This window comes from Arcicella gelida (assembly GCF_034931025.1).
GTDB classification, from domain to species: Bacteria; Bacteroidota; Bacteroidia; order Cytophagales; family Spirosomataceae; genus Arcicella; species Arcicella gelida.
Map to the genome: position 1 here is coordinate 1 of NZ_JAYGIL010000010.1, position 57,671 is coordinate 57,671.

Here is a 57,671-nt window from a genome sequence, read left to right on the forward strand (position 1 = left end):
GTTTAAATGACTCATTGACAATTTTTTCGCTTTTTAATCTTCTTTGTCCCATTACTTTAAAGTTTATAACTAATTTCGATAACTTAACCGAAACTGTCAACTTATTTTAGGACAAGACAGAGAACAGTCGCTCTAGCATTGCCACTAAAGGACTGGGCTTGCAGAAGTACTAGTAGAGTTATTATTTCGCTCGTCAAGTACCAATGATAATTTAAAAACTGATTATAGAGATAACAAACTAAAGCTAGATAATAAATTTAAGTTTTCATTTTGCAGTTATTTTTTAGCAACTTTTACCCGTTTGAATATTTCTTCTAAGTCCAGCGTATCCAGAAACGCAGTTACTTTAACTATTTTTCCATGTTGTATTTCCATAAACCAAGCATAGCTAACATTGTATGGTTTTCCATCAAGTGCAGTTGCCTTGCCATCCCAAATAGCAATTACTGTATTGTTATCTACAAATATTTCTCTTATTGTTGGAATGATTTTTTGAGAAAGGCGGTCATTTAACGGGTTAAGTACTTCATCTATTAGCTGTTTTTTTGAAGTATATGTCTTGGATAGATAGGAGCTTCCCGATATAGTCCAATGTACATCTTCAGCTAATAAATCAAAAAAACTTCCACTGCCATTTGCCCATTTTTCAAACCCTTCCTTTATCAATTGCCTATTACTATCCTGTTGTAAACTATTTTGTTGTGCCATTGAAAATTGAGTTACGAAGAGTAGTGATACAATTATGCTTAGTGTTTTCATTTTTTTATTATTTAAAAACAACTTCTGAAAGTTCAATCAAATTACCCCAAGGGTCAGCAATGAAGGCCAGTTTACGGGTAATCGTTTCTAAATAGAATGGTTCTCCGACAGTTGTTACTCCCCGTTTTTTTAACTCTGCTAATGTTGCATCTAAATTTTTCACGTGCATACAAATATGATGATACCCTGGCTTTGACAGACTTTCGCCTAAATCAGTATAATTCTTTTGTGCCTCCAATTTGCCTTCTGCCAGTATCTCTACCCAAAAACTGTTATCATTTGGGGGGGCTAAGTATGCCAGCTTTTCGTCGGCATAGGGCCACTGATGGATGATTCTGAAATCCATTTTTTCAGTCCACCACTTAATAGCTAAATCATAATTTGGTACACGAATGCCAATGTGATTGCCCGAAATATCAGCAAGTTTACTTTTAGGATTTAAGGCAGGCATATTAAAGCCTGTATTTTCTTGATGTTGTGCAAAAGCACTCGTCGTGAGTGTCAATAGACCAAATGCTATCAACAAGCTTATTTTATTTTTCATTTTATTTGAATGTTGTTAAATTTTAAAATTATTGTTGTTCCTCGGCAGTAGTTCTATCCTGATAGAGTTGCCAAAATTTATCAGCCAGAACCGTCGGTGAGTGTGTAGGGCTTGATTCGGCAATAATATTAGCAATAGTGAGAAGCCCAACATAAATGTTGTCAGGTTTTAACCTCTCGTGAAGCTGTAAAGCCAAACTTCTAATGCCTGCTTTACCAATAGAAAGCGAACCATAATCAGCCGATGGAAATAAAGCAAAGCCACCACCCGATATTAAAAATGCCCCTCGCTTTTCTTTTAAATCATTTTGCAGTATAAGGTAAGCATCTAAAGCAGCCGCAACATTTTTGCTAAAGTCATCAATAAGCGACGCAGAAGTTTCTTCAAGAATGTCTTTGGCTTTTACATCGGCTACGTTGTAAAACAAGATGTCGAAACTGCCCATATCATTTCGCAATTTTGAGATTGCTTCCTTTAAGGATTCTGTATTGCCAACATCAGCATCGGCATAATAACTCTGTATGTTTTCTGCTTTTAGTGTTTCTGCTAATTTTTCAAGATTTTTTTTGCTACGACTGATTAGCCCAACTTTAAACCCTTGCTTTCCAAACTTTCGTGCTACACCAAGACTTAGCCCTGTGCCTGCACCAATTATAAGAATTGTTTTCATTTTTGAGATTAAAAATTTACATTTAACGTTGTTGATTCCCATTCATCAAAGTCTTTTGTAAGCAAAACCAACTTTGCTCTTGCGGCTTCCATTGCATCATGTCCTAATAATAATCTCAATGGGGGATTCGGACATTCAACTACTTTGATAATAGCCTCGGCTGCTTTTACAGGGTTTCCAGGTTGATTGCCATCTTTGTTACGCAACCATACTTTTGTTATTTCGGCAGTTTCAGCATAATCTGAAATCTTACCGGGAGTTTCATTGGCAGAACGTCCAGCCCAATCGGTACGGAATGCACCTGGGGCAACAATGGTTACTTTGATTCCAAGATGCCCTACCTCTTTGGATAGTGACTCAGAAAATCCATCCACGGCGTATTTTGTAGCATGATAATAGCCCAATGCAGGATAAGAAGCTATCCCACCAATAGAAGCAACATTGATAATATGTCCACTTTTTTGAGACCGCATGAGAGGAAGAACCTCTTTTGTAAGATTAGCCAATCCAAAGAAATTTATTTCAAACATTCTACGGGTTTCCGCATCATCGCTTTCTTCAATTGCACCGAAATAACCTATCCCAGCATTGTTTAGTAATACATCAATTTTTCCGAAATGGTCAAGTGTTGCTCTTACAGCGGCTTTAATTTCATTAGTATTTGTTACATCTAATTTTACTGCTAATGCTGTGTTGGGATAAGCGTCAACAATATCTTGAATGTCGCTTGTTTTACGAGAAGCAACTGCAACCAAATATCCAGCACGCAATGCCGTAGTTGCGAAAGCACGTCCAAAGCCAGTTGAACAACCAGTAATTAACCAAACTTTATTATTTGAATTTTCCATTTTTTGTAAGATTTTAAATTTTCAATAGACTTAATTTTGACTACTTGTAATGAAGTCAGAGCATTTTTCTGACTTCATTACAAGTTTTTTGAAAATTTTTAGATTGTATTTTCCCACGCTTTTACTTGATGGTCTTTAAGCATATCTTCTACAAACTGTGGCACGACATTACGGAACTTACCAGTATCAGAAGGAACGATTTTAATCATGGCATCAATCATTTCTTTAGGGTCAAGTCTTCCTTCGGGAGTACCCAATAGAGAATCAAAATTGGCTTTCATGTCGGCACGTTTGGTGAAGTTTTTATCATCATCCAACCAACGGAAAGCATTTTCTGCCATTGTTTCATTGTAGCCTGTCAAGTAAGCACCAGGATTAATGGTTTGCACTTTGATGTTATAAGGCTTTAACTCATCCGCCAAAGCTTCAGCAACTGCTTCCAAGGCGTGTTTGGTTGAAACATAGATACCATAACCAGAAGGTGTAAATAGACCACCCATTGACGAGGTGAAAACTATTTTGCCTTTTTTACCAGCGTTAATCCATTTGGTGATAAATTGTTGGGCAAGGTCTAATGGTGCAAACACATTGGTTTCGTAATTATTTCTTACAAGGTCTAACGGAATTTCAAACACAGGACCACTTTCACCAATACCAGCATTGCTAAACAATACATCAATATCGTATTTCAATGCAACTCTAACATCGTATTTATCAAGTATGTCGAGTTTGATAACCTCAATGTTGTTTTGCAAGCCAAGTTCTTCTACCTTTTGGCGAAGTGCAGTAACCTGTGGAGAGATTTGTACACCTGCAATAATTTTATGACCTAATTGAGCTAAACCAATAGCTGTTCCTTCTCCGAATCCAGAGCCTGCTCCAGTAATCAAAATTGTTTTTGTATTTTCCATTTTTTTAGATTTTTATTGTTTATTGATTTTTTATTGAGTATTAAATGTTGCTGCCTGCTGATGCAATTTCAAAGTCTTGGTCAGGGCTTCCGCCAGAAACTCCAATGTATCCAACTATACTTCCCTGTGATTTGATAGGCATTCCTCCTTTAAATCCAACTAGGCCACCACTTGTATTTACCAAGCCATAAGTTTTGTTTTCAGGATTTAAAAATTCGCCAACAGCTTCCGAGTTCATACGGAATAGCATGGCTGTTTTTGCTTTTCCCATAGCTACATCAATTGAACCAAGGTAGGCATTGTCCATTCTTAAAAAACTTTTTAAATGTCCAAATGAATCAAGGATAGATATGTTTGCATTAACATCAAGTTGCATAGCTTTTTCAACCGCTTGATTGATAGCTCTTGATGCTTGTATTTGTGTCGTTTCCATTTTTCGTAGTTTGTTTTGTTGATTGATTTTTTTGTTTTATTAAATCACCTCTGCGAGTTCAATTACATTCCCCCAAAGGTCAGAGAAGAAGCCAAGGCGTTTGCCAATTACAGGTAAATCAAAAGGTTCGCCGAGAACAGTTACACCACGTTTGCTTAATTCAGCAAGCGTTTCATCTACGCTTTTTACATCCATACAAATGTGGTGGTAACCGCTTGGGTGAAGGCTTTCGTTTAGGTCGGCATAGTTGGCTTTTGGCTCTGGATTACCGCCTGCTAATAATTCAATCCAGAAATTGTCATCGTTGGCTGGTGCTAAATAAGCCAGTTGTAAATCGCCAAATGGCCATTCATGCAGTAAACGGAAATCTAATTTTTCCATGTACCAGTTTTTGGTTTGCTCGTAGTTAGGAACTCTGAGAGCTACGTGTGCACCTCTCATATTTTTAAAAACACTTTCTGTGTTTTTTGCAGGAATTTTGATTGTTACGTTTTCCATTTTGTTTAATTTGTTTATGGTTATTTTTATTTGTTTTTGATGATACAAAGATGCTACAGGTTGCTGCCCTCTATGATAGGAAAGACAAAGGGGCTATTATGAATATCAAAGATGAGTATGGAGCAAAAAAAAATGCTGCTATTAATTAGCAACATTTTATGAAATATGAATGTGAATTTATTTTGAGCTACGCTGATGCTCTAGCAGAAAGAAACGATTTCCTAAACTCTACAGGAGTAAGTCCTGTATTTTTTTTGAAGAAAAAAGAAAAATTTGGTTGGTCAGAAAATCCCATGCTGTAACTAATATTATTCAAGTTCCAGTCTGTTTGAAGAAGTAAAGCTTTGGCTTCATCCAAAAGTCTGTTGCGAATATGAATACTGGCATTTTGTCCTGTGTGCTTTTTTAACAATTCATTCAGGTAATTTGGATGAATAGCTAAGTCAGCTGCAAATTCTTTAGCTGTCCTTATGCGTATTGGGGAATTGTAATTAATGTTTGAGGTTTCTTTTTCCAACAAGTTGAAGAAGTGGTGTATGTGCGAAAATTCCTCAGTAACAGCATCGGGCTTGGGGTATTTCCCCACTTTCATACTCTCTACCATTAATAGCTGAATATAAGCCTGTAATGAATCTTCCTTGTAAGTTCCATTGGTATCTTCTTCTTCCTGCATTTTGATAAATAGATTATTGATAACAGGCACTTCAGATTCACTCAAACGAATTACACTTTTTGATTTGTCGGTATAGAGAGCAAATTTGTCGATAGTAGATTTTAGATTTGGAAAGCTATTTATGAACCCTTTTTTGAACAGCACATAATATCCTGCTGGTTCATCGGAGAGATTTTTCCATGAAATAATATCATTAGGATGGATATACAATATAGTAGGTTCGTCAATGTAGTAGGTGTTAAGCCCCATTGTAAAAACGCCTGAACCTTTTGAGATGAATAATACTTTGTAAAATTCACGCCTGTTGGGCGACAAATAATTTCTGCATTCGTGATACTTGCGATTAAACACTTTCACTGTCCAGTCTTCATAAAAATCCCTCAAAACAGGAATCATATCAGGCAGGTTTCGTAAGGTATCTATTTGCTTTAAATCTATTGTAGTCTTCATCTTTCTATTTTTTGTATTACATTTATTCAAAAAGTGTTACAATGCTAAAAAGCAAACTTACAAATAAATCATGGGTTAATTCTTCTTTAGATGGGTGGAATTTTATCTGCTTGAATTGCAGGAATAACTGCCATGTGTTGGCGATTGCAGCTCTTTTTGTAAGGTTAGCTTTTGTGATGAAGTAGGCAGTAAAAGACTTCGCCTTGAATATCTTTTCGCTTGTAGGGGAACGAAATTTCTTTTTTGGTTTGCACACAACTCAAAAATATGTAAACGTTTTGTAGTACTTTTTGTATTGTTCCCAAACTAGTCTTATGATTTTCTAAAACCTAAAACAAGGAAAAGCATCACACTCTTTAACATTCTAGAGTGTAGAAAACACCTCTCCTACTACCAGTTTTAATGAATTATTAATAAATTACAAACACAATTTACTTTCAAATATAAAACTATCGGTTGTTTGGCTTTTATACAAAAATCGTTTTTTGTGTGACGCTACGACCAAAGTTATGATTGAATAAGTATAAAAAGGGTGAACAAGGGCAAAACAAATAAGAATTAACCGTGTTTTCGATGAAATATATTTTCCTGCTGTTTTCCAACATTTATCTAAATATCAACCACAGCTTGAAAAAAGGTTGGATAAAGGAGAGTTATGAAACGTTTCAAATCCCATTCATTGAAAAAGTAAATCAAATTTTAGCACTAAAAAAGAAGATTCAAAAGCCAATACCAGTGAATTAGAAGCAGAAATTGACCGATGAAGAGATTTTGATTGTTGAAGGCAAATAACCTCAAAGAGGTTGTATATTTGATTAGAAAATAGAAAAAATATAATGGTAAATTCAGCACAAAATATCCACAAATTGACGAATTTTCAAGCAATACTCCTGCTTGCCATAGTATTTTTCAATAAGACTACGCCAAGCAAGGTTGCAGTCTGAGATTGCATATTATTTGTTCCAAGTCTTTAGACTTTGAACTGCTGGGGTTAGTAACAAGTAAAACCCTTATAAATTCAATAAACAAATAAGAAAATGAGAATTCTTTTTACGGGTGGTTCGGGAAAAGCAGGAAAGTACGTAATTGCGTATCTGCTAGAACAAGGGCACAAGGTACTGAATGTGGATATAACACCTTTGAGCCTTGTTGGGGTTGAAAATCTAATAGCTGATATTACAGATGCTGGACAAATGTTTAATGCCATGAGTTCTTACATTGGCTTAGGTGAATTGGAAGGTGGCAATGGCGTACCAAAATTTGATGCAGTAGTACATTTTGCCGCAGTTCCCAGAATTTTGATTAAACCAGATAATGAAACCTTTCGAGTGAACACAATTGGGACGTATAATGTGATTGAAGCAGCTGTTAAACTGGGTATTAAAAAGATTGTTATTGCTTCTTCGGAAACCACTTATGGCATCTGTTTTTCAGATGGACAAACTGACCCGAAATCATTACCCCTTGAAGAAGATTATGATGTGGACCCAATGGATAGTTACGGATTATCAAAAGTTGTGAATGAAAAAACGGCACAGAGTTTCCAGCGACGTTCAGGTATTGATATTTATGCACTCCGAATCGGAAATGTGATTGAACCTCATGAATACGCAGAATTATTCCCGCATTATTTTAAAAATCCTGAAGTTCGTCGCAGAAATGCTTTTTGTTATATAGATGCCCGTGACTTAGGACAAATTGTAAATTTATGTTTACAGAAAGACGGGCTTGGCTTTCAGATTTTCAATGCTGGAAATGACCACAACGGTGCTATTATTCCAAGTAAAGAATTAGCCGAAAAGTTTTTCCCCAACGTACCCATTACTCGTGAATTAGGCGAACACGAAGCCTTATTTTCTAATCGGAAAATCCGAGAAGTACTTGGATTCAAAGAACAGCATAATTGGAGGAAATACGTAAAGGCTGAGTGATTTGTAGTTCGGTAAGCCTACTGAAAACTGCATTCACAAATAATCAAATTTATAAGAAAAATTCATGAAATATCTTCAATTTAGTAATAATGACAGCATCCCAATGTTGGGTTTAGGTACTTGGAAATCAGCCAAAGGTGAGATTTATCAAACCGTTAGAAAAGCCATCGAAATTGGTTATCGCCATTTTGATTGTGCTTTAATCTATGGTAATGAACAAGAAATAGGACAGGCAATTTCAGATGCAATCAATAATAGAGAAGTAACCAGAAATGAGCTTTGGATTACCTCAAAACTATGGAATAATCGCCATAAAAAAGTTGATATTCAGCCAACTATTGAAATAACATTGGATAGTTTGAAACTTGAATATTTAGATTTATACTTAATTCATTGGCCAATAGCACTCTTAAACAGCGTAAACTATCCACAAGACGGAAGTGAGATGATTGACTTGAAACACATTCCTTTGACGGAAACTTGGCAGGGGATGATTGCTTTAAAAGAAAATAATTTGACCAAGCATATCGGTGTTTCAAATTTTAGCATTAAAAAAATCAATGAATTAATCAGTGAAACAGGCGTTTGTCCAGAAGCCCTACAATTAGAACTGCATCCATTTCTTCAACAAAATAAAATTGTAGATTTTGCCAATGCCAACAACATCATCCTCACGGGTTTTTGCCCTCTTGGTTCGTCAGATAGACCCATCAATAGGATTTCAGCAGGTGAACCCAAGTTGTTTGAAAATAAAACAATTATAGATATTGCCCAAGAAAAAGGAAATACACCCGCACAAATTATGCTCGCTTGGGCAATCAATAGAGGCACATCGGTCATTCCAAAATCCGTAAATCCACAAAGGTTAAAAGAAAATTTGGAAGCGGCTAATATTGAACTTACCCTTTTAGAAATGGAGAAAATCAATCAATTAGATCAACATTATCGATATATTAAGGGTGATTTTTGGTGCTTAGAGGGCAGTGGCTACACCTTAGAAAACCTCTGGGATGAAGTTTGAGATAGAGCTGAATCAAGAAAGACTTAATATGCCTGCGGGGAAAACAAAGTCAAGGCTTGGCTTTGATATAGTGCTATTTTCGTTCTAAAATCATCCCTTTTTAAATCCTGACGTATCAAGCCCAAACTAGTCTTAGGATTTCCTAAGACCCAAAACAAGAAAGATTCCTACCCTCGAAAAGGCTAATTGAATATATTAAACCGTTGCAAGGCAAAAGGAATATTTATCCCTGATACATTTTACGTGCATGACGCTCTTTAACATTTTGAGTCGTAGGAAATAACCTACGACTCGTTTGAGAACATTATTAAAAAATAATCTAAAATTTGATTGTTTTTCGTTAAGGTACCTTAGTTATTGATGGCTGTTGCTTTTGTGAATTAGCTATTGATGGCATTATTAATTTTCCGTTGATGACGAAACTGGTAAACAGAACCAACAATAAATAGCAATAAGAATACAAGAAGTGTTATTCCGATAACAGGGTCTGTTGGTGCTTTTGCCAAAGGATGTCCGATTGGGACACGGGTAAAAGTTTCGTTAATAGTAGGAACCCACGACAAGAAAAAACTAAACGAAAGAAGGAAATTCTCAAAATATCGGCTTTTGTTGTTTCCCTGTTTTTTGCTGTGTAAAAAATAAGCTCCGGCCACCAAAGCCACAATAAATAAGGCAAAAATATGACCAGGATTAAAACCGTGTTTTAATAAACCCAATGATGTAAGTGACGTAACGATGGTTCCGTAAAAATAAATTTTGCCTGAAGGTTGCTCTAAACCTATTTTTCCGTTTTTTCTGAATGAAATAATTGCAGCAATGATGGCAATAATGCCAATGATGGTATGAAAAATACCTAAATTAGAAAGTCCCATTTTTTATTTTTGATTTGAATTAACATTACAAATGTGCGATGAAAAAATAGGAATGATTTTGCGAATTAGGTCAACTATTTGGCAATTTGGCTCAGACGATAATTGGTCGGTGCCATGTTGTATTTTTCTCCGAAACTTTTGGTAAAGTTTGCTAAGTCATTAAAGCCACAAGTAAAGGCAATGTCGCTAATACGTTCGTTTGATGCCAATAATAATTTAGCTGCCTTTTCAAGCTTTTTTGTCTTGATATAATTGGCAGGCGTATCATTATAAAGTTTCGAAAATTCTCTTTTGAATGATGACAAGCTTAAATTAGTTTGGTCTGCCAACTCTTCAAGTGTCAGCTGTGAAAATAAGTTTACTTCAATTATCTGTTTGAAAGTGTAAGTTGTTGGCGAAAAAAGTTGTGATAATATTACTTGAACTGATTCGGCATTTTTTGTTTGGGAAAGTAAGAGTATAATTTCCTTTAATTTCAAAATCAAAATATCCTCATTTACCAAAGACGGGTTTTCAAAGTAAAATAAAAGTCCTTCAATGTATTTTTGAATTAAAAAATCATTGTTAATTTTTTCGCTGGATTTATTTGAAATAATGTTTTTGGGTACCTGAAGCAGTGATGGCAATTCACGGTTATAAACTTGCTTTAAAATCTCTGGGTGGAAAGTAACAATTACGATTTCACAAACATTTTCTGAATTTGCGTTTTGTATTCGTTTTCCGGATTTGATACAATTTAGAAACAAAGCATAGTTGGCAGGAATATTCCTTTGTTCACTATCAAATTGATATTGAAATTCGCCTTCTTTTACAAATAAAAAACAGGCTTGTTCGTTTACGGGAAAATCAAATCGGAAAGGCGGCTTTAACGCTACCTTTTGAATAAATATTTTTCCAAACAAATCGATTTTTTTATAATTGATTACCATCTCTAAATTAATATTTGAATAACGTCAGCAGGTCTGTCAACCTGCAAGGGATGAGTAATTTTCCAATTCTTTCATGGTTTGGTTTAAAGCCACCACGAAAGCTTAGCGATTATCGGCTCGCTGTTTTTCCCGTTTTACTTTCCAATTATTTTTTTTCTGTGGTTTTGTCCCCAATCACGCAATGCTTTCATTACCTCAAATAATGTTTCTGCGTGTTCGGTTATTTCATATTCAACGGTCGGTGGAAAGGTCTCGTAAACTGTCCGCTTAACAAGATGATTTGTTTCCAAGTTTTTCAATTCTTTGCTCAACATTTTATCGCTAATTCCTTCAACTTCTCTTGTAATTTCTTTAAACCGTTTTGCTCCACCCGACAACGAAAACAATATCGGAAGTTTCCAATTTCCACTTAATGTTTCCATTGCATCTTTTATGGCACGAATGCCCGAAGAATCACATTTAATTGCCTTTGTCATTATTCAAAATTACATTACTAACCTAAAGGTGAGTGCTAACTGTTAGGTTAGTGCTTACCATTGGTTAGCAAATATAAATAGTTTTGCAACGTCAAATCAAATAAATTAAGAAAGATGAGCAAAGAGAAAAAAATCTATTGGACAGTTACCATTATTACAATGGCGTTAATTGTGTTACCCTCGTATTTTGCACCACGTGAATACTTAGAGGAAACCATTCGCAGAATGCAATTCCCGGATTATTTCGGATTAGAATTAGATATTCTAAAAGTTGTTGGTGCAGCAATTATTCTTATTCCTGCCATTCCTGCAATGTTTAAAGAATGGTCATATGTGGGATTTGGAATACTTTTACTTTCAGCAAGTCTGGCACATTTTCTTATTGATGGTTGGGCAAAAGGTATTGCCCCTCTTGTACCGTTTGCAATTCTTTCTGTGTCTTATTATTACTTCAGAAAACTGAATTATACGAAGTGAAATTTTCATCGCAATTTTTGCGATGAGTTGTCTTTCGGCTTGCGGTCAACAAGCCGAAAAGCAAGATGGCGTTGAAACAAAGATTATAAAAATGCTTTGTATGAAAAACCAAGACTTGAAAATTATAAATTATGTAATAAATTTACGAACTGTCGAATTATTTCCTCTAGCAGAGAGTTGAATTTACATATATGAAACCCAAAGAAAATAGTGTACCAGTCTATAAATTAACAGATTTAATGATAGACGATCCACAGCCTGAACTTTATGATATAAAATCAGATGATTTTAACATAAAGGTGAACACTCCTTTGGTTGAACTTGAAATCTTTAAGAAATATTTTCGTACAGATTGTTTCATCATATTCCTCGTTTTAGAGGGAGAGATAAGGATTGATATTAATTTAGAAGAGTATTGTGCTAAGAAAAACAACATTATTATTGTTTCTCCTAACGATTTGAAACGCTCTGTCTCTACAAAAGATGCTCTTGTATCAAGTATAGCTTTTAATGCTAATTTTATAACTAAAGCTACCGATACAGTTAAAAATATATCTGAAGTTTTTAGTTATTTGACTTATCAAAGCTTACCTCTTTGGACGCTAGAGCCTAAAGATGCTAATACTCTAAAAAAGCTGTTGGAGCAAATCTCATATCGTACTGTTGATATAAAAGAACATCCTTTTGGGAAAGAATTACTTTATACTCATTTTAATATTCTTCTATACGAATTAGGCGGTTTTGCTAAAAAGTACTCAATATTTAAAAGTACTAATTTGTCCAGAAAAGAAACTTTGGTGATGAACTTTGTATCTCTTTTACAACAAAAAGTTAAATTTCAACGCAATGTTCAGGCTTATGCTTCTCAGCTAAATATTACACCTAAATACCTTACTGAAACCGTCAAAGAAATTTCTGGAAAAAGTGCCGGAGAAATTATTGATGACTTTGTTATTCAAGAAGCAAAAATAATATTGAGTGATTCAAATTTAAGTATTTCCGAAGTTGCAGAAGAACTTCATTTTAGTGACCAGTCTTTCTTTGGAAAGTTCTTTAAAAGACATACTGGGATTTCTCCAAAAGAATATCGCAAATTAGATTAATGTATTACAATATTAATTTTTGTAACACATTAATCTCGACTTCTTATCATTTCAAAAAATAGAAAAACGACTTTCTGACCAATCTTAACGAATTCATGACCTTTTTAAATGCTACTTGGTGTGCCAACTTTGTAACATCAAATTATAGTATCATTTAAACATGAATATCCTTATGATAAAGTCAAATCTCGTAAAGGCTTTCCCTTTATTAGTGACCACCCTAATGCTTTCAGCCTGTGGAAATAAGCCCACAAAAACGCAAGATAAACCTAAGGCTGTTAAGGTAACAACTCAACAAGTTGAAGAAATTAATAGTCGCCAAAAACTTAGCTATTCTGCTACTATCGAGCCAGATATTATTACCAAAATAGGTTTTGCAGTACCTGGTGTAATCAACAACGTTACGGTGAAAGAAGGGCAGTTTGTAAAACAAGGTCAGTTATTGGCAAGCATTGATGCTACCGAATACGACAATGCCTTAATTATTGCCAATGCAGGCCTAGAACAAGCCGAAGACATGTATCAGCGACTTAATGAACTTTATCAAAAGGGAAGTCTTCCAGCAAAAGATTATATCGATATTAAAACAAAGCTAGCTCAGGCTAAAGCCAGTAAAAGTATTAATAGTAAACATATTGCTGACAGTAAATTGTATGCTCCTATGTCGGGTATTATTACAGAGAAGTTGATTGAACGTGGAAGTATGGCCGCTCCTGGTGTTCCAGCATTTACCATTATTAAAACAGATAAAGTTTATGCTAAAGTCACTGTCCCAGAAAATGAGATTGGAAGTTTTAAAGTAGGAATGACATCAAATGTATTTATTCCGACCTTAAGTGATTCAGTAAAAGGAACCATATCGATTATTAATCCACAAGCAGATGCTGTTTCAAAAACTTATTCAGCAAAAATTCTTTTAAATAATATCGGGCAAAAATTACTCCCCGGCATGATTGCCAATGTTGAAATTAATCCAAATAAGTATGTTCCTGTAATTACGATTCCAGCTACGGTAGTACTTAGAGATGCAGATGACATTACTTATGTATTTGTTGTCAATGCAGAGAAAAAGGCTGTCCGTAAACGTATAACCATAAGTAGTCTTATTGGAAGTAAAGAAGTAATTGTAAAAGACGGACTTACTAAAGGTGATTTAATTATTGTGGAAGGTCAGACTCAACTCAGAGATGGCTCATTAGTAAGTTTTTAAAATGATACATCAATGTCAGTTTTTAGCAAAATAAAAAAATGGAAAAACGAAAGATAAATTTTATTGAGGCTGCAATGAGATACAGGGAAGTAACAATAGTTATAACTTGCTTGTTATTAATATTCGGCTATTATTCTCTTCGGAATATGCCCCGTGCCGAAGACCCTAAAATTGATACGCCAGTAGCAATGGTCTATGCTTTTTATCCTGGTGCCGATGAGGTACAAATGGAAAAACAAGTAACTTCCAAAATAGAACAATATTTATTCTCTTTTGAAGAAGTAAACAAACAAAAAACAAAATCGCAAACAAGAGATGGACAGGTCTTTATCACTGTTGAGCTCCATACAAGCGTAAAAGATAGAAAGAAATTTTGGGCTACTTTACAACATGGTTTTAATACTGTTGTTCGTGGTAATATTCCATCGGGCGTTATTGGCCCAATTACAAATAGCAATTTTGGGGATGTAACGGCTCAAATCATAGCTGTATCTTCTTCTACAAGGAGTTATGCAGAACTAGAGAAGTATCTTGATAAGATGGAAGATGTACTAAAAACGATTCCTGAAGTATCAAAAATCAATCGCTCTGGGGGACAGAAACAACAAATTTATGTTACTGTAGATGATCAAAAAATGCTACAATATGGCTTTGACTTAGGAACGATAGTCAATACCTTACAAATGCAAAACATTACAGGTTATTCTGGAGAAATGACAATCAGTAAAAATACTATTCCTGTATTTACGAACAGTCAATACAAAACAGAAGCTGATATAGCCAATCAAGTAATCTATACAACACCTAAGGGAGTAGTAGTAAGACTAAAAGATGTTGCGTATATAGAAAGGCGTTATGAAGAAGAATCTTCATATATTCGTATTGGCAATGATAAGGTGATGCTGATTTCAACAGAGATGCAACCTGACAACAATATTGTAGCTTTTGGAGAAAAGGTTGACGAGAAACTAAAAAAACTTCAAAGTAGCTTTCCCGATGACATAAAAATTGAAACGATAGTTAATCAGCCAGAGGTTGTTGCTGAAAGTATCAACCATTTTATGATTGAGTTCGGAATGGCTATTGCGTCTGTAATCATCGTAGTAATGTTGTTGTTGCCTCTCAGTATGGCAGCCGTTTCTTCAATTGCAGCACCTATTGCCATTCTTATCACTTTTGGTTTGATGAATATGATTGGAGTAGAGCTACATCAGGTTTCACTGGCAGCACTTATTATTGTACTTGGAATGGTAGTGGATAATGCCATTGTAGTGGTGGATAATTATATTGAAAAATTAGATGAGGGTATTACGCCGTGGACTGGTGCATGGCAGGCAGCAACTCAACTTACTTTGCCAATCTTTACTGCCACTTTAGCTATTATTTTTGCTTTTGCACCACTAGCATTTTTTATGAATGGTATAACCAAGGATTTTATGGCCTCTTTACCTATTACAGTTGCCATTGCATTGATTACCTCTATGTTAGTTGCCTTGTTTTTAACACCTTATACATGTTATGTGTTTATTAAAAAAGGATTAAAACACAAAGTATCTGACCGCCCACCTAGAAAATCATTATTAGATTACTTACAAAATGTATTTAATATAGCTGTTGAATTTTGTTTCCGCTGGCCAAAAATAACAATGGTTTCTGCTGTAGTCGCTGTATTAATAGCCTTCTTAATTGCTAGTAAAGTAGATCAAGAGTTTTTCCCAACTAGCGAACGCAATCAATTCAATATAGAAGTTTGGATGCCCGATGGAACTGCTCTAACTGAGACAGACAAAACTGTGAAAGAAGTTGAAACTATTTTGAAAAAAGATAAAAGAGTTGTGAGTATTGCAAGTTTTGTCGGCACTAGCTCTCCTCGTTTTCAAACTTCTTATGCACCAGAAATTCCTCGAAGAAATTTTGCTCAATTATTTATCACCACCGTTGATAATAAGGCTACTGATGATATTGTGCATGAGTATCGTCCTAAACTTGAGTACTTGGTAAAAGACGCTTATGTTAGATTCAGACAATTGAGTTTCCAAGAAGGCTCTCCGATAGCGGTAAAAATAATTGGCAATGATATTAATGACCAGAAACGTGTGGCTTTACAGATTGAGGATATTTTACGCCAAGCGAAAGGGACAAACTGGGTACGTACCGACTACGAAAATGATTACTTAGGTATTAGTCTCAATGTAAAAGAAGATATTGCTGCTCGTTTGGGAGTACCCAATCAGGTAATCACTCAAACATTAGGTGCTGGACTAAAAGGTTTTGCTGTTTCTCAATTATGGGAAGGAGATAAACCTATTGATATTTTTCTTCGATTAGATGCCAATAGCAGAAAGGATGTCAACCAATTAGGAAATTTGCATTTAAGTACAATGTATGGAACGAAAGTGCCTTTGAATGAAGTGGCAGAACTCAAACCTTCTTGGCATACTGGGGTTATTGCACACCGAAATGGCATTAGAACACTCACTGTTTTATCTGAAGCTCAAAATGGCATCAGAGCTTCGAATATTCTGAAGGAAATTCAACCTAAAATTGAAAAGCTAAATTTACCTGAAGGAATAAGTATTGAATATGGAGGTGATTTTGAATCAAATGCTGAAAACGCACCCGGAATGCTTAGCGCTTTAGGGGTGAGTTTAATCTTGATTTTTATTACTTTACTATTCCAATTTAAGAGTTTAGCTAAAACCTTAATTATTTTATCGACTTTCCCATTAAGCTTGCTTGGTGCTTTTCTTGGTCTATATCTCACCAATAACCCAATAGGAATGACTGCCTTTATGGGCGTTATCAGTCTCATTGGTATTGTAGTACGTAATGGAATTATCCTCGTTGATTATGCCGATGAATTGGTTTTAGAACATCATTATACTATCAAAGCTGCGGCATTAGCCTCTGCAAAACGTCGAATGCGTCCGATTTTCCTTACTTCAGCAGCAGCGGCAGTAGGTGTTGTCCCAATGATTGTTGGAAAATCTCCATTATGGGCTCCACTTGGAAGCGTATTAGCTTTTGGTCTAATTATTTCAATGGTACTTACCTTGTTTGTTGTGCCTGTGCTTTATTACAAATTTGTAAAACCAGTACCTGAACCTGCCGATGAATTTGATGCAAACGTTGAAATTCAATACAAGCCTGAACATCGCTAAAATTTTGAATGAGTACAATAAAATGGACTGAGGGGGATGAGTGAGATGAAGGTTAATTTTTCAATACCGTGTGAGAGGGAATCCCCCAAATGTTTTAAACTAAAGTGAGTTCGATAAAAACTAAAAATAAGAAAATGAATTTTATCAAGTATTGGAAAGTATTAACAGTCACAATAATTGCTGGGATAAGTTTACCTTGTGACGGACAAAACGTTACACTAACTCTTCAAGAATGCCGACAAATGGCAGTGACGCAAAACAAAAAAATAAAGGCGGTACAATCTCAAATTGCAGCAGCCAAAATTGCTAATGAGACAGCTGGGCTCAATAATCGCCCGTCTTTTGATGCTTCAATCATGGGGGTTCATGTCGGAAAACCTCTTGACAAATTACTTCCCCCTGCCCTATTAAATGGTTCAGTCTCAGCATCACAACCTATCTATACTGGTGGAAAAATAAAATTGGGTCAAGCTGCTACTGCAAAAGCGATTGAAATAACAGAAGATCAAAAAACAATGACCGAAGTAGATGTGCTATTTGAAGTAGAAAATGCCTACTGGCAGATTGTTCAAGTAAAGGATAAAATAGTGCTTGCCAATAAGTACAAAGAAATGTTACAACAACTTCATACAGAACTCGAAAATGCAGTAAATGCTGGACTTACTTATAAGAATGATTTATTAAGAGTAGAGGTAAATATGAATGAAGCTGATTTGAACATAGCAAAAGCTAATGATGGCTTGGTATTGGCAAAACTCAATTTAGCACAAATCATTGGACAATCTAATCATACAGATTTCGATATTAAAGATTCAGTTGATGGAAATTTCAGTGCCATGGCGACACAGTCTTTCGATGGCATTGCAGACAATCGACCTGAAATCAATTTACTTAAAAAAGCCATTGAGATTGAGCAAATTCAGACCAAGCTGATTAAAGCAGACCTTAAACCACAAATAGGTTTTTCATTATCTGGGTTTAGCAGTGTGGGTAAAAAAATTAACATCGGTAATGGGGAAAATTCAATGACGTCTTATTACGGCTTGTTGAATGTATCTATTCCTATTTTTGATTGGGGAAAAAATGCCAAGAAAGTAAAAGAACAAGCATTGCATATAGAAGCAAAACAATGGGAATTAGAGGGAACAAAAGAGTTAATTAACCTTCAAGCTCAAAGTGCGTGGCTGCAAATCAACCAAACAGTAAAAAAGATTGACCTAACAGGCCATTCAATGAAACAAGCTGAAGAAAACCTCAGATTGGCCAATAATCGCTATAAAGCTGGCACAATTACTGGAAAGGATGTACTAGAAGCTCAGGTGATTTGGCAACAAGCTTATAGCAGTAATATAGATGCCAAAGTGGAGTATAAAGTTAATATAGCCAATTATAAAAAGGCTATTGGAGAGTTGAGATAAAATGAAGAGTAAACAAATCCATATTATTGAAACGGCAATGTCCCTGTTTAGCAAACAGGGTATTAATGCCGTCACAATGGATGAAATATCAATTAAATGTGAAGTATCTAAAAAAACAATTTACGAATACTTTATCAATAAGTCCGCTTTGGTAGAAAATGTTATTAAGCACTTATTAAGTAAAACGGAGCGATATATTAGGGTTTGGCCAAGTATTTCACCTAATGCAATTTCAGAAATAAGGTATTATTTCCAATATGTAGAGGTCAACATATTTATTATTTCCCCGATGTTCTATCATGATTTAATTCAGTACCGTTCTGCATATCATTTGTTTTTACAATTTATAGATGAAAAATTATATGCTTTCTTATTGCAAAATATTGTTAGAGGGCAAACAGAAAATATTTATCGAAGTAATACTGAATTGATAATCAAAGTACATTTATGGTTTATCAAAAAAATTATAAGTGATGTGTCCTTACAAGTAGAAGTTGATAGAATCAATTTTTTTTCTTGTTCCAATGATGCTTTATTACGTTCATTACTCAACAATAATGGGCAAAAAATGGCGCTGAAAAAAGATGTTTTCTAGCTAAAACCAATAATAAGCTACACCTAGAATACCTTTCTATTTACAGATAGCGAAATTGTGGTTTAATACAAATCACTCGCCAATTTAAGCGTTAAATTGATAACCCTAACATTTGTTAAAAAGCACAAACAGCATGGAAACATCAATGTCAAATACAAGAATTTTTTTTCTGGTACAGCAATATCACGAAATGATGAATGATAATATGCAATATATTCAGGAAGGCATCATATTATTAAAGCAGCACTTTATTCAAGGAACAAAGACAGAAGAACTTGAGGAAATAGAAGTTGAGCTTTCATCCCTACACGAGCAACATACCCAAAATATTTATACTTGTTTGCAAATAAAACAGGCATACTTAACCGACAATAAAATAATCATGAATCAGCTCAATCAAATTTTTAGCATGATAGAATGTAGCATTTTTAGGGCTGAATGCGATTTTAGACGATTAATAAAACGAATCTCTGAATGATTTTTCTTGTAGAAATGTTTATTGATTTTCTTATTCAGTATCAAAATCTAACGTTATTATGCTACCAATAATTTAGAAAATAACTTTACAAAAATTCCTTTTTTGGTAATTCAGGATTGGATTGTCTCAATTCCGCTCACTGAAAGTGTGATTAATACCATTACTCTAAGCATAGCTATTTATTTTTATGTTGTTGTTTATCGCAAAGTAAACTAGGTTATTGATTATAAAAGTCCCTTACATAAAGGCTTATCTATTCATATTTTAGTCTGAGTATAAGTCTTGTTTTTTGTTTAGCAGAACTGGTCTTAGAATTTAAAACAAAGTAGAGCCTCACGCCCGAAAAGGCTTATTGAATATATTAAAATGTTTAAAAGCAAAAGGAAGATTTATCCCTGATACATTGTACGAGGTGACGCTCTTTAACATTTTGAGTCGTAGGGAATATCCTACGACTAGTTTGAGTTTTTGCAGCCTTCACTGATTTTAATACATCCGTGCCATAAATTCCAAATTACCGACATAATTAATTATTCTATAATTTTATCTATTTCCCTTTGCCCCGCCTTTTGCAACTAATTGATATGATTTTTCAACTAAATCCTTTATGATTTCGTCAGGAACATTGCCATTTAGGTTAACATTAATCCAATGTTTCCAACTCAGATTGAATGGTTTTTCAAAGCCATCTTTTTCTCTAAGTTCTTCAATAGTTTCAGGATTACATTTCAACGTGCAATAATCGAATATATCAATATCAAAAAAACAAAACATTTTCTTTCCTACATAAAACACAAGAATAGCCCTTGAATTTTTGAAAAATCCCTGAAACGGCATTCCTTCGTGCGTATCAGGAAAAGATAGACAAAATGCTCTTAATGTTTCTATATCCATTACTTTTGATTGCTGTTAGTTCTGTTGGTGAATGTCCAAATTGTTTTTTAAACACAGAATAGAAATGTGATACATTTTCAAAACTCACTTTGTATAAAACGTCAATCGGTCAGTTAAACGACTGTCGAAACTCCAATGGTGTCTGCTGTGTTTTGTTTTTAAAAAGTTTATTGAATGATTGTGAATATTCAAAGCCTAACTGATAAGCAATTTCGCTTACTGTCAAATTAGTTGTTGATAAAAGTTCTTTTGCTTGTTCAATAATGTAATTATGTATGTGTTGTTGAGTTGTTTGTCCTGTCAAGTTTTTCAACAAATCATTAAGGTAGTTTGGCGATACATAAAGTTGCTCTGAAAAATATTGAACACTTGGCAAACCTTTGTCAGTAGATTGATTTTTAAAATAGGTTTTTAATAAATCTTCAAACTTACTTATCAAGTCATTAGAAACTTTTTTTCTTGTGATAAATTGTCGGTTATAAAAGCGGTTACAATAATTCAGTAACAAATCAATATGAGAAACAACTACATCTTGCGTGTAATTATCTATCATTGCTTCAATTTCTCGTTGCAGATTTAGCATTAGACTTGAAATAATTTGGTCTTCCGCATCTGAAAGATGCAACGCTTCATTAGTGGCGTAATCAAAAAAGCCGTAGTCTGTAATCTTTTTTGCAAGTGGATTGCTGTGAAGAAAATCTGGATGGAAAACAAGCATCCAACCTTCGGCTTTTGTCGAACTGTTTTCTTTTATCGAAAACATTTGTTTTGGTGCAAAAAATGTCATTGTTCCATCGTCAAAATCATAATACTGTTGTCCGTATCTTATCTTTCCATCAAAATTCTTCTTCAAATAAATTGTGTAAAAATTATAGACAATTGTGTTCATTTCTTCACAAACATTAACAGCAATCTCGTCAAGATTTACAACACTTACCAAAGGATGTGTTGGTTTTTTAATATTCAGAAAGTGATGAAGTTCTGAAACAGACTTTAGAATATAAGTGTTATGATTTTTCATTTTATAAAATTTAAAAAAACAGCAGATAAATGTTTATTTATCTGCTGTTTTGAATGCTACAAATTAACGCCTTTTATTGATGCTTCGTCATGCCTTGCTCCGATAACTATTCACAAACGATGTAACCGAAAAAAGTGGCAACAAATTTTCAGATTACATTGTAGTGAGTTTTTCAAAAATGTCGGTAGAACCACCTTTCAGATTTAACTGGTCAAAGTATTTAAACCAGCCTTCACTTACCATCAGCTTTTGAACTGCATTTGCAAGTTCATCGGTTGGAATTGTCCAGATGACAAAAAAATCATAACCAGCACGTTGAATGGTGTCGTGATTATTTTCATTCATGCTCACTATTGCTACACCTTGTTCCATCAACCCCTTTGATGAGTCATTAACGTGAGTTAGGTAAGCGGCTCTCTCCTCTTTGCTCAAATCAAGCCAAGCTTGCGTAGGGGAAAACATTTCGATAAAATACTTCATGATTGTATTTATTTATATTTTTTCAATAAAACAGATTTGATAACATACATATTCTGTTATACTCTTTACAAAAAGATAGTCAGCATATAAATTACTGGCGATAGAAATTTTATAGATTAACGCCTTTCATTGATGCTTCATCATATCTTGCTCCCGTAACTGTGCCCAACGGAATAATTGCTTCTAATCGGTTTAGGTCTTCTTGAGTTAGCATAATACTTGCTGATGCAATATTTTCTTCTACGTATTTAACACGTTTTGTACCTGGAATAGGTGTGTGTCCTTTTGCAATAACCCACGCAATTGCCAATTGTGCAGAAGTGATATTCTTTTCAACTGCAACTTTTTTTATTTCATTTACCAATTCTACATTTTTGTAAAATTGCTCGCCTTGATATTTGGGCAGAAATTTTCTCCAATCATTTTCACCAAAATCTTCTGGCTTTTGAATGGTGCCATTTAAAAATCCTCTTCCAACTGGTGAATAAGCAATCAGACTAATGCCTAATTCTTTCAAGGTATCCAAAATACCCAATTCTTCTATTTGTCTTTCAAATAAAGAATACTCAGACTGCACTGCTGTAAGGGGATGAACTTGGTGTGCTTTTCTTATGGTTTCAGAACCTACTTCCGAAAGACCAATATATTTTACTTTTCCTTCTTTTACCAATTCTGCCATTGCTTCTACGGTTTCTTCAATGGGTGTGTTCGTGTCTAATCGATGCTGGTAATACAAGTCGATATAATCTGTACCAAGATTTTTTAACGAACGCTCAACTGCTTTTTTTACATAATTTTTACTGCTATTAAATGCTCCTGTAGCTTGTCCGTTATCGCCAATTTCAAAGCCAAATTTTGTGGCAATAATGTATTTTTCCCTGTTTCCTCGAATGGCTTTTGCAATCAATTGTTCGTTTAAAAAAGGACCATATATATCTGCCGTGTCCAAAAAATTACCGCCCAACTCCAATGAACGTTGAATGGTAGCAATGGCTTCTTTTTCATCGGCTTTTCCATAAATATCTCCACCGAAACCTGTTGTCATACCCATACAACCAAGACCTAAGGCAGGAACTACTAATCCCTGACTTCCTAATTTTACTTCTTTGATGTTGCTCATATTAATTTGTTTTAATTCACTGCAAAAGTCATTAGAATTTTGTCAGCAAATGTATCCAAATCACTTGGTGTTGTGTCCAAAAAAAGTTTGGTTGAATTTTGTGGGGGGACTGTTGTACCATTACCGCTAACTCGCTGATATAAGAAAGTTTTGTCGTACTTTTTGTATTGTTGAAGCCTGAATTTCTACAATCCAAAGTAATAATTTATCTTTTAATCCCAAAAAATAGACTTCCTTTAAATTTAATCGGTCAGACAGACTAACAATTTTCAAATGACTTACTTTAAAACATGGGTATAACTATAAATGAGAAACAAACCCTAAAAAACAAAAAAGCAGACAAAATCTGCTCTTCCAAATATCTTCAAACCGAACGACAACTCCATAAAAGAAACAAACTAAGCCGACCCCTAGCCTAGCCGTCCACCATTCTTTCATGATTTGGCTTTCAGCCACCACGAAACCTTAGCTGTTGTTACCTGCTGGCCTTTTTTCGTCTGTTCATTTCGCTTTGTAAAAACACAAAAAGGTAAGGTCGCAAATTGCAACCTTACCTTTAAATTAATTCGTTTGTAAAAACTATTTCAGTTTTCTTAATTCTGCCAAAGTCGCTTCACCTACACTTTTTGCAGATGCAGGATTTTGTCCCGTTACTACTCTTTGGTCAGCCACAACGTGATTTTGCCAAAGTCCTGATTTTTCAAAAATTGCTCCACGTTCAATTAATTTAGTCTCCAACATAAACGGAACAACATTTTCAAGTCCAACAGCAATTTCTTCTTCGTTGGTGAAAGCATTTATCTTTTTTCCGTCCACCAAATATTTTCCATTATTTAGTTTGATGTTTACAAGCCCTGCTGGTCCGTGGCAAACTGCACTAACTACACCATTGTTTTCGTAAATTTTTTGTGTAATTGTCGAAAGTTCTGCATTGTCAGCAAAATCCCACATTGTTCCATGTCCACCTGCATAAAGTATTGCCGAATATTCTTCTGGTTTTACTTCTGATGGTTTCATTGTGTTCTCAATTTTAGTACGATATTTTGTATCTTCCCAAAACTTCTTGTTGGTTGAATCGTCCAAATTGAAACCGTCCACTGGTGCTTTTCCTCCTTTTGGACTTACAAAGTCAATTTCATAACCTGCTTTGTGCAAAACTTCCCAAGGATGAGAAACTTCTGCTAAATAATAACCTGTTGGCTGACCTGTGTCGCCTTTTTTGTCGTGGCTTGTTACCACAAATAATACTTTTTTCATTTTACTTACTTTTTTAGTTTGTGCCGTTGCTTGATTTAAAGAAAGAATGGTGCACCCTGCGATTACCATTATTCCCGTTGCGATTGATAGAAATACTTTTTGCATTTTTATATTGTTTAATTATTACAATGCAAAAGTGGCAACAATGCAACGGTTGGCACAGGAACTAAATCACAAGTTTTTTGTGAGGTATGTCACACTATGAGAAGAGTCGGCTTAATGTTTCTCTCGAAACACCTAAATATGCAGCAATTAGTGTTTTGGGAACTCTTTGAAAAAGTGATGGATATTGAAGTAATAATTGTTCGTAACGTTCTTTTGCATTACTGTTGAGTAATGATAAAATTCTACGTTGCAAGGCAACATAACCAAAATTAGATTTTTTTCTAAAAAAGTGTTCTATTTTGTGTAGTTCAGAACAAATTTTATCTCTGTTTTGTAACGATAAACAAAGTAATTCTGCATTTTCAATGCAGTCAATAGTTAATGTTGCTTTTGTTTGGCTAAAATAGGCTTGATAATCAGTAACCCACCAATCTTCCATAGCAAATTGCATAATATATTCTTTGCCTTCTTTGTCAAAATGTGATGCCTTCAAAAGTCCCTTCACTACAAAATAATCATTCGTAACGTTATCATCTTCTTGAATTAGGAATTGACGTTTTTTTAGTTTTTTGGTTGTGAAATGGGAAAAGATATAGTCAAACTCTTGGTCGGTCAGCGGTGTGATTTTCTCAAAATGTTGTCTTAATTCGATACTCATTTTTTGTTGATGTTCAATGTTCGTTGGTGGTCTCGTAGGCTTGCAGGTAACGTTGAAGCATTGGCGTTGTGGCGGGAATAGCATTACGTCAGCCGAATTATAGCACAAAAGCTAAATAGTAGTACAACTGTTGAGCCTATATTCGTCAGCCGCCATAATGACAATGCAATGTTAGCTGTCGTTTTCAGTCGTCCAATAATTTGTCACTCGTTGTTTGTTGGGAAATTCCTCTAAGTCATTGATATGCGACGTCTGGTAAAAGACATCTTTAATAAGCCAACTTTGAAATGTGTCTGTCCACAATGAGCCATAAATGTAGCCCTGATTGAGGCCGTGATTTTTATGTGCAATTGAAAGGTAATAAATTGGGTTTGTCAACTTGTCAATTACCATAAAATAGTAGTTATGGACTGGAAAAATGAATGGAATGCCTTCTTTTTTCATTTGTTCAATCGTCAGCCCATTCATATCTAATCGCTCTTGTATCAATTTCTTTATTTCAGGCAAATGTTCAGGATAGGAAAAATAAACAGGTGCGTAATAGTATGGCAATCCTTGCTCGGCATAAACATTAACTCCAGGAAAATCTGTGCCATTCATTGTTTTATAAAATTCAATTAATTCGTATGGAAAATCAAACCCTAATTCGTTTTGAAAATCTACTAACTCTTGATTAGTAAGTCCAGGTCGCCACTTTGTTCCTCTCTGGTGTTGTAATCCTGCGACATCTTTTTCAAGTTCTATCATTTCAAAATATTTTTCGCTTAGGTCTTTAAACCAAATCATAAATTCTTTTAGGTCGTCTGGGTGGTTCATAAAAATGACAGCTAACTCGCTAATATACAAAAGTTTTTGTAGTATTTTTTGTATTGCTAATACAAGTTTTTGTGTTTACTAAAATAGTTGTTTTATTAATAATTCTAAAAAATTCTCTTAATTAAATTTAATTGTCCAAACAGACTAACAATTTTCGAAAGACTTACTTTACCAACATGGGCATAAATATAAATGAGAAACAAGCCCTAAAAACAAAAAAAGCAGGCGAAAACCTGCTCTTCCAAAATCTTGAAGTCGAACGATAACTCCATAAAAGAAACCACCGAAGCCGACCGCTAGACTAGCCGTCCGCCCATGTTAAGTTCAAGACTAGTCGTCCACAGAGATGAAACACTACCAAATTTTCCACCAAGGTTTTTGTGCATTATTGTCAATAGTTGTAACCTGTAGGTTGTTTCTCTAATTCTGTTCTCTTGTCAATGTATTCAAAGTGATTGTATTCGTCTTTGATGCCTGTCAAAATAACTTTGCCTGTGTCCAACCAAGAAATGACTTTATTAATTTCAGTTTCAAGGTCGGGATAAAAACTGTTTAATAATGTAGCTTGTTCTACTTCATTCAAATCGTCCCAAGTCTCCTCATAATTATTAATTCCAGGTACTTCAACTCGTAATCCGTAGCCCAAGCCTAAGCTGTCAAAAAAGTTATATCCCTTACAATATAGGTCATAGAAAGTCATTAAGATTTCTGGCAGTTCTTTGTTGCGATTTAAAGACTTTGTCAACAGTTTGCGGATTCGCCTTGTTTCAAGTTGTCTTTTGTCAATATGCTTTTCTAAAAGTCTGAACAAACCATATTTTGCATTGTCAGTTTTATAACCATACGAAATGAGGTCTAAATAGTCGTCAGAGTTAAGGATTGTTTCAAGTCGCTTGTCGGCATATAACCATTGCTCAAATTCTAAAGCAGTTTTGTCACCACTTAAAGTGTCAAAAAATATTTGTTCTATGTCAGCTGGAAGTGTCATTTAAAATTACAGGCAACTCGCTAATATGCGAAAGTTTTGTAGTACTTTTTGTATTATTCCCAAACTAGTCTTAAACTCTCTAAAACTAAATAAGAGCCTCACACTCGAAAGGGCTTATTGAATATATTAAAATACTTCAAGGCAAAAGGAATATTTATCCCTGATACATTCTACGGGCGTAACGCTCATGTGCATTTTGAATTCTTAGGGAAACTATACGTAGTATTTTAAAACATAATCAATAAACCAACGAGGTAATAAATCCGAATCAACCTCTAATTTTAACTTACCCTCTATTTTTGTTGCGATAAGTCTGAATTCCTTTTCTGAATTATCAAACAAATAACATTTATCAGTGTTCTCAATAGCATCGATGAGGTTCTTCAATGTATTGTAATACCTACTCTGTATTTTGTCAGAATCAACTCCATGTCCTCCTTTTACCACCCTGTTCTCAACCCTTGAGATATTAACCTCTGGATCATCAATACATATAAAGTACAAGTAAGTTTTGTATCCGTTTTGTTTTGCCTCAGCTATTTCCTGAATTTTTGACGGGTGACTCATCACTGTTTCAAAACAAAAATCAATCTTTTGTTTTTGTACATGATGTCTTAAAAACGCACTTATCAAAGCACCTTCATAGCTGTGCGTCTCTTTTTGAATATCTATAATAACATTCTCTTTTACTGTAATATCTATAGGTCGTTTATCCTTGCTCGACTTTTCTATCAGTGATTTCGCTCGCTCAGTTTTATAAAAATCATCTAAATCCGCTTGTGTCAGGCTTAAATCGTAATCATTCAAGTCAACATATCCCTTTGTTGCGAGTTCTTTTTCTATCAGGTCTGCATTTAAGAAAGGGCCTGTCTTATATTTTTTAGAAAAAGATTCAAACAAAGTACTTTTACCTGAACCATTTGGTCCTGCAAAAACCCTTAACCTTGGCTTTGACATAGCACTATTTTCGTTCTAAAATCATCCCTTTTTTAAATCTTGAAGTATCCACTTCATGTTTATCTAGGGTTCTTAATACCACCTCGCTTTTGTCAGGGTTTATAGAAATAATCTTGCCGTCTCTTATGATTTTTACTGTCAAACCCAAAGCTGCAGAAGTTCTGATTGCTTTGGAAGATGCTATTTTTGCAGATTGAAGAAGGATTTGTTCTTCATTCGTGTGATGACTGCCTTTCTCACGTTTTGTTGCTCTGCTTCTCATTATCTTATATTTTAGTATTCAAATCAGCTTTTGTATTGAACTTTCTTTCATAAAGCTCGATAATTTTATTCTACACATTGTGTACAACTCGTAAATATACGCATGTTTATTGTTTTTCCCTAGAACTAAGTAATGGATATAAACTAAGCAATTATTAACTCCCAAACCTAGTCTTAGGATTTCCTAACACCTAAAATAAGCAAGAGACTGACGCTCGAAAGGGCTTATTGAAGATATTAAAATGTTTCAAGGCAAAAGGAATATTTATCCCTGATACATTGTACGAGCGTGACGCTCTTTAACATTTTGAGTCGTAGGAAACAACCTACGATTCGTTTGAGATATTATGTTTTTGATAAAATCTTTAAAATCCATATTTAATATTTTTAGTCTACTTCATTTTGTGTAAAGTACATACATAAATTCTTTGAGCCTTTCTTTTCATATGTATTATGAGGAATATTGTAAATGTCAAGGATTAGTTGTTCAACATACTTTGATTGTCTATTAGACATTGTAAAATATGTAAAGTAAACTAACATTTCATCGCTAAAGTCTTTTGTTTTAAAATGATTAATTATTCTATTAAGGATATGTCCTTTTCCAACATATAAACACTTCATATGAAATAAATTGTGTGTGTCACAATATGCGTCTTTGTGCCATAAAAAATATATTCCTTCATTTGTGTCAATAGTCCATTCTTTAAGATGATTATCACTACAAATTGAAGTGTCGGTAAACCACCCAATATTTGAATGGCAGATATTGTAAAGAGTAAACTTAAAATTTGTTTCTTCTTTTATAATATCGTCAAATGTAGTATTTTGTGAATTGCACGTGCAATTACAAACACCTTCAAAGCATTTTGTCATAATAGTAGTATCCTTAAAAATTGCCACCAACTTTTTGGAGCTTGGCGAAGTGGGGGAATTAGAAACACAAATGCCAAATAGAAGTACAATTGTTAAATTCAGCACTTCTGCCTACATTTTGCCAAACCCTTGTTGAACTAAACCTCTGGTAGCTTTTGGCTTCTCAAGGTTCTATCTTTGCATAAATTACAAACTATTTTTAAGATGACAAAATAGAAACATCTGAAGCCCAAAAAACAAAAAAAGCAGGCAAAAACCTGCTCTTCCAAAATCTTTAAGTCGAACGATAACTCCATAAAAGAAACCACTGAAACCGACTGCTCAAGCTAAGTTCAATACTAAGCGTCCCTCATTCCTTCATGGTTTGGCTTTCAGCCACCACGAAACCTTAGCTATTGTGCGTTCGTGTAATCCGCAATAAGCCTCAATTAATATAATGTCCTAAAAATGTCATGAAAAGGCTCTGAAAACTTCGATTTAAATCGATAATCTACTTTATTTCTTAATAAAAAAGTAAATGGCTTATTAGCGGAATATGTGAACTCCTTTAAATATTCTAAATTATCTAGGTTTACACCATTAGTCACATCAAATGACTGATTATTCTTTTCGAATTCTTCATTAATCTTCCGTAGATAATTAGACATTTCCTTCATGTAATGAGATATTTTCTCGCAATCTTTAAATAATTTAAAGTTTTCCGCTTCGGTTGTCAGTCCTTCTAACTCCAATTGAACTTCATCAAGTATATCTAATTGGGACTTGTAAAAGTCAATTTTGTCTCTGTTAAGAATTGTATTCTCTCCTTCAATTCTGACTGCTATGCCTTTAGATTTGAGTTTCCGTCTTGAACATTTGACAGTTCTGTACAGTTTATTAAGTTGTTTAGTAAAGTCCATTTTCTTTTGAATACGGAGTCTCGAAGTTTCTTGATTTTGCTCATACGCTCTAAAAAGTGCTGCTACAGTTCCACCAATAATAGCGACTACTAATACTTGCAACAAACTTTTTACTATTTCAATTTGAATATGTGTATTATTATTTTTTAGAGGATTATGTTCAATGAAATTATACAATGTCACTAAGGTTACAATGAATAACGATATTATCGAAACAAAAAAAGCAATTATAAACGCATGTTGTTGTATTCTGATAATCGTTTTGTTTAAAAAGGTCAATCTATTCATTTTGGGTTAGTTTTAGTGATTGAAATTTTAGTGTGTATCTTACTAAGTGGTCTATTTTCACATGACGCACAACTCACTAGTATGCAAAAAGTTTATCGTACTTTTTGTATTGTTGTGCCAGTTTTCCACTTCCTAAAGTAGTTGTTTTCTTAGTAATTCTAAACAATTTTCTTGTTTTAAATTTAATTGTCCAAACAGACTATCAATTTTCAAAAGACTTACTTTATAACATGGGTATAACTATAAATGAGAAACAAGCTCCAAAAACAAAAAGAGTAGGCAAAAACCTGCTCTTCCAAAATCTTCAATTCGAACGACAGCTCCATAAAAGAAACTAACGAAACCGACCCTAGATGAGCCGTCCGCCTCGGTTAAGTTCAACATCGTCTTCGTCGTGGCTGCAAACCATGCGATAAAGGCGATGATATTAGCAGCTGTATTTTTAAAACTGTTCAAATTTTTCAATTGATATTAAGTATGGATTGCATAATAATGTGCCATCCTCAAACTCAATATGAGATTCATTTAAAAAATCTCCTTTACGTTTTTCTATACTATTCAAATATTCCTTGTCTCCTCTGGCGATACTAATTAGATTTTTAAAAATTGTCTTTTCAATGCCAAAGAAATGTTGTGAATGTCGCTTAATAACTTGATTATACTCTCTTATACCAAATTCCCAAAATGGAAAATCAAACATAAAAGGGAAGTTAGGCGTAAAAATGCCAACATATTCTTTATTTGATTTTTTTGAAGTGAATGTTGGAAATGAATATTTACTTTCATTCAATTTCTCTGTGTAGATAATAGCGTCTCCAATAAATTGTAATCCCATTTTTTGTAATACACGTTTGTAATGTCCAAATTTTGTAAGATTGAATAAATCTTCATTAGATTCAAATCTTTCTCCACTCGTATAAGGGTCTTCAACAAGTATCTTGCTGTTAGATAGTTTATTGTTTTCGTTTGCAATGGCAACTTCAAAAATATATCCTTTTAAACTTTGTTCTGTAGTGCTACTAAAAATAGAAATTCTGTCAAACTGTTCTCTCCATTTATCAAAATCGTTGTCAGTAAATGGAACAATTCTTCTTCGTCCTTTTGCCTCAGATAAAAATATGGATTTACTGTTACTTGCAGCAATAAAATCAGGTGTGTCGCCTGAGGACTTCCTTTCAATTCTCACATTATTGAATTCATTACCTAATTTTCGTCCAATAAAGTCAGAAATATTTGCCATATAAGGGGCGTCCAAATACTCTGAGTTGAAATATCTACAAAGAGTTTGTCCTAATACTCTTGAATTTTCTTTTCGTGAGTCTTTCCCTTTACCTGGGTGTCCTATTTGAAATTTAAACAAGTCTGTACTTGGAAGAAGATATTTTAAAGCTGGATATTCTGTGCAACACGTTGGCATAGAGAAGTCATCAAACTCTTCTATTTTGTATAGTGCTGTTAACTTTAGTAAGTTAATATCCAAAGACTTTGCGTAATTATTGGTTGTTTTGTCCAATAAATTTGCCTGAGGTGTAGGAGGGAATTTATTAAATTCTATATCTATCGTTCTATTCATTTTCTAATTATTGGTTCCATAATAATATTGCTGACAATGATGGTATTGACGAAGTAAAAAGCATCGCTATTTATTTCGTCAATACATATTTAGGCGAAGTGTTTTTGCGAAAGATTTGTGGTACTTTTTGTTTTTTTGTGTATTATTAATGTCGTGCTTTTTGTATTGTTAGAGCCTTTTGTGTAATTCCTGACAATTATACAAATTAAAAGTCAACATCTACTAGTTCGCTAACCTTAACTTTCAGGGCATCCGCAATCTTTTTTACCATACTAATGGAAGAATTATTCTCAGCTCTCTCAATTCTACCTATTTGGCGTGTATCAAGCCCAGATAACTCTGAGAGTTTTTCTTGAGATATACCCAAACCCTCTCTTAAGGTAACAATTCTTTTACCTACTTTCTCTAAATAACTTTGATCTCTATATTGTTGCTTTGTCATTAAGCAAACTTGAATATAATAAAGAAAAAATATTAGGACATATTTGTCCTAATCTAAATATTTTTGTATATATTTGATTGATTTTAGTCATTGATATAAGGTCTCGTTAGCAAATTCCGACAATTTGATTCTCAACCGAGACAGTAGATTGATGTCCGTGTGACTACTTTGCGTAATTTTGGCAGTGTAGCACATGGGCTACTGCTGTATTAGTCTTGAGAAGGCGTCGGAACCTTGCTAAACTGTAGAGCGTAGCCCTGTGCTACATTGCTTTTATAGCCTTCTGCAAGAGACTCGTAAAATAGGTGCGAGTTATGAAACATTCCTTTTTTTATCCCAATCATGTTAAGGCTCTGTTCAGCCTAGATGTCAGTGCATGCCCTAAACAGCGCTACAAGAACATCATCAAAGCACCTGTATAAGGTGCTTCCCCTGTTTTAATTTATTTATTCATCTAAAAACTAAACCCATGAACGCAAAAACCTGCGTAAGGGCATTGCTATGCCTTTACTTTTTCATATCTGTACATTTCCTAACCGCCCAAGCGCTGAAGGTGGGAGACAATATCCCACCTGAGCTTTGGAACTTGTCCCTAAAAGTCACTAACCATCCCCAAGGCAAACAAAGCCTGAAACTCAGTGACTATAAGGATAAACTAATCATCCTAGACTTCTGGGCTACGTGGTGCGCTCCCTGTATTAAATCACTTAGTAAGCTGGATAGCCTACAGCGGAAGTTTGGCTCGGAAATAGCCGTTATCCCTATCACGAATGAAAAGTCTGTCAAAGTGCTACCTTTATTCAACAAGCGAGGTTGGCAACTACCCAGCGTACTGGAAGATACCATGGTAAGGCAATACTTTCCTCACTACGGTCTCCCCCACCAAGTATGGATTAGGAATGGCGTGTTCTTTGGAGAATCTGCTTCCTCTGCGTATGCCAATATTACCAACATTAACCGTGCTTTAAAAGGAGAAAAATTCGTCCTTTCTCATACCACTCCTCCCGTTAGCTTTGACTTTAATCTTCCGCTGTTTTATAATGGTAACGGAGGTACTTTGGAGCATCCCCGCATGAGGTCTGTCTTCTCTAAACGCATTAATGTTGATGTGGGAGGAATCCGACTAGGTAAAAACAGCATCATGCTATACAATGCTTATTTTGTTACCCTCATCTATGAGATGTATAGTGACTACATCCCCTTTGTTGGGAGAACTAACCGTTTTGTCTGGGAAGTAAGTGACTCGCTTAAACATGAGTTGCTGGGTACTTATAGAAAGGAAACGGGTATTTACGAGCAAGACAAAGACTACCAGCAATGGCAAAAACAATACATGTATTGTTATGAGTTAAGCTTGGATACTTCGCTAAACATTTCCCGCAAAGCACTTCGGGAGTTTATGAGCGATGATATTAACCGCTATCTAATACTGGAAAAAGGCGTGAAAGCCCTCGTCGAGAAAAGAACAATACCTTGTTATGCTATTGTTCGGCTGGAACATGCCTCTGCCTCTACCCTTCCTTCCTTGAAGGTTGATGCTACTAATGTTGAATCTGCTAAATCTGCTAATGCTGATTTCTTCACATTGAAAAATCAATCCATCAGACGTTTAACGAGCTACGTTAGTGCGGTATTGTCAAGCCAGCCTTACCCTGTCATGGATAGGATTCCTGAGGATACTAAGGTCTCTATTCAGCTGGACAAAAGGCAGCTCAACATTCCGACGATTAAAAGAGCCCTCAATAAAATCGGTTTTGATTTGACGCTGACAGCGCAGGAAATGGATGTAATCGTCGTAAAATATGCTAATACTTCAAACCATTAAACTAAACCCCTAAACAACATGAGAAAGGTCTATTTTGTAAATTCTGTGAGTATGCTATTCTTGATAAGCATGCTATTAGCATACTCTTCACCCTTGTATGCCCAGCTCTTAAAAAGCAGGGTGATTACTGCCTCAGAGGGAATCGAGCTTCCCGGTGCATCCGTAAGACTCGCTAAACAAGGGACTGGGACGCTTACTGATAAGAATGGTTTCTTTGAAATCAATGCTACTCTTCCCAGTGATACGCTGGTAATCAGCAGTATTGGCTTTAAGTCCCTCAAAATTCCTGTTACTGTTTCCCTAAAAGGTTTGCCTGCCATTCTCAGCATGGAGATACAAAACAGTGAACTTCAGGAGGTAATCGTTTCGACGGGATACACTAAAATCAGCAGTGAAAGAGCCACAGGGTCTTTTACTCATCTTAATAATGAACTCATCAACCGAAGCGTCAGTACCGATATTCTGAGCCGTTTAGAGGGAGTAAGTGCTGGTCTGCAATTTTACAGAACCAATATATCTCCTCACGGAAATACCTCAGAATTAAGAGTCAGGGGGCTTAGCACCATTCATGCCTCAAGTGCCCCTTTAATCGTAATAGATAACTTTCCTTATGAGGGGGATATTAATTCCATCAATCCCAATGATGTAGAAGACATCACCATCCTCAAAGATGCAGCGGCTACTTCTATCTGGGGTGTTCGGGCTGGCAATGGCGTAATCGTCATTACCACCAAACAAGGCAAGTACAATCAAAAAACAGCGGTCAGTTTACTGGCTAACTTTACTTCGGCTGATAAACCTGACCTGTTTTATAATCCTGCCTTTTTGAATGCTCAAGACCTGATTGACTTTCAACGCTTACGTTTTCAGAATGGTGGCTTCCAACAAAATAACTGGACTTTGCTCCCTCCTGCTGTTGAAATTCAAATAGCTGCTCAGCAAGGAAAGATTGGTAATGTGGAGATGGAACGACAACTGAAACTTTTGGCCACCAAAGATGTAAGAAAAGACATGCTGAAATACTTGTATCAGACTCCTCTCAATCAACAATATTGTCTGAATATTTCAGGGGGAAATAATGAGCTGAAATATGTCACGTCCCTTGGATTTGATAAAAACCTTTCCGCAAACGTTGGGTTTAGTTCTTCAAGGATAACACTCAATAATCAACTAAACTATAGATTAGGTAGAAAACTGGAGGTCTTTAGTAGCTTGTACTATGCCCTTCAGGCTTACAAAAACAATGGAATCCAGCCTTCAGCCCTTATTCCTAGAGAAGGCGGAGCATTGCAATCTTATACTGCTTTGATAGATGAACATGGATTACCAGCAGCCATCCCCTACAAATACCGTCAAACCTACATTGATGCTGCCGAATCTTCTGGCTTGTTAAACTGGGCTTTTAAACCCTTGGAGGAACTTAATTTTGCTGATAATACTTCCAACAATAACGAGATAAGAATCAACACTGGCTTGCGATACTCCTTGTTGCCTGATTTAGCCCTTGATCTTAAATACCAATTCAGAAGTGCTGCTGGGGAGGTGAGTAGTTATTATGCGCCTGAAACATACTATGTCAGAGACCTTATTAACCGCTTTACTCAACCTAATGGTGTTAGTGTCATTCCGCTGGGGGGAATCTTATCGGGTTCAAGATCTTCTGGGAAGAGTCATTATGGCCGTCTGCAACTTAACTATCATAAATCGCTCCAGCAACACCAACAACACCAACTCGATGCACTGGCTGGGGCGGAAATCAGGGAAGACTTATCAACAGCGGGACCTGGTTACTTATTATACGGTTATGATAATCAGACTTTGACGAGTTCACCTTATCTTAATTATGAAACTAGCTATCCCCTGCGACCGAGGTCTGCCAGCAGAATCCCTAATACCATTGCGGATGTCCAGCTTTTCACTGACCGATATATCTCTTATTTTGCTAATGCCGCCTATACTTTTGATCAAAAATATACCCTGACACTCAGCAGCAGGTGGGATGCTTCGAATATTTTTGGCGTAGCCACGAATCAAAAAGGGGTTCCTCTCTGGTCTGTGGGGGCATTATGGAACCTCAAGCAGGAGTACTTGGCCTCAGCCTCAAGTAATACGATTGACGTGCTAAAGCTGAGAGCGACTTACGGGGTTAACGGTAACATTAATAAGCAGGTAAGTACCATGCCAAGTGTTACTAACAGTATCGGTACGGTGACTAATTTACCTGCTGCTCAGCTCTTAAGCATAGGAAATCCCTCTTTGAGGTGGGAGAAGGTAAGCGTCTGGAATACTGCCCTTGACTTTTCTTTCCTGAATGGTAGCATTCGGGGTAGTTTGGAGTACTATCAAAAAGCAGGTAGTGACTTGATTGGCTATGATTATCTAGACCCGACCACTGGTATCTTTTCAATAGGGCTGGGTGGAATCACCAATATTGATAGTCGGATTAATGCTGCTAGCATGCTCACCAAGGGAATGGATGTGGAAATCACTGGGCTTATCAGTAATGGTAAGTTCAAATGGTCTGCTGTATTACTGGCGAGCTGGGTAAAAAATAGGATTACCAAGTATAGTGGGACAGAATCACCGTCTATCCAGTCTTTTTTTCCCGTATCTAACGCTGCAAGGGCTCCAGCCAGAGAAGGAAAGTCTGCGGATGTAATCTATGCCTTGCCTTGGTATGGTTTAAATCCTGCTACTGGGGCTATGCTAGTGTATTCCAATAACGAATTGAATGAGAACTATGCTGCCTACTGGTCTTCATTGCAAACGGCTAATCTTCAAGAAATGGGGGTAACCGTACCGCAGTATTTTGGGAGTTTTAGAAATACGCTGAGGTGGAAGGGACTAAGCCTTAGCGTCAATGTTGTTTACAAGGCTGGATACAATTTTAGAAGAAGCAGTATCAATTATACTAACCTGATTAACTATGGGAACAAGGATTACTTGTTAAGGTGGAAGGCTCCTGGAGATGAATTACATACTACTGTCCCAGCACTCACCATGCGAGCTAATACCACCAGAGAGAATATCTATCTTAATAATGAAACGATGATTGAAAATGCTGCTCATATCAGATTCAAAGACATCAATCTTAGTTATAAGTTGTCTGCTCCTACTCTAGGGCTAAGCAATGTATCTATCTTCTTGTATGTCAATAATGTTGGTATGCTGTGGCGTGCCAATAAAGTAGGTTTAGATCCTGATTTCCCAACCTCAGACTACCCTCCTATCAGAACTTATTCTTTGGGCTTTAAAATGGACATTTAACTATACTAAAACGCATACGAACATGAAAAGACTTTATAACATCATCGCTGGCTTGCTATGCTTGGTATCGGTTTCCTGCCATACTGATTTTTTGGAGCTTAAACCTGATAGCAGGCTGGCGGTTCCTGCTTCATTAAAGGATATGGATGCCTTGATGGATAACATGACTGTCATGAATACTACCTCAGTGCTCATCATGGGAGAAATTGGCACGGATGATTATTACCTGAATGAGACTGAATGGAATTCTTTGACCAACCCCTATCAAAAAAATGGCTATGTATGGGCTAAAGACATCTATGAAGGTCAGCAGTGTCCGGGGTGGAACAATGCTTACACGAAGGTTTTGTATAGCAATATAGTATTAGAAGGGCTTGGCAAGATAAATCAAAACGACAAGAATATGGAACAGTACAACAGGATTAGAGGAACTGCTTTGTTCTGGAGGGCATGGCAGTTCTTTCAACTGGCTCAGATTTTCTGTGATGACTATGAAAAGGAGGCGGCTAGTCAAAAAATGGGAATTCCCATTAGGTTGTCTTCTGACATCAATCAACCTAATGCTAGAGTAAATATAGAGGCTACTTACCAACAAATACTCCATGACCTTACTGAGGCTTTGACTTTGCTTCCTGTATTGCCCAAAGAAAAAACTCGTCCTTCTAAGCAGGCTACGCTGGCTCTTTTAGCTCGTATTTACTTACAAATGAAGGAGTATGCCATGGCTAAGCAGTATGCTGATGAGTGCTTGGCTATTGCTGACGAATTAATCGATTATAATAAAGTGGATAGTAGGCTAAGTTTTCCTTTTCCTCTTTATGCTTTGGGAAATGTGGAACAGCCTCTATTTAATGTCATGCTGGAAATTCAGGTTTTCTTTTCTTACCTGAAAGTGAATCCAACCTTGCTGGCTTCTTATGAGCCTAATGACTTAAGATTTTCAGTCTATTTTTTAAAAGCTAATAACGACTATACTTTTAAGGGTTCGTATAATGGCTATGATACCTTTAATCCTTTCCCTGCACTTGATGAGGTTTATCTTATTAGGGCGGAATGTAGTGAAAGACTAGGAAATCATGAGGATGCCTTGCAGGCGCTTAATTCTCTTTTAATCAAGAGATACAAAACTGGTACTTTTCAAGCCATGACGCTAGCTAATACCAAGAATATCCTCACTGAAATCCTGAATCAAAGAAGAAAAAGCTTAGTATTCAGAGGGGTAAGGTGGAGTGATTTGAGACGACTGAGAAAAGAAAGGGGTTATACCCTTGTTCGGTCGCTGGGAACTAAAAAATATGAATTAACGCCTGAGCAGGAAAACCTGTACACTTGGCCTATCCCTGATAATGTTATCATTTTAGGGGGGGGGCCTCAGAATGTAAGGTAGCAATACATATAACGGTTGTCTCTATACTGACAGAGACAACCGTTTTATCCTTATGGCGTTCTCGAAACAGAACCTTGATACGAGCCCTCTCCAATAGCGTCTGAAACCGTTTCGGATTTGTACTTATCTAAGATTTTAGCAATATTCCCTTGCGGTAGATTCACTTGTTTCATCATTCTTTCCATACCATGAATATGAGTAAATTTTAAGCGTTGATTAAGATTATTAGCAATACCTATCAATTGTTTTTGGGGAGGTTATCTTCTTCTGTAAACAGATTTTAAAATTTCCACTTGAGTGAATATAAACTAACCTTGATATTTTTAAGCCTTCGCTTTTGTTTAATCTCTTCAAATTCTGGATTAACCTTGCTCAGATAAGGCTTCTTCTAAGCTAAATCGTCCTGATTGTTTACTTCTATTGGTCATTGAATTTTTTAGCTTGAATTGTAAAATTCTTTCTTCTACAAAAGTGCTTGCACGCCAGTTTATGTATACATAATCTCCATCTTGCTTCACTACTCAAGTAGTGAAAAAATGTTTAATCCTTTACTAAATCAATACTGCTATCTCAATTCCTTAATCTTACACTAATTTTATACTAATCTTATACTAATTGGTTCTAAATTTTATATTAACTACCTTTTTTACACTAATCTTATACTAATTTGACACTAATTTGATATAAATTTTACATTATGAATCTTTTTGCCCGAATTCGTATAAATATCATATAATCATCTCAATTTTAGGGGATAAAGCAGCTAAATTAGCTGTTAATAAAACAACCATCTAAGTCCTTTTTTCTAGCTTAGTAGCTACAAGGTTTACACATACATTCTTTCAGTATTTACGCTATTCTTATCTCATTAAAATAAAAAATATTTCTCTCAATTAGTAGTTGTTACTTCCAAGTATTTGTTTGATGTCTTAGGTATTTTCTGCCTAAGCATTCATTTTTTATATAGAATATATATTCAAAACTTTACAGTGATGATAAGCTTATACGGCTGTATATTAATACATGATATTTTGTACTTTTCCGATAGTTATAATAGTACTAAAAAATAAAACATGTAAATCCAATTAAATATATCCACTATTCTACAAGGTAAGACTGTAGAGTCAGGACGATTAGCATTTTAAAAATTTGGAATCCAACTGCTATCATGCGAACTGTTGGAGCATTTGCCAATGATTTTGAAAATGAAAGGAATGGATTTATTTTTACGAATTCAACTCTTAAAATTAAAATATTATTCAATATGAACAAACTCTTTGTATTAACATTTACCTCTTTCATTAGCCTAAATGCTTTGGCACAGAAAAGTCAGTTTGGCAATAGCATTATGTTAGCCAATCAAAGTAATACTGATTTAGTAGAAAAGCCGGTTAGTATTGCAACAAAACGCTTTCAATCGAAAATCAACAAGCATCTTTTCCCACAGATTTTTGATAAAAAAGGGAAAGAAATTCCTTCACAATTAAATGATTTGGATGGAGATGGTCAGTTTGATGAGCTATTTTTTGTAGCGGATATTCCTCAAAAATCAAGTGTAAAATTATCGCTTAAATGGACAAATAATCAGCCTAGCTATCCTATCAAAACAAGCGTTCGTTTTGGAAAAAGAAGTTCAAAAAATACACCTGTAGAACCAAAAACTAGCGATACTTTTTATGCTAACCAATTACCAAAGATCATTGGTTATCAACCTTACCAAACTGATGGACCTTCGTGGGAAAATGATAAAGTAGCTTTCCGCCATTACTTTGATGGTAGAAATGCAAAGGATTTATTCGGAAAAAGAACTTCTGCTATTTCTCCTGAAAATGTTGGGATTTCTGAAACTGGGGCTGTTCAAGATAATTATCATGTTTTGAAAGACTGGGGGCGTGATATTTTACCAGCAGGTAATGCCGAAGGACTTTCGGTAGGTCTTGGTGGTGTAGGGTTATTAATCAATAATCAACTTTATAGAGTTGGTGTAACGGCAAACGATACTGTTCATAATGTAGAAGCGACTGATTTTAAGATTGTTAGCGAAGGTACAGTAAAGTCACAGATTAGTTTAGATTATCATAATTGGAAACCTACGATTGATAGAACTTACCAATTATCTGAAAAACCAACCATTTGGCCGGGCATGTATGCTTATCAAAATACTGTAAAACTTTCAGGATTGAAAGGAGACGAAACGGTGGTTATTGGTCTGTCGAAAGTAGCGACGAATCATCCAGTAACAGAAATTAAACAAGGAAAATTTGTTGCTCTTTACACACATGATGCGCAAAGTTATAACAAAGAATTTATTATCGGTTTAGCTATTATTGTCCCTGCCGAAGTTTATCAAGGTTATGGAGAATCGCCCAAAACTGGCTCTTTTGCTTTGAGTTATTATGCAAAATTGGATTTAAAAAATAACAGTAATTTACGTTATTATGCCGTGGGTGCTTGGGAATTGGCCGATGAATGTTTCAAAACTGAAAAATGTTTTGAAGATTATCTTAAAAAATTAATGGCTCAATTGAATACTGAGGTTTCAATTAAAGTACAATAAATGGACTGAAACTTTATTTTTTAATCGAAAAAGCTTTACATACCTTAGCCATAAAGTGCAGCATTCTGCACTTTATGGCTATTTTTTTATTCCGTATTATGTAAATACACTTTAAAGTGCTGTATATTGCACCATAAATTAAAATCAAATGAATTTATCTCAGGAATTAAAACAAAGAAGAGAACAATTAGGCATTACGCAAGAATACTTGGCAGAATTGGCAGGTGTGGGACTTCGAACAATTAAAGCTTTTGAAAGTGGTAAAGCCAATCCTAGACTTGAAACACTCAACAAACTGGCAGAGGTTTTGGGGATGGAATTAGTTTGGACAATCATAAAAATTAATCCTTAAAATATCAAACCATGAGACAATTAGCCGTGTATAGAAATGGTACTTTAGCAGGAATACTTACAGAAGAAAATCGACAAAAATATCTATTTCAGTATGACGACAATTACTTATTATCATCTGATAGTCAATCTATTAGTCTTACTTTACCTAAGTCAAAACAAGTATATAGTTCTGAAATACTATTCCCTTTTTTTTATAATATGCTTAGTGAAGGGATGAATCTCAAATTACAAAGCATGACTTTAAAAATTGACGAAAATGACCATTTCGGATTATTAGCAAAAACCTCACAATACGATACCATCGGTGCTGTAACCCTTAAACCTTTGAATTAATATGGAAGAGATAAAATATTGTCCCGGCACATTGGCAGAAGGTTTTAATAGCTATAGTCCAGCTTGTTTGCGAAAAGTTTTCAACAATAAAAAAGTGAGCCATATTTTGCCTTATCAAGTGCCACAATCGAACGAAGAAATTGAAGATTTATTCATAGAAAATAGAAAACGAATTTCTATTTCGGGCGTTCAGGAAAAATTGAGTTTTCTATTAGATAAAAACCAACTAAGACTTACCAAAGAAGGTGAACAAGGCGAATATATTCTAAAACCAATTCCAAGAGATTTAAAAAAGGTAGATCAAGTACCCGCTAATGAGCATCTTACCATGCAAATAGCGTCGCAGGTTTATGGCATTAAAACCGCAGAAAATGCTTTAGTATTTTTTAAAGATGGTACTCCCTCCTATCTCACAAAACGTTTTGACATCAGACCCGACGGACTAAAATGGGGCGAAGAAGATTTTGCCAGTTTGGCGGGTAAAACCAAAGATAATTTTGGAGCAAACTATAAATATGAATTTAGCTATGAAGCATTAGCTGAGCTTATCAAAAAATACATACCTACTTGGCGTATAGAAATGGATAAGTACTTTTCGTTGGTAGTTTTCAACTATCTTTTTAGTAATGGAGATGCACATTTAAAGAACTTTTCGGTACTTGAAACCCCAAAAGGTGATTATGTTTTGAGTCCCGCTTACGATTTAATCAATACTCGTTTACACGTTGATGATACTGATTTTGCCTTAAATAAAGGCTTGTTTAAGGATGGGTTTGAGTCTGAACATTTCAAAAATTCGGGACATGTTCATCAAGATGATTTTATAGAATTTGGCAAAAGAATTGGTATTTCAACAAATAGAATACCCAAACTTTTACACCCTTTTTTACAGCGACAAAGCCAAGTAGAAATATTGACAAATCACTCATTTTTATCGAATGCCAGTAAAAGAGCCTATTTACTTTTATACAATACCAAACGTAATTATTTATTGTAATGGTGGTTTAGTCGGATTTCAGTCGAAATCCGACAGCTAAAATCGAAAAACGCCCTACGCCTTTCTCACAAATTCAGATTTCAATGCCATTGCACCGAAACCGTCAATTTTGCAGTCAATATTATGGTCGCCATCTGTTAGTCGAATATTTTTTACTTTAGTTCCCGCTTTAATGGCTTTGGGTGCACCTTTTACAGGTAAATCTTTGATGACAACCACGGTGTCGCCGTCTTTCAATTCATTTCCATTTGAATCCAATATTTTCGAACTCGCATCTTCGACTTCTACTTCATCGGGATTCCATTCGTAGAAACATTCAGGACATACTAATAACGAATCGCTTGGATAAGTGTACTCACATTTACATTTGGGACAAGGGGCAAATTCAGACATGAAATTAATTAAGAATTAGGATTTTGATGTGCTAGGAAAATCTAACAGTCTCCAAAATTAAGGATATTTCATGAATAAACCCGAAAACAGAATATACTTAAACCTATTTTTCAACCTCCAATTACACTAGTAGCGAATTATAATTATAGCTTCGCCCTTATATCAGAATAAAAATATTAATATTATTTCTTTAATTGTGAAAATTAATATTGTTTATGATTTTTCAGATAAGTATTCAGAAGTATTTAGTGATTCCTATCAGGATTTACATAATTAAAAAAAATAAGAGCTTTAACGTCAAATACTTATAGGTATTGATTTTTAAGTAAAAGGACGTTATTAGTTAACTGTATATCTGTTATCTGTATTTAATTTAAAATCAGATAGTTAATACTATATTCAAACATAAATTTATTGTCAATTTAATTTGTCCTTTTACTTAATACTTATCATCAAGAACAAAGTATAATCTAAATTTTCAACCTTTCAAACAATCAATAACTATGAAACCAACAAGACGTAATTTTATTCAATCATTGGGTGTCGGTGTGGCAGGCTTGGGTATTTCGCAACAAGCTGTGGCGAATACTGCTAATGTAACGAAGCCTGCAAAACCTGTGGCTGATGAGCAAATTTTATTCGTAGGCGACAACATCGCCATTGCTAATACTGAGCATGGGAAAGTACGAGGTTTCATTCTTCGTGGCATTCATCAGTTTTTAGGCATTCCTTATGGAGCTGATACTTCGGGCAAAAATCGTTTTATGCCCCCACAAAAACCAACGCCGTGGACAGATGTTCGTCCAGCACTTTGGTGGGGAAATACTGCTCCGCAAATTATGGAAAAACGATATGCCAATACTTATGCTTCTTTTGTTGACCATTGGAATTATGACGATGTTTCAGAAGATTGTTTAAAATTAAATGTTTGGACTACCGCTTTAGATACGCAGAAACGTCCTGTGATAGTTTGGTTGCATGGTGGTGGTTTTACGAATGGCAATGCGATAGAACAAGATGGCTATCATGGAGAAAACATCGCTCGACTAGGCAATGTGGTTTTTTGTTCCATCAATCACCGTCTTGGTCCATTCGGTTATAGTCATTTAAAAGCCGCTGGTGGACATCCCGCTTCAGGAAATGTTGGAAGCTTGGACATGGTTGCCGCTTTAGAATGGGTGAAAAATAACATCGCCAATTTCGGTGGAGACCCTAATAATGTTACCATTATTGGTCAATCGGGCGGTGGAGCGAAAGTTACTTGCTTGATGAATATGCCATCAGCAAAAGGTTTATTTCATAAAGCTGTGGCTTTGAGCGGAAGCTCTTTAATTGGTGCAAACAAAGAATATGCAGAAAAGTTAGGCTTGAAAATCATGGAAGAAGCTGGACTAAAACAGGGTGAAATTGAAAAATTACAACAAATTCCGTGGAGAGAATACATTGATATTACGACTAGAGCAGTCGATAAAATGGCAGATGAAGCCAAAAGACTTAACATACAAAGAGGTGGATATTCGCCTGTTTCTGATGGAGAATACTTAAATGACGAAGCATTTTTCAGTGATTCAAATCATTTTTCAAGTAATATTCCATTAATGATTTGTTCAACTTTCAACGAGCAGAGCCCAAGTAGAACCGATGCCGCTTTGGAAAATATTACTTTGGCGGAAGTAAAAACAAAAATAGCTTCTCGTTTTGGAGCAAAATCAGGTGAAATTGTTGATGCTTTTGCTAAGAACTTTCCGAAGGCTCGTCCAATCGAAATTTGGTCATTGATACTTTCGAACCGAAAAAATGCTGTAGCCACTGCTGACGCTAAAGTTTCGCAACAAAAAGCACCTGTTTACTTGGCTTGGTTTGGCTGGCAACCACCACTTTTTGATGGCAGAATGCGTGCATTCCATTGCGATGATATTTGTTTTTGGTTTTATAATACAGACTTGATGTTAACACATACAGGTGGCGGAAAACGTCCGAGAGCATTGTCGGAAAAAATGGCAAAATCCTTTCTCAATTTTGTAAAAACAGGAAATCCAAATGGTGGTGGTTTACCCACTTGGAAACCCTACAGCACACAAAATGGCGAAACCATGATTTTAGATGATACTCCTGCACTGGTAAACAATCCCGACGGAGAAGCAAGAAAAGCTTTAGCGTAGGCTAAATTAAACCTGTAAGGTTTTAAAAACCTTACAGGTTTGGGTTTAAGTATCGAATTTTTCCAAGAATTTTGAAGGCTTTGAGGCTCTTAAGCTTTTGTATCATTTATAGACGATTTAGACGTATTTATTCAAGAATAATCATTAAATTAGGTAAGTAAGGGCTATTTTTGATAAATATTTATATCTTCGGAATTACATTCCTATCAAAACGCTTAGACTTATACGTTTTTAAAACCTTCTTTCATGCAAAGTTTATTCATTGAATATGTAACGCTTATTTTAATTATTTTGGCTTTGGTTATGATTGCCAATAAGTTAAAAATCGCCTACCCTATCGTTTTAGTATTAGGAGGTTTGGCACTTAGCTTGTTTCCAATCTTTTCTAACATTACGATTGAACCCGACTTAGTCTTTTTTATTTTCCTACCTCCATTACTTTATGAAGCCGCTTGGCAAACTTCATGGAAGGAGTTTTGGAAATGGCGAAGAGCAATCACAAGTTTTGCCTTTCCAGTTGTAATTATTACTTCTTGCGTTATTGCATTCGTTTCTCAAGCATTGATCCCTGGCTTTACTTTAGCTCTTGGCTTTTTGTTAGGAGGCATTATTTCTCCGCCCGATGCCATTTCAGCCACCACCATCATGCGTAATCTGAAAGTACCCAAGGCACTTTTGAGCATTGGCGAAGGCGAAAGTTTATTGAATGATGCGTCTTCTCTTATTGTATTTCGCTTTGCCTTAGCAGCAGTGATTACTGGGCAATTTCATTGGCAAGATGCCACCAGTAATTTCTTTTTGGTTATTATAATGGGTACATTGATAGGACTAGCTGTCGGATATATTTTCTACGCCATTCATAAATGGTTGCCCACTACACCCAGTATAGAAGTTGTTTTGACTTTTCTCACGCCTTATTTTATGTATTATGTTGCCGAACATTTTCATTTTTCGGGCGTACTGGCAGTAGTCAGTGGGGGGCTTTTATTATCAAGTAAGCGCCAAAGTATGCTTACTTATATGAGTAGAATTCAAAGTACTAATGTTTGGGGTAGTTTAGTGTTTGTCCTCAATGGTTTGGTTTTTATGCTAATTGGGCTTCAATTGCCTTCAGTAGTAGAGCAACTGGGTGATACCAGTTTAGAAAAAGCCATTGGATATGGTTTAGCCATTTCTTTAGTATTGATTATTAGCAGAATTATTTGTTCGATGGGGGCTTCTGTTTTTACTCGTTTTATCAGCCGTTACATTCGTGTAGCCGACCCCAATCCTGGCTGGAAATTGCCCTTAATACATGGTTGGGCTGGTATGCGTGGGGTAGTTTCGTTGGCTTCTGCACTTTCTATTCCCTTAGTTATTCAAGAAGGACAAGCTTTCCCAAATCGAAATTTGATTCTTTTTATCACTTTTATTGTCATTTTAGTCACTTTAGTTTTTCAAGGGCTTACTCTTCCTTGGCTTATTAAAAAGGTGAAATTAGTGGATAATGCCATTCCTGAAAAAGAACAGGAAGTAAGTATCCAACATAAAATGGCAAAAAACTCATTACAATATTTAGAAGAAAAATATGGTAAGAATTGCCTTCAAAATGAACACATTAATAATTTGTACGAAAGACTTAGCATTGAACTAAACTTTCTAAGCCAAGCCATTGAAACGAAGGATACTTTCGAAGGATTTAATGTAAAAAAGAATCAAGTTATTTACCTTGAATTGTTAGAAGAACAAAGAAATTTATTGAATGAAATTAATCATCTTGAAGAGTTCGATGAAGAATTAATTAGAAAATATCACACCCTGATTGATATTGAGGAGTATAAGATTAGAGAGCGAAAAATATAGGAAATAATCAATCTTATCACTAGGAAAGGTAATAATCCCATTACTAGTGATAAGATTAACTTTAACTAGACATTATCTAAATCTAAAGGCGGAAGCCCTGGTTCACCAATGCCTTTTAATTTCTGACTTCCTACATAACACCCTTGTTTTATTGCCCCTCCCAAGGCGATATAGTTCTATTATTTTACAGCAAAAGTCCATTTGCAAAATCATATTAATAGATATTTAATGATTTTTTAATTTGGTTGAAGTTTTTTTCTATATTTGTTTAACAGCCATGAACTTTAACTACTACACAACATGGGGAAAAAACTACCTCTATCCTCTCAAATCGTAATTATTTACGTCTTTTACTTAGCAAAGTCTTACTTGATTTTTGCTCTTCTCTGTTTTTTCCATGTGTTTGACTATTGTTGGTTTTGAGCATATTTGTTGATATGACTTCGCAAAAGAAAACCTATTAATACATTTTAAAAATCTACAGACATGAGTACTTTACAAGGACTTTGGATTCCCAAAGAATATCTCATCAACGAGCTTTTAACAGGCAATGAACGCCTTATCATTTCTTATATCCATTATAAGGGTAATCATCAATTAGTCTATGATGACTCCATTCGTTCGTTATCTCGCAATCTAGGCATTCGAGAAAATAAGGTTTCTGAGGCAATCAAAAGCTTAATACAGAAAGGCTTTCTTATTAAACTGAATCCTAAAACGCTGCAAATCTCTTCCGAATGGAAAGCATCTCAAACTACTGATAAAAATATCCCAAAACAGGAGATTATTAATAGAAAAATTATCCCGAAACGGGAGACCATTCATTCCGAAGGACAACGTAGTACTATTCCCAAACAGGATATAAAATATGCCGAAATGGGAGATAAAAGTATCCCGAAACAGGATAGCATACCTTATAGAAAAGAAACTATTAAAAAGCAAAAAGATGAATTACCCATTTTTAATGAAAAAAAAATAGGAGATGAAACAAAAATGTCATTTAAGAAAAAAAAGGAAAGTGCTAGGCTTCAGGAGATAACTTTTGAAGCTTCTGAGCTATCAGATTTTGATACTTTTGAAGCTTTTATGACAGAAGAATATCCAGAGGCTGATGTTAATTATTATTTTACTGCCGTCTCGAAGTGGGCAAAGACACCCAATACTCAAACTGGAGAAATTCCTAAAAGGAAAATATGGAAAAGCGTTATTGGTGTATTTGTTATGGGTGACTATAAAAAAGGTCTTTTGGTTCTAAAAAATCATCAAGGTTATGGAAACACCACACAATCATTCTCTTCAAACAAACAAAAAGGAAATAGCACTGAAACAAGAACAGGGCTTGAAACATTGCTTGAGCAATATTTTGAAACAAAAGACTGGGTTTGACCTTAGTGAACAAGAGTCTGAGACGATGTCAATGCAATTGATTCAAATTGATGCTGAAAAAGCTCATTTGGGTGAAAAGCTATTCCAATTGACTAAAAGTAAGGAGGATAGAGCAGATACTTTCAAGGTAATTTGTGCCTTGCTTAGAATGTTTTCGGATATGGTGAAGGTTAAACAAGGACTAAGAAACAGCGAATTAATTTGGTGTAGCGACTGGATTTTAAAGACCTATACACATGAAAGTGTTGAAGATATAGCCTTGGCTTTAAAACAAGCACTTTTTGAAGAAAAAACCTTTTATGGGGCTTTAACCATTGGTAATGTAAAGGATATTATATGCTCTTATTTTGACCGTAAAATCGACCTATTGGAAGAACAACATAATACTTTAAAATATGAACCTGATGACCCGCTTATCTTCGAAGCCAGTAGGCTGATTCTTGCCAAGAGTAAAGAAGAAAACGTTAATACATTAGACAAATTGATAGAATGGGAGAAAGGACAAAAAAGAGTAAGAGCTACTGAAGTATTGAAAGAATATCAAAATAATGTGGAAAAAATCATGAAAGTCACCACCTCTTTCCAAGACCTAGAAAAAGGTGGTGAAGGTTTAGCTAAGTAATGAATAGATGACACAACTTAGGTAAACAAGTACTATCATAGCAAAGACTTTCGTTGTTTTTGCTATGATTATATCTTTTCTTTCAATCGTTCCTTCACCCTAATTCTTCGGGTGTTGAGTTCTTCTAGCAATTCTTGTTTTCTCCAACCATAAAACTCAGCCACTTCCAGAAAAGTAAGTCTGGCTCTTTTCTGGAGTCCAAAATGATTCCTGATTTTTCTCATTTCTCGCTGTGCAGTCTTCGCACTGACGTCTGCCCATACTTCAATATGGGCTGCATACACCACAAAAGTCTGTGTGATGTCTCGACTTTTTAAGATAGGTTTTTCTAGTGCTTCCATAGCCCATACCATTTGGTTTTGGTGTAATCGTGTATATCTGTTAAGGGTCAATAAGTTTAAAATCAAGCATTCAATTCATTGCCAATCATAGCTTTGCCTCTGTAAAACAAAGATAAAAGTCTTAGGGCATACCGCATAAAATATAAGCTTTTTGTCCCCTTTTACTTCTGTTAAGCATGGGTCAGGTATGAGTATCCCTCCTATTAGCCCCCTTTGAGACTGCTGTGAGCCTTGAGCTATGAGTTGTGAGCTTTTTTATACATGTCTCAATACGCTCATCGCTAAAAAATAAACCAATAAACCCTTGCTGTATGGGTGAAATACAGTATTAATCAATGGCTACTATCGTAGAAGGTTCTTTACTTTCAGGCATCCGTGGGACGGTTGCAGGAATTACAGTGGACAAAAATGGCATTGTCCGTCAGAAAGCTCAGAGGGGTCCAAGTACTGCTCCGAGAAGTCTTGAAAATCAACAAGAATTCTCTAGTGCAGGAAAAGCAACTAAAATTTTCAGAGCGTCTTTTCCCAATTTAATTGCTAAGGCTTCAGATAAATTCAGCGCAAGCAGAATAACCCAAAAGATGCGAGAGGCGATTAGTTTAGACACGGTTTCTATTCGTGGTAAGCGAAATGTATTGGATGGAGAATTGTCGGTTTTGCAGGGCTTTGAGTTTAATCGAAACTCTATTTTTAACGCTGTCTTTATTGGTTCTGTTAGTGCTACTTTGAACAGAACAACAGGAGCAGTTAGTATCAGTATTGATGCTTTTGACCCTATTTTGAGTGTTTTTGCACCAGAAGGGACGACACATTTTCAATTTATTGCTGAAGGTGCTAGTATTGATTTTAGCAATGAACAAAAGTCAACGCAAAAAGCATTGTCAAACATCAAGCCTTTTCAAGCGGGAAATGTAGCGTCAGAAAATTTATCGATTGTATTAGATGGCAATGAGACTGCTCCTGTTTTTGTAGCGATTGGTATCGAATTCTTTCAAGAAATTAATGGTGAGAAATATCCTTTGCAAAATATGACTTTCAATGCGGCGAAAGTTATTTTAGTGGATGTGTTGGTGTAGTTTTTGTATATACCCCGAGTACCCTGAGTTTTTACTCAGGGTTATTCGTGTGTAAGCCCTTTTGGGCTTTTCTTGTTTTCCATGAGGTTTCACTTGGAGCTGTGTTTCCATGAGTTTTCACTCAGGATTATTCGTGTTGAAGCCCCGCTGGGCTTTTCTTGTTTTTCCCTGAGTTTTGACTTGGAGCTGTGTTTCCCCGAGTTTTCACTCGGGGTTATTCACGTGTAAGCCCCTTTGGGCTTTTTGCTTTCACTTATTTTTTTGATGGATTATTGAGGCTTGGGAGTTATTCCAAATATTTTTCATCAAATGCTATCTTGTGTTCTTCTAGTAATTTGACAAGCTCTTCTTTGGCACTTTGCTTTTTATGATGTTCCTCTTGTCTTTTTACATACTCAATTAAATTATGTTTTGCTTCTTGACTGTAGGTAAATGCAGCATATCCGTTTTGCCAACCTCTAAATTCTTTGAAGATACCTTTCTGTTTGATAAATTTTGAAGCACCAAGTTTGATGTCTTTTACCAAGTCGGCTACTGCTATTGAGGGATGAATACTTGTGATGATATGGAGATGGTCTTCTACACCATTGATTCTATATAGATGACATTTTTTGTTTTTAAGAATTCCCCAAATATAAGCGAAAAGCTCAGGACGTTCTGCTTTAGTCATTGTTTTCTCTCGGTACTTGGTGCTGAAAACAATCTGATACAAGGTTTGTGTGTAGCTGTGCATAGAGATAAGATAGGTTGTTTTGTTTGACAGGTAATAATTACTATTCCTTTCAAAAATAAATATTTTTTACAAAAATCCAAAGGACTCCAACATGAATAACCATGAACAATGCTCGTGGAAGGGGAAAATGACTAAAAGAAAGTTCCCACAAGAGTCCAAAGGACTCCAACATGAATAACCATGAACAATGCTCGTGGAAAGGGAAAATGACTAAAAGAAAGTTCCCACAAGAGTCCAAAGGACTCCAACATGAATAACCATGAACAATGCTCGTGGAAGGGGAAAATGACTAAAAGAAAGTTCCCACAAGAGTCCAAAGGACTCTAACACGAATAACCATGAGCGAAGCTCGTGGAGAAGAGAAAAACTCATGGACAAAAAAGAAATGAGAACCCCAAAAGGTCATTTGGTTGAAGAATCAAGCAAGAGGCTTTCTGCTTTGATAATTTCGTTAGAAAATCATCAAGCCTATGAAAAAGCTTCTTTTGTTACTCTTGTTTATGTTAAAAAGTAATATCTCTTTTTGTGCAGATTTTAAGCTCTTTTTCCCAAGACTTATTCGTCTTGAAGGGGTGCTTTTTACCATTACTCGTTATGATTTGGGCGGTGCTACCAAATTTGGTATCACGCTAAAAAGCTTTCAGGCTTTTTGTAAACACCAGTCTATCGAAATACTGATTTGTGATAAAGATGGTGATGGTTTAGTAAGTGTAGAAGATTTACGTTTGATTGTTTTACAGGATGTCAAGCAAATTTATCTTAATGCCTATTGGCATCAAATGCGAGCGGATGAAATTCACTCTCAAGCCCTTGCAGAGCTATTGGTCGATATGGTCATTCACGCAGGAATGGGCTATCAAGGAGCACATATCAAGGCTTTACAGCATATTTTAGGCATTAAAGCAGATGGTAGGATGAATCATCAAACGATAGAGGCGTTGAATCGTGCCGATGAAAAATTAGTGTATCATGCTTTGTATCAGTATCGGAAAACTTATTATCAAAAGCTTGCCCAAGTGAAAAACCAAAACGTATTTCTGAAGGGTTGGCAACATAGAATACTCACTTTACAAAACCTTCACCGTCATGCACAACTTATCTAAATCTCAGCTTTTAGGCATTGTGATGTTATGTCTAATGCTCGCCACTAAAGCAATGTCTTTTTTAGTACAAAGTACTAATCATCATCCTTCTGATAAGATGATACTAACTAAAGTAGAAGAAATTGCTCATTTAAGGCATGAACTCGCAGGGCTAGATAGCTCACAGTTTGGTTTATGTGATACTTGTGTGGCATCGTATCGTTCAGCCATTGCAGAAAATAGGTTAGTCGCCCAAGAACTTAGCCGACAAAATCTATTATTACAAACAAAGGTTTTAGCAATGAAGACGTTGAATCTTAGGGTGGATAGTTTGTTAAGGGTTTATAGGGAAGACGATTAAGAAATACTCAGCTATTAAAAATTGGAGATATTTATCATAAAAAGCAGTCTAACATTTAAATAAACTGCTCTTTATGATTTTACAATTCAAATTAGGACATCTTCTTAGTATTTAAACTTATGCAAGTTGTTTTGTTTCCCATTCAAATAATTTATTATTTGCAATTATTCTATTAATAAATGTTCCATAAGATTTAAACGTGTTATTATCAGAATTACCCCTAATGTGCATCAATAAAGCCCTACCGTTAGCATCTTTCCATAGAATACCAGAGTCTCCATCTTCTGTTGAGCCTTCAATTATCTCTATTTCTGCGTCAAATAGATTATGACTACCCGTATAAAAAACCTTAGAAATTTGACCGACAATACGGCTTTCGTTTATCACACTATATCCAAAAACCATTTCATTTTCCATTTCAGTTAATATTTTCATTTCGAGGAAGTGACTAATAGGGATTTCGTTCAAATTTTTTTCTACTCTCTCTAAGAGGGAAGGATTTAATTGGAAAAATGCGAAATCTAATACTCCAAAATCTCTATCAGTCGCATTTCCTCTAGAATATATTCCTTCTTTGGTTATACCGAATTCTACCCACTTTTGTTGTTCTTCATCTCTAATATCTACAATATCATCAAATGGGTCGATTTGTCTATTACTACCACTTAAAACATGAAATGCAGATAAGCCTACAATCGAACCATCGGGTTTTGATACAAAACCTGCTAAAGCTCCTACTTTCGAGCCAACTTTAATTCTTACAAAATTCATGGCATGTTTACTTTATGTAATTCTGTTTTGCCGTTAGCTATTACAATTTCATAAATCTCAATGGCTGTGGTATCTGTTTTCGCTGGAGCTGGGGAAAGAATATTTAGTGCCTTTTCTAACTCTTTTTTATAGGAATCAATTTTACTATTATAATCTTTAGCTTTTGGAGAATCAGATGTCGTTTTTAACTCATCAAGGAGATTGTCCGCATTTTTAAATGATATAACAATTGATGGTATATCTTTAGGTTTGCCACCATTAAGTTTTTTTTGTGCATTCTCCAAAGTATCTGCCAAGCTAACTACTTTATTATTTTGAGGCTCAGAAAGCAATGAATTCTTTTCCCCTTTTATTTTTTGAAATCCATCAACAATAGGTATTATAATTTTTACTGCATTTTGCATACTAGTAATATCACCATCTTCTTCTTTTTCCTTTTCAGTAACTTCCTTAACAGTTTTATATGCTGAGCCTACCCCACTAACAAGGCTACTGATAGCTGTAAGGGTTTCTGGTATTTTTGTGTCTGTAGTGACTCCATAAGAAGTTATTATCCCATGTTCTAAACTTAGTTTTAAATCACTAGAACCAAAGCCTGATTTTATTTTTGCAAATTTTGACTTTTCAAAATCAGGCAAGTAAACAATTGTACTTTTAATGGCAACATCCTTGGCTGGACTTTTTTCAACAATTAAATATGGCTTTGGAGAATAAAACTCAATGCCAGATTCATTTTTGAGTTCTTTATCACTGTAAAATTTTACGCTTGCACAGCTCGATGACAATAGTAAAATTACTAGAAGGGAAAAAAATTGATTTTTCATGTTATTTGGTTGTTTAAAATGTTAGTAATGTGCTTTTTATGAAGAGTATTATCTTTTCTTCTTTGAAAAGGAGCCCATTCAGTTAAAGTTTAAGGCTATTTGCACCAGTAAAGTAAATCTGAGTTAAACTTAATTTATTATTTAAAATGAGCGGTCTTAATTGGTGATAATTGAAAGAAAAACTTATTATTCGGTAAGGGGGAAAGAAAGTTAATGGAGGATTAGTGTTTTTATGGAGGATTTACATCTAGGTAATTAACCGTTGGGAAAAGTGCCTAAAAGCCAATCCTCCAATTATGGTCTTGCCTTTTTTTGTTTTACTTTTGAGATAATTAAACAAAAAAGTATTCAAAAATTTAAAAATGGCGATTAAAAAATCTGAACTGTATAGTTCTCTGTGGGCAAGTTGTGATAAGTTGAGGGGGTCAATGGAACCAAGTCAGTATAAAGATTATGTGTTGATTTTACTCTTCGTAAAATATGTTTCTGATAAATACGCTAATGACCCCTATGCTCTGATTGTTATTCCCGAAGGCGGTAGCTTTAAGGATATGCAAGCTTTAAAAGGACAAAAAGATATTGGCGAAAAGATTGATATGGCTATCAGTGCTTTAGCCAAGCAAAATGACTTAGAAAATGTTATTGATGTTATTAGCTTTCAGGATGAAGAAAAATTAGGCAAAGGGAAAGAAATGGTGGACAAGCTTACTGACTTGATTACTATTTTTGAAAATCCTGCTCTTGATTTTAGTAAAAACCGTGCTGAGGGAGATGATATTTTAGGGGATGCCTATGAATATTTGATGCGTCATTTTGCCTCAGAAAGTGGTAAAAGTAAAGGTGAGTTTTATACACCGACCGAAGTAAGTCGTGTGATGTCAAAAGTGATTGGTATCGATAAAGAAGCCCAAAGAAAACTTACTATTTATGACCCTACTTGTGGCTCTGGCTCTTTATTATTAAAAGTTGCTGAAGAAGCTGGAGAGTATGGCGTTACCATTTACGGACAAGAAAAAACAGTTGTAACGGCTGCTTTGGCACGTATGAATATGATTCTGCATAATAACTCAGAAGCTAATATTCAAAAAGGACAAAGTACTATCTCTAATCCTTTGCATACTGAAAATGATGGAAGCCTAAAAACATTTGATTACGTAGTGGCAAATCCTCCTTTTTCTTCTAAAAATTGGATGGACGGATTTAATCCTTATGATGATTTTTATTTGCGTTTTGAAGAAGGTCATATTCCCCCAGAAAAAAATGGTGATTATGCCTTTCTTTTACACATCATCAAATCTTTAAGAAGTACAGGCAAAGGAGCTTGTATTTTACCTCATGGGGTGTTATTCCGTGGTAATGTTGAAGCTACGATTAGAAAAAGCCTTATCGAACGGGGTTATATCAAGGGAATCATTGGCTTACCAGCAAACCTTTTTTATGGTACAGGTATTCCAGCTTGTATTATCGTGGTTGATATGGAGTCAGCCAATTATTCTTTTGGGCTGTCGCAGGCTGAAAAGGGGATTTTTATGGTCGATGCCAGCAAAGGATTTATCAAAGATGGTAATAAAAACCGCCTTCGTGAGCAGGATATTCATAAAATTGTTGATGTTTTTAATAAACAAATTGAAATCCCGAAATTCAGTCGTTGGGTGAGTTTAGCAGAAATTGCTGACCCTAAAAATGATTATAACCTAAATATCCCTCGCTATATTGACAGCCAAGAAATTGAAGATATTCAAGACATTGAAGCTCATTTAATAGGAGGTATTCCCAATGTTGATATTGATGATTTGAGTGATTATTGGACGGCTTATCCTACACTTAAAAACGATTTGTTCTCAGCAAGTAATCGAAAAGGATACAGCGACTTGAACATTGCCAAAACAGCCATTAAAGAAACCATTTTTTCACATCCTGAATTTGTGCGGTTTAGCCAAGAAATGGATACTTTGTTTGATGGTTGGAAAACCAATAATACAATATTCTTGAAAGGATTAAATGTTGGTATCAAACCCAAAAAAATCATTCATCGGGTATCAGAAGATATATTGCGTACTTATACCGATAAACCATTGATGGATAAATACGATGTATATCAGCATTTGATGAACTTTTGGAATGAAACCATGCAAGATGATTGCTACCTAATAGCAGTAGATGGCTGGAAAGCTGAACCTTATAGAATTATTGTAACCAACCCAAAAACAGGAAAAGAAACCGATAAAGGTTGGGAATGTGACCTTGTACCCAAATATTTGGTAATCAACCGCTATTTTTTAGCAGATAAGCAAGCCATTGAGCTACTAGAAGCTAAAAGAGAAGCAACTGTTACCGCAATCAGTGAAATAGAAGAAGAACATAGTGGCGAAGATGGATTTTTTACTGAAATGGATAAAGTAAATAAAGCCACTATTACAACGGCATTAAAAACAGTAAATAACAAACTAAAAAACAAAAAAGAGGATAGTATTTTATTGGAAAAGAAACAGGTTTTTGAAAAGTATTTAGCCTTGACGGATGAATATACTGAACTTAATAAAAAGATAAGAGAAGAGGAAATAGCACTCGACCTAAAAGCTTTAAACCAATACAAAAACCTAAGTATTGAAACCATTCAACAATTGGTAGTAGCTGATAAATGGATGGCAAGTATTGAAAATAGCGTAAAAAGCGAAATGGAAAGGATTAGCCAACGCCTGACTTTACGGATAAAACAATTGGCTGAACGCTACGAAACCCCAATGCCAAAGCAATTGATTGAAGTAGCCGAACTTGAAGCTAAAGTAAATGCCCATCTTGAAAAAATGGGTTTTGCTTGGGACTAATTAAGGGGAAAACTCCAATATTGGTTTAATTAATAAGGCTAAAACAAATTATAAAAATGAATAACACCGTAGTACATACTTATAAACAGACAGAAATTGGCATTATTCCTGAAGATTGGGAAATTGGGAATATGCTAACTAATTCAACTCTAAAAGCAAGAATTGGTTGGCAAGGATTAACAACCTCAGAATATTTAAAAATAGGCAATTTTTATTTAGTAACTGGTACTGATTTTTTTGATGGTAAAATCAAATGGGAAACTTGCCATTTTGTTGAAGAAATCAGATATACACAAGATAGAAATATCCAATTAAGAGATAATGATATTTTAGTTACCAAAGATGGGACAATTGGCAAAGTTGCCTTCGTTGATAAATTAACACTTCCAGCAACACTTAATAGTGGTGTTTTTGTAATAAGACCCAAAAACAACGCAT

At 35.2% G+C, this 57,671-nt stretch carries 55 protein-coding genes (1 of these 55 running past the window's edge); 25 read left to right on the plus strand and 30 right to left on the minus strand.

All coding sequences use genetic code 11. The features are described 5' to 3' along the window. Positions 1-276: 276 nt before the first annotated feature. The 8 genes from VB776_RS09715 to VB776_RS09750 all read right to left on the minus strand — a co-directional run bounded on the left by VB776_RS09715 (position 277) and on the right by VB776_RS09750 (position 5,786). A complete protein-coding gene (locus VB776_RS09715; protein WP_323328461.1) occupies positions 277-759 on the minus strand; it encodes a nuclear transport factor 2 family protein in 483 nt (160 codons plus the stop codon). A 7-nt stretch (positions 760-766) separates the two neighbouring features. After that, positions 767-1,303 carry a VOC family protein gene (locus VB776_RS09720; protein ID WP_323328463.1) on the minus strand — a complete coding sequence of 179 codons (537 nt, stop codon included), beginning with the start codon at positions 1,301-1,303 and terminating at the stop codon, positions 767-769. 28 nt (positions 1,304-1,331) lie between these two features. Beyond that, positions 1,332-1,973 (minus strand): SDR family NAD(P)-dependent oxidoreductase, encoded by a 642-nt coding sequence (locus VB776_RS09725; RefSeq protein WP_323328464.1) that lies wholly within the window; start codon positions 1,971-1,973, stop codon positions 1,332-1,334. A gap of 8 nt (positions 1,974-1,981) precedes the next feature. After that, positions 1,982-2,821, minus strand: coding sequence for an oxidoreductase (locus tag VB776_RS09730; RefSeq protein WP_323328465.1), 840 nt, complete (start codon positions 2,819-2,821; stop codon positions 1,982-1,984). A 98-nt stretch (positions 2,822-2,919) separates the two neighbouring features. Then, the gene (locus VB776_RS09735; protein WP_323328466.1) at positions 2,920-3,732 is read right to left on the minus strand and encodes an SDR family oxidoreductase; all 813 of its coding nucleotides are present in this window, start codon (positions 3,730-3,732) and stop codon (positions 2,920-2,922) included. Positions 3,733-3,772: 40 nt separating this feature from the next. Then, a complete protein-coding gene (locus VB776_RS09740; protein WP_323328468.1) occupies positions 3,773-4,165 on the minus strand; it encodes a GlcG/HbpS family heme-binding protein in 393 nt (130 codons plus the stop codon). 39 nt (positions 4,166-4,204) lie between these two features. After that, positions 4,205-4,663, minus strand: a complete 459-nt coding sequence (locus VB776_RS09745) for a VOC family protein (RefSeq protein WP_323328470.1) — start codon at positions 4,661-4,663, stop codon at positions 4,205-4,207. A gap of 187 nt (positions 4,664-4,850) precedes the next feature. Continuing rightward, positions 4,851-5,786, minus strand: coding sequence for an AraC family transcriptional regulator (locus tag VB776_RS09750; protein ID WP_323328472.1), 936 nt, complete (start codon positions 5,784-5,786; stop codon positions 4,851-4,853). Between the two features lie 1,037 nt (positions 5,787-6,823). Between VB776_RS09750 and VB776_RS09755 the strand changes: the two genes are divergently transcribed. After that, positions 6,824-7,717: an NAD-dependent epimerase/dehydratase family protein gene (locus tag VB776_RS09755; protein WP_323328474.1), complete on the plus strand. Its 894-nt coding sequence runs from the start codon at positions 6,824-6,826 to the stop codon at positions 7,715-7,717. A 64-nt stretch (positions 7,718-7,781) separates the two neighbouring features. Next, entirely contained in the window at positions 7,782-8,738 is a 957-nt protein-coding gene (locus VB776_RS09760) for an aldo/keto reductase (protein ID WP_323328476.1), read from the plus strand. A gap of 380 nt (positions 8,739-9,118) precedes the next feature. On the opposite strand, the gene VB776_RS09765 is transcribed toward VB776_RS09760, so the two are convergent. The 3 genes from VB776_RS09765 to VB776_RS09775 all read right to left on the minus strand — a co-directional run bounded on the left by VB776_RS09765 (position 9,119) and on the right by VB776_RS09775 (position 11,015). Next, a complete protein-coding gene (locus VB776_RS09765) occupies positions 9,119-9,610 on the minus strand; it encodes a hypothetical protein (protein WP_323328478.1) in 492 nt (163 codons plus the stop codon). A gap of 74 nt (positions 9,611-9,684) precedes the next feature. Beyond that, complete coding sequence (locus tag VB776_RS09770; RefSeq protein WP_323328480.1) at positions 9,685-10,539, minus strand: helix-turn-helix domain-containing protein; 855 nt, start codon at positions 10,537-10,539, stop codon at positions 9,685-9,687. 134 nt (positions 10,540-10,673) lie between these two features. Further along, positions 10,674-11,015 carry a winged helix-turn-helix transcriptional regulator gene (locus VB776_RS09775; protein ID WP_323328482.1) on the minus strand — a complete coding sequence of 114 codons (342 nt, stop codon included), beginning with the start codon at positions 11,013-11,015 and terminating at the stop codon, positions 10,674-10,676. A gap of 114 nt (positions 11,016-11,129) precedes the next feature. On the opposite strand from VB776_RS09775, the gene VB776_RS09780 reads away from it, so the two are divergent. From VB776_RS09780 to VB776_RS09810, 7 genes are all read left to right on the plus strand, one after another. After that, positions 11,130-11,492: a DoxX family protein gene (locus tag VB776_RS09780; RefSeq protein ID WP_323328484.1), complete on the plus strand. Its 363-nt coding sequence runs from the start codon at positions 11,130-11,132 to the stop codon at positions 11,490-11,492. Positions 11,493-11,683: 191 nt separating this feature from the next. Then, the gene (locus VB776_RS09785; protein ID WP_323328486.1) at positions 11,684-12,595 is read left to right on the plus strand and encodes an AraC family transcriptional regulator; all 912 of its coding nucleotides are present in this window, start codon (positions 11,684-11,686) and stop codon (positions 12,593-12,595) included. Positions 12,596-12,767: 172 nt separating this feature from the next. Further along, positions 12,768-13,805, plus strand: a complete 1,038-nt coding sequence (locus VB776_RS09790; protein ID WP_323328488.1) for an efflux RND transporter periplasmic adaptor subunit — start codon at positions 12,768-12,770, stop codon at positions 13,803-13,805. Between the two features lie 74 nt (positions 13,806-13,879). After that, complete coding sequence (locus VB776_RS09795) at positions 13,880-16,966, plus strand: efflux RND transporter permease subunit (protein ID WP_323328741.1); 3,087 nt, start codon at positions 13,880-13,882, stop codon at positions 16,964-16,966. Positions 16,967-17,100: 134 nt separating this feature from the next. After that, positions 17,101-18,384, plus strand: coding sequence for a TolC family protein (locus tag VB776_RS09800; RefSeq protein WP_323328490.1), 1,284 nt, complete (start codon positions 17,101-17,103; stop codon positions 18,382-18,384). Position 18,385: 1 nt separating this feature from the next. Beyond that, positions 18,386-18,979 carry a TetR/AcrR family transcriptional regulator gene (locus VB776_RS09805; protein ID WP_323328492.1) on the plus strand — a complete coding sequence of 198 codons (594 nt, stop codon included), beginning with the start codon at positions 18,386-18,388 and terminating at the stop codon, positions 18,977-18,979. Between the two features lie 133 nt (positions 18,980-19,112). Next, a complete protein-coding gene (locus VB776_RS09810; protein ID WP_323328494.1) occupies positions 19,113-19,457 on the plus strand; it encodes a hypothetical protein in 345 nt (114 codons plus the stop codon). Between the two features lie 543 nt (positions 19,458-20,000). Here VB776_RS09810 and VB776_RS09815 read toward each other — a convergent pair. From VB776_RS09815 to VB776_RS09875, 13 genes are all read right to left on the minus strand, one after another. Continuing rightward, entirely contained in the window at positions 20,001-20,351 is a 351-nt protein-coding gene (locus VB776_RS09815; protein WP_323328496.1) for an MmcQ/YjbR family DNA-binding protein, read from the minus strand. 109 nt (positions 20,352-20,460) lie between these two features. Then, entirely contained in the window at positions 20,461-21,372 is a 912-nt protein-coding gene (locus tag VB776_RS09820; protein ID WP_323328498.1) for a helix-turn-helix domain-containing protein, read from the minus strand. A 153-nt stretch (positions 21,373-21,525) separates the two neighbouring features. Continuing rightward, entirely contained in the window at positions 21,526-21,852 is a 327-nt protein-coding gene (locus VB776_RS09825; RefSeq protein ID WP_323328500.1) for a DUF6616 family protein, read from the minus strand. Between the two features lie 109 nt (positions 21,853-21,961). Continuing rightward, a complete protein-coding gene (locus tag VB776_RS09830; protein ID WP_323328501.1) occupies positions 21,962-22,972 on the minus strand; it encodes an aldo/keto reductase in 1,011 nt (336 codons plus the stop codon). A gap of 579 nt (positions 22,973-23,551) precedes the next feature. Next, positions 23,552-24,334 (minus strand): type 1 glutamine amidotransferase domain-containing protein, encoded by a 783-nt coding sequence (locus VB776_RS09835; RefSeq protein WP_323328502.1) that lies wholly within the window; start codon positions 24,332-24,334, stop codon positions 23,552-23,554. Between the two features lie 94 nt (positions 24,335-24,428). Beyond that, positions 24,429-24,992, minus strand: coding sequence for a Crp/Fnr family transcriptional regulator (locus tag VB776_RS09840; protein ID WP_323328504.1), 564 nt, complete (start codon positions 24,990-24,992; stop codon positions 24,429-24,431). 171 nt (positions 24,993-25,163) lie between these two features. Beyond that, positions 25,164-25,808 (minus strand): SMI1/KNR4 family protein, encoded by a 645-nt coding sequence (locus tag VB776_RS09845; RefSeq protein ID WP_323328505.1) that lies wholly within the window; start codon positions 25,806-25,808, stop codon positions 25,164-25,166. Positions 25,809-26,199: 391 nt separating this feature from the next. Then, positions 26,200-26,796 (minus strand): hypothetical protein, encoded by a 597-nt coding sequence (locus VB776_RS09850; RefSeq protein ID WP_323328506.1) that lies wholly within the window; start codon positions 26,794-26,796, stop codon positions 26,200-26,202. A 213-nt stretch (positions 26,797-27,009) separates the two neighbouring features. Then, entirely contained in the window at positions 27,010-27,753 is a 744-nt protein-coding gene (locus tag VB776_RS09855) for a zeta toxin family protein (RefSeq protein ID WP_323328508.1), read from the minus strand. A 4-nt stretch (positions 27,754-27,757) separates the two neighbouring features. Continuing rightward, positions 27,758-28,015 (minus strand): hypothetical protein, encoded by a 258-nt coding sequence (locus VB776_RS09860; protein WP_323328510.1) that lies wholly within the window; start codon positions 28,013-28,015, stop codon positions 27,758-27,760. Between the two features lie 1,303 nt (positions 28,016-29,318). Continuing rightward, positions 29,319-30,077: a hypothetical protein gene (locus tag VB776_RS09865; protein ID WP_323328512.1), complete on the minus strand. Its 759-nt coding sequence runs from the start codon at positions 30,075-30,077 to the stop codon at positions 29,319-29,321. Between the two features lie 442 nt (positions 30,078-30,519). Further along, entirely contained in the window at positions 30,520-31,650 is a 1,131-nt protein-coding gene (locus VB776_RS09870) for a hypothetical protein (protein WP_323328514.1), read from the minus strand. Positions 31,651-31,855: 205 nt separating this feature from the next. After that, on the minus strand, positions 31,856-32,092 hold the full coding sequence (locus VB776_RS09875) for a helix-turn-helix domain-containing protein (protein WP_323328516.1): 237 nt from the start codon (positions 32,090-32,092) through the stop codon (positions 31,856-31,858). Between the two features lie 469 nt (positions 32,093-32,561). Here VB776_RS09875 and VB776_RS09880 point away from each other — a divergent pair, with 469 nt between their 5' ends. Genes VB776_RS09880 through VB776_RS09890 form a run of 3 tightly spaced genes read left to right on the plus strand, consistent with a single transcriptional unit; the run spans position 32,562 to position 38,571 of the window. Further along, positions 32,562-33,917 carry a TlpA family protein disulfide reductase gene (locus VB776_RS09880; protein ID WP_323328518.1) on the plus strand — a complete coding sequence of 452 codons (1,356 nt, stop codon included), beginning with the start codon at positions 32,562-32,564 and terminating at the stop codon, positions 33,915-33,917. A gap of 18 nt (positions 33,918-33,935) precedes the next feature. Continuing rightward, positions 33,936-37,184 (plus strand): SusC/RagA family TonB-linked outer membrane protein, encoded by a 3,249-nt coding sequence (locus VB776_RS09885; protein WP_323328520.1) that lies wholly within the window; start codon positions 33,936-33,938, stop codon positions 37,182-37,184. 22 nt (positions 37,185-37,206) lie between these two features. Then, positions 37,207-38,571, plus strand: coding sequence for a RagB/SusD family nutrient uptake outer membrane protein (locus tag VB776_RS09890; RefSeq protein ID WP_323328522.1), 1,365 nt, complete (start codon positions 37,207-37,209; stop codon positions 38,569-38,571). A 50-nt stretch (positions 38,572-38,621) separates the two neighbouring features. Here the strand turns inward: VB776_RS09890 and VB776_RS09895 are convergent, their stop codons facing one another. Then, positions 38,622-38,813: a hypothetical protein gene (locus tag VB776_RS09895; RefSeq protein ID WP_323328524.1), complete on the minus strand. Its 192-nt coding sequence runs from the start codon at positions 38,811-38,813 to the stop codon at positions 38,622-38,624. A gap of 1,022 nt (positions 38,814-39,835) precedes the next feature. Here VB776_RS09895 and VB776_RS09900 point away from each other — a divergent pair. The 4 genes from VB776_RS09900 (at position 39,836) to VB776_RS09915 (ending at position 42,812) form a co-directional block, all read left to right on the plus strand. Then, entirely contained in the window at positions 39,836-41,128 is a 1,293-nt protein-coding gene (locus VB776_RS09900; protein ID WP_323328526.1) for a DUF4861 family protein, read from the plus strand. 148 nt (positions 41,129-41,276) lie between these two features. After that, the gene (locus VB776_RS09905; protein WP_323328528.1) at positions 41,277-41,480 is read left to right on the plus strand and encodes a helix-turn-helix transcriptional regulator; all 204 of its coding nucleotides are present in this window, start codon (positions 41,277-41,279) and stop codon (positions 41,478-41,480) included. A gap of 11 nt (positions 41,481-41,491) precedes the next feature. Next, a complete protein-coding gene (locus VB776_RS09910) occupies positions 41,492-41,815 on the plus strand; it encodes a HipA N-terminal domain-containing protein (RefSeq protein WP_323328530.1) in 324 nt (107 codons plus the stop codon). A gap of 1 nt (position 41,816) precedes the next feature. Beyond that, positions 41,817-42,812, plus strand: coding sequence for a type II toxin-antitoxin system HipA family toxin (locus VB776_RS09915; RefSeq protein ID WP_323328532.1), 996 nt, complete (start codon positions 41,817-41,819; stop codon positions 42,810-42,812). A 54-nt stretch (positions 42,813-42,866) separates the two neighbouring features. Here the strand turns inward: VB776_RS09915 and VB776_RS09920 are convergent, their stop codons facing one another. Next, positions 42,867-43,205 (minus strand): zinc ribbon domain-containing protein YjdM, encoded by a 339-nt coding sequence (locus VB776_RS09920; protein ID WP_323328534.1) that lies wholly within the window; start codon positions 43,203-43,205, stop codon positions 42,867-42,869. 503 nt (positions 43,206-43,708) lie between these two features. Between VB776_RS09920 and VB776_RS09925 the strand changes: the two genes are divergently transcribed. The 4 genes from VB776_RS09925 to VB776_RS09940 all read left to right on the plus strand — a co-directional run bounded on the left by VB776_RS09925 (position 43,709) and on the right by VB776_RS09940 (position 49,217). Next, positions 43,709-45,367 (plus strand): carboxylesterase/lipase family protein, encoded by a 1,659-nt coding sequence (locus VB776_RS09925; RefSeq protein ID WP_323328536.1) that lies wholly within the window; start codon positions 43,709-43,711, stop codon positions 45,365-45,367. A gap of 246 nt (positions 45,368-45,613) precedes the next feature. Further along, the gene (locus VB776_RS09930; protein ID WP_323328538.1) at positions 45,614-47,209 is read left to right on the plus strand and encodes a Na+/H+ antiporter; all 1,596 of its coding nucleotides are present in this window, start codon (positions 45,614-45,616) and stop codon (positions 47,207-47,209) included. Between the two features lie 486 nt (positions 47,210-47,695). Further along, the gene (locus tag VB776_RS09935) at positions 47,696-48,595 is read left to right on the plus strand and encodes a hypothetical protein (protein WP_323328540.1); all 900 of its coding nucleotides are present in this window, start codon (positions 47,696-47,698) and stop codon (positions 48,593-48,595) included. Further along, complete coding sequence (locus tag VB776_RS09940) at positions 48,573-49,217, plus strand: hypothetical protein (RefSeq protein ID WP_323328542.1); 645 nt, start codon at positions 48,573-48,575, stop codon at positions 49,215-49,217. The genes VB776_RS09935 and VB776_RS09940 overlap by 23 nt, the downstream gene beginning before the upstream one ends. Before the next feature lie 68 nt (positions 49,218-49,285). Here the strand turns inward: VB776_RS09940 and VB776_RS09945 are convergent, their stop codons facing one another. After that, on the minus strand, positions 49,286-49,558 hold the full coding sequence (locus VB776_RS09945; protein WP_323328544.1) for a hypothetical protein: 273 nt from the start codon (positions 49,556-49,558) through the stop codon (positions 49,286-49,288). A 335-nt stretch (positions 49,559-49,893) separates the two neighbouring features. Here VB776_RS09945 and VB776_RS09950 point away from each other — a divergent pair, with 335 nt between their 5' ends. Beyond that, positions 49,894-50,634 carry a hypothetical protein gene (locus tag VB776_RS09950; RefSeq protein ID WP_323328546.1) on the plus strand — a complete coding sequence of 247 codons (741 nt, stop codon included), beginning with the start codon at positions 49,894-49,896 and terminating at the stop codon, positions 50,632-50,634. A gap of 286 nt (positions 50,635-50,920) precedes the next feature. On the opposite strand, the gene tnpA is transcribed toward VB776_RS09950, so the two are convergent. Beyond that, positions 50,921-51,367, minus strand: a complete 447-nt coding sequence (tnpA, locus tag VB776_RS09955; RefSeq protein WP_323328548.1) for an IS200/IS605 family transposase — start codon at positions 51,365-51,367, stop codon at positions 50,921-50,923. A gap of 470 nt (positions 51,368-51,837) precedes the next feature. Here tnpA and VB776_RS09960 point away from each other — a divergent pair, with 470 nt between their 5' ends. Continuing rightward, a complete protein-coding gene (locus VB776_RS09960; RefSeq protein WP_323328550.1) occupies positions 51,838-52,470 on the plus strand; it encodes a glycosyl hydrolase 108 family protein in 633 nt (210 codons plus the stop codon). Then, positions 52,454-52,810 carry a hypothetical protein gene (locus tag VB776_RS09965; protein ID WP_323328552.1) on the plus strand — a complete coding sequence of 119 codons (357 nt, stop codon included), beginning with the start codon at positions 52,454-52,456 and terminating at the stop codon, positions 52,808-52,810. The genes VB776_RS09960 and VB776_RS09965 overlap by 17 nt, the downstream gene beginning before the upstream one ends. Positions 52,811-52,927: 117 nt before the next feature. Here the strand turns inward: VB776_RS09965 and VB776_RS09970 are convergent, their stop codons facing one another. Both VB776_RS09970 and VB776_RS09975 read right to left on the minus strand, forming a co-directional pair. Further along, positions 52,928-53,581 carry a hypothetical protein gene (locus tag VB776_RS09970; protein WP_323328554.1) on the minus strand — a complete coding sequence of 218 codons (654 nt, stop codon included), beginning with the start codon at positions 53,579-53,581 and terminating at the stop codon, positions 52,928-52,930. Further along, the gene (locus VB776_RS09975) at positions 53,578-54,405 is read right to left on the minus strand and encodes a hypothetical protein (protein WP_323328556.1); all 828 of its coding nucleotides are present in this window, start codon (positions 54,403-54,405) and stop codon (positions 53,578-53,580) included. The genes VB776_RS09970 and VB776_RS09975 overlap by 4 nt, the downstream gene beginning before the upstream one ends. Positions 54,406-54,767: 362 nt before the next feature. Here VB776_RS09975 and VB776_RS09980 point away from each other — a divergent pair, with 362 nt between their 5' ends. After that, entirely contained in the window at positions 54,768-57,233 is a 2,466-nt protein-coding gene (locus VB776_RS09980; RefSeq protein WP_323328558.1) for a type I restriction-modification system subunit M, read from the plus strand. A 56-nt stretch (positions 57,234-57,289) separates the two neighbouring features. Then, positions 57,290-57,671: the 5' portion of a restriction endonuclease subunit S gene (locus tag VB776_RS09985; protein WP_323328562.1), read on the plus strand. 845 nt of this gene lie beyond the right edge of the window; the window shows 382 of its 1,227 coding nt (coding positions 1-382); its start codon is at positions 57,290-57,292; the stop codon falls past the right edge of the window.

Bases quoted from the DNA above. Each gene is read 5' to 3' on its own strand.
- VB776_RS09790 (WP_323328488.1), top strand. From the start codon at position 12,768: ATGATAAAGTCAAATCTCGTAAAGGCTTTCCCTTTATTAGTGACCACC.
- VB776_RS09750 (WP_323328472.1), bottom strand. From the start codon at position 5,786: ATGAAGACTACAATAGATTTAAAGCAAATAGATACCTTACGAAACCTG.
- VB776_RS09900 (WP_323328526.1), top strand. From the start codon at position 39,836: ATGAACAAACTCTTTGTATTAACATTTACCTCTTTCATTAGCCTAAAT.
- VB776_RS09785 (WP_323328486.1), top strand. From the start codon at position 11,684: ATGAAACCCAAAGAAAATAGTGTACCAGTCTATAAATTAACAGATTTA.
- VB776_RS09725 (WP_323328464.1), bottom strand. From the start codon at position 1,973: ATGAAAACAATTCTTATAATTGGTGCAGGCACAGGGCTAAGTCTTGGT.
- VB776_RS09880 (WP_323328518.1), top strand. From the start codon at position 32,562: ATGAACGCAAAAACCTGCGTAAGGGCATTGCTATGCCTTTACTTTTTC.
- VB776_RS09775 (WP_323328482.1), bottom strand. From the start codon at position 11,015: ATGACAAAGGCAATTAAATGTGATTCTTCGGGCATTCGTGCCATAAAA.
- VB776_RS09770 (WP_323328480.1), bottom strand. From the start codon at position 10,539: ATGGTAATCAATTATAAAAAAATCGATTTGTTTGGAAAAATATTTATT.
- VB776_RS09800 (WP_323328490.1), top strand. From the start codon at position 17,101: ATGAATTTTATCAAGTATTGGAAAGTATTAACAGTCACAATAATTGCT.
- VB776_RS09715 (WP_323328461.1), bottom strand. From the start codon at position 759: ATGAAAACACTAAGCATAATTGTATCACTACTCTTCGTAACTCAATTT.
- VB776_RS09885 (WP_323328520.1), top strand. From the start codon at position 33,936: ATGAGAAAGGTCTATTTTGTAAATTCTGTGAGTATGCTATTCTTGATA.
- VB776_RS09870 (WP_323328514.1), bottom strand. From the start codon at position 31,650: ATGAATAGAACGATAGATATAGAATTTAATAAATTCCCTCCTACACCT.
- VB776_RS09720 (WP_323328463.1), bottom strand. From the start codon at position 1,303: ATGAAAAATAAAATAAGCTTGTTGATAGCATTTGGTCTATTGACACTC.
- VB776_RS09965 (WP_323328552.1), top strand. From the start codon at position 52,454: ATGCACAACTTATCTAAATCTCAGCTTTTAGGCATTGTGATGTTATGT.
- VB776_RS09850 (WP_323328506.1), bottom strand. From the start codon at position 26,796: ATGACACTTCCAGCTGACATAGAACAAATATTTTTTGACACTTTAAGT.
- VB776_RS09865 (WP_323328512.1), bottom strand. From the start codon at position 30,077: ATGAATAGATTGACCTTTTTAAACAAAACGATTATCAGAATACAACAA.
- VB776_RS09930 (WP_323328538.1), top strand. From the start codon at position 45,614: ATGCAAAGTTTATTCATTGAATATGTAACGCTTATTTTAATTATTTTG.
- VB776_RS09890 (WP_323328522.1), top strand. From the start codon at position 37,207: ATGAAAAGACTTTATAACATCATCGCTGGCTTGCTATGCTTGGTATCG.
- VB776_RS09735 (WP_323328466.1), bottom strand. From the start codon at position 3,732: ATGGAAAATACAAAAACAATTTTGATTACTGGAGCAGGCTCTGGATTC.
- VB776_RS09945 (WP_323328544.1), bottom strand. From the start codon at position 49,558: ATGGAAGCACTAGAAAAACCTATCTTAAAAAGTCGAGACATCACACAG.
- VB776_RS09805 (WP_323328492.1), top strand. From the start codon at position 18,386: ATGAAGAGTAAACAAATCCATATTATTGAAACGGCAATGTCCCTGTTT.
- VB776_RS09920 (WP_323328534.1), bottom strand. From the start codon at position 43,205: ATGTCTGAATTTGCCCCTTGTCCCAAATGTAAATGTGAGTACACTTAT.
- VB776_RS09760 (WP_323328476.1), top strand. From the start codon at position 7,782: ATGAAATATCTTCAATTTAGTAATAATGACAGCATCCCAATGTTGGGT.
- VB776_RS09765 (WP_323328478.1), bottom strand. From the start codon at position 9,610: ATGGGACTTTCTAATTTAGGTATTTTTCATACCATCATTGGCATTATT.
- VB776_RS09745 (WP_323328470.1), bottom strand. From the start codon at position 4,663: ATGGAAAACGTAACAATCAAAATTCCTGCAAAAAACACAGAAAGTGTT.
- VB776_RS09815 (WP_323328496.1), bottom strand. From the start codon at position 20,351: ATGGATATAGAAACATTAAGAGCATTTTGTCTATCTTTTCCTGATACG.
- VB776_RS09825 (WP_323328500.1), bottom strand. From the start codon at position 21,852: ATGAAGTATTTTATCGAAATGTTTTCCCCTACGCAAGCTTGGCTTGAT.
- VB776_RS09875 (WP_323328516.1), bottom strand. From the start codon at position 32,092: ATGACAAAGCAACAATATAGAGATCAAAGTTATTTAGAGAAAGTAGGT.
- VB776_RS09730 (WP_323328465.1), bottom strand. From the start codon at position 2,821: ATGGAAAATTCAAATAATAAAGTTTGGTTAATTACTGGTTGTTCAACT.
- VB776_RS09910 (WP_323328530.1), top strand. From the start codon at position 41,492: ATGAGACAATTAGCCGTGTATAGAAATGGTACTTTAGCAGGAATACTT.
- VB776_RS09915 (WP_323328532.1), top strand. From the start codon at position 41,817: ATGGAAGAGATAAAATATTGTCCCGGCACATTGGCAGAAGGTTTTAAT.
- VB776_RS09780 (WP_323328484.1), top strand. From the start codon at position 11,130: ATGAGCAAAGAGAAAAAAATCTATTGGACAGTTACCATTATTACAATG.
- VB776_RS09810 (WP_323328494.1), top strand. From the start codon at position 19,113: ATGGAAACATCAATGTCAAATACAAGAATTTTTTTTCTGGTACAGCAA.
- VB776_RS09835 (WP_323328502.1), bottom strand. From the start codon at position 24,334: ATGCAAAAAGTATTTCTATCAATCGCAACGGGAATAATGGTAATCGCA.
- VB776_RS09950 (WP_323328546.1), top strand. From the start codon at position 49,894: ATGGCTACTATCGTAGAAGGTTCTTTACTTTCAGGCATCCGTGGGACG.
- VB776_RS09855 (WP_323328508.1), bottom strand. From the start codon at position 27,753: ATGTCAAAGCCAAGGTTAAGGGTTTTTGCAGGACCAAATGGTTCAGGT.
- VB776_RS09970 (WP_323328554.1), bottom strand. From the start codon at position 53,581: ATGAATTTTGTAAGAATTAAAGTTGGCTCGAAAGTAGGAGCTTTAGCA.
- VB776_RS09755 (WP_323328474.1), top strand. From the start codon at position 6,824: ATGAGAATTCTTTTTACGGGTGGTTCGGGAAAAGCAGGAAAGTACGTA.
- VB776_RS09935 (WP_323328540.1), top strand. From the start codon at position 47,696: ATGAGTACTTTACAAGGACTTTGGATTCCCAAAGAATATCTCATCAAC.
- VB776_RS09925 (WP_323328536.1), top strand. From the start codon at position 43,709: ATGAAACCAACAAGACGTAATTTTATTCAATCATTGGGTGTCGGTGTG.
- VB776_RS09795 (WP_323328741.1), top strand. From the start codon at position 13,880: ATGAGATACAGGGAAGTAACAATAGTTATAACTTGCTTGTTATTAATA.
- VB776_RS09980 (WP_323328558.1), top strand. From the start codon at position 54,768: ATGGCGATTAAAAAATCTGAACTGTATAGTTCTCTGTGGGCAAGTTGT.
- VB776_RS09975 (WP_323328556.1), bottom strand. From the start codon at position 54,405: ATGAAAAATCAATTTTTTTCCCTTCTAGTAATTTTACTATTGTCATCG.
- VB776_RS09820 (WP_323328498.1), bottom strand. From the start codon at position 21,372: ATGAAAAATCATAACACTTATATTCTAAAGTCTGTTTCAGAACTTCAT.
- VB776_RS09840 (WP_323328504.1), bottom strand. From the start codon at position 24,992: ATGAGTATCGAATTAAGACAACATTTTGAGAAAATCACACCGCTGACC.
- VB776_RS09830 (WP_323328501.1), bottom strand. From the start codon at position 22,972: ATGAGCAACATCAAAGAAGTAAAATTAGGAAGTCAGGGATTAGTAGTT.
- VB776_RS09845 (WP_323328505.1), bottom strand. From the start codon at position 25,808: ATGAACCACCCAGACGACCTAAAAGAATTTATGATTTGGTTTAAAGAC.
- VB776_RS09905 (WP_323328528.1), top strand. From the start codon at position 41,277: ATGAATTTATCTCAGGAATTAAAACAAAGAAGAGAACAATTAGGCATT.
- VB776_RS09960 (WP_323328550.1), top strand. From the start codon at position 51,838: ATGAAAAAGCTTCTTTTGTTACTCTTGTTTATGTTAAAAAGTAATATC.
- VB776_RS09740 (WP_323328468.1), bottom strand. From the start codon at position 4,165: ATGGAAACGACACAAATACAAGCATCAAGAGCTATCAATCAAGCGGTT.
- VB776_RS09860 (WP_323328510.1), bottom strand. From the start codon at position 28,015: ATGAGAAGCAGAGCAACAAAACGTGAGAAAGGCAGTCATCACACGAAT.
- tnpA (WP_323328548.1), bottom strand. From the start codon at position 51,367: ATGCACAGCTACACACAAACCTTGTATCAGATTGTTTTCAGCACCAAG.